Source organism: Jatrophihabitans sp., from assembly GCF_036388195.1.
Classification (GTDB): domain Bacteria; phylum Actinomycetota; class Actinomycetes; order Mycobacteriales; family Jatrophihabitantaceae; genus Jatrophihabitans_A.
The window spans coordinates 1-56,404 of the sequence record NZ_DASVSG010000086.1 but is presented as its reverse complement, the minus strand read 5'-3'; the positions used below and the strand labels follow the sequence as shown (position 1 = coordinate 56,404).

54 protein-coding genes, 1 tRNA gene and 1 pseudogene (1 of these 56 cut by a window edge) are annotated in these 56,404 nt (G+C 71.5%); 37 read left to right on the top strand and 19 right to left on the bottom strand.

The features are described from left to right. Nucleotides 1–89, top strand: partial view of an SRPBCC family protein gene (locus VF612_RS09195; RefSeq protein ID WP_408659555.1) — the 3' end only. The gene continues 349 nt to the left of window position 1, outside the view; only the last 89 of its 438 coding nucleotides appear in the window; the start codon falls outside the window, past its left edge; the stop codon is at nt 87–89. Between the two features lie 57 nt (nt 90–146). Here the strand turns inward: VF612_RS09195 and VF612_RS09190 are convergent, their stop codons facing one another. Continuing rightward, nucleotides 147–491, bottom strand: coding sequence for an MmcQ/YjbR family DNA-binding protein (locus tag VF612_RS09190; protein WP_408659554.1), 345 nt, complete (start codon nt 489–491; stop codon nt 147–149). Nucleotides 492–626: 135 nt separating this feature from the next. Here VF612_RS09190 and VF612_RS09185 point away from each other — a divergent pair, with 135 nt between their 5' ends. The 7 genes from VF612_RS09185 (at nt 627) to VF612_RS09155 (ending at nt 5,961) form a co-directional block, all read left to right on the top strand. Next, a complete protein-coding gene (locus VF612_RS09185; RefSeq protein ID WP_408659553.1) occupies nt 627–1,250 on the top strand; it encodes a hypothetical protein in 624 nt (207 codons plus the stop codon). After that, entirely contained in the window at nt 1,247–1,996 is a 750-nt protein-coding gene (locus VF612_RS09180; RefSeq protein WP_408659552.1) for a MazG family protein, read from the top strand. The genes VF612_RS09185 and VF612_RS09180 overlap by 4 nt, the downstream gene beginning before the upstream one ends. Further along, a complete protein-coding gene (locus VF612_RS09175; protein ID WP_408659551.1) occupies nt 1,993–2,532 on the top strand; it encodes a DinB family protein in 540 nt (179 codons plus the stop codon). The genes VF612_RS09180 and VF612_RS09175 overlap by 4 nt, the downstream gene beginning before the upstream one ends. A gap of 161 nt (nt 2,533–2,693) precedes the next feature. Then, entirely contained in the window at nt 2,694–3,980 is a 1,287-nt protein-coding gene (gene eno, locus VF612_RS09170) for a phosphopyruvate hydratase (protein WP_408659550.1), read from the top strand. Nucleotides 3,981–3,983: 3 nt separating this feature from the next. Further along, nucleotides 3,984–4,460, top strand: a complete 477-nt coding sequence (locus VF612_RS09165; RefSeq protein ID WP_408659549.1) for an FtsB family cell division protein — start codon at nt 3,984–3,986, stop codon at nt 4,458–4,460. Beyond that, nucleotides 4,457–4,984 (top strand): DUF501 domain-containing protein, encoded by a 528-nt coding sequence (locus VF612_RS09160; RefSeq protein ID WP_408659548.1) that lies wholly within the window; start codon nt 4,457–4,459, stop codon nt 4,982–4,984. The genes VF612_RS09165 and VF612_RS09160 overlap by 4 nt, the downstream gene beginning before the upstream one ends. Further along, nucleotides 4,981–5,961, top strand: a complete 981-nt coding sequence (locus VF612_RS09155) for an exopolyphosphatase (RefSeq protein WP_408659547.1) — start codon at nt 4,981–4,983, stop codon at nt 5,959–5,961. The genes VF612_RS09160 and VF612_RS09155 overlap by 4 nt, the downstream gene beginning before the upstream one ends. 121 nt (nt 5,962–6,082) lie before the next feature. Here the strand turns inward: VF612_RS09155 and VF612_RS09150 are convergent, their stop codons facing one another. Beyond that, entirely contained in the window at nt 6,083–6,421 is a 339-nt protein-coding gene (locus VF612_RS09150; RefSeq protein WP_408659546.1) for a DUF4235 domain-containing protein, read from the bottom strand. A 147-nt stretch (nt 6,422–6,568) separates the two neighbouring features. Here VF612_RS09150 and VF612_RS09145 point away from each other — a divergent pair, with 147 nt between their 5' ends. The 5 genes from VF612_RS09145 to VF612_RS09125 all read left to right on the top strand — a co-directional run bounded on the left by VF612_RS09145 (nt 6,569) and on the right by VF612_RS09125 (nt 9,908). Continuing rightward, the gene (locus VF612_RS09145; RefSeq protein ID WP_408659545.1) at nt 6,569–7,882 is read left to right on the top strand and encodes an NAD(P)/FAD-dependent oxidoreductase; all 1,314 of its coding nucleotides are present in this window, start codon (nt 6,569–6,571) and stop codon (nt 7,880–7,882) included. A gap of 179 nt (nt 7,883–8,061) precedes the next feature. Then, the gene (locus tag VF612_RS09140) at nt 8,062–8,562 is read left to right on the top strand and encodes a hypothetical protein (RefSeq protein WP_408659544.1); all 501 of its coding nucleotides are present in this window, start codon (nt 8,062–8,064) and stop codon (nt 8,560–8,562) included. 50 nt (nt 8,563–8,612) lie between these two features. Further along, nucleotides 8,613–8,685 (top strand) — tRNA-Leu (locus tag VF612_RS09135). A gap of 78 nt (nt 8,686–8,763) precedes the next feature. Beyond that, nucleotides 8,764–9,444, top strand: coding sequence for a DUF433 domain-containing protein (locus VF612_RS09130; RefSeq protein WP_408659543.1), 681 nt, complete (start codon nt 8,764–8,766; stop codon nt 9,442–9,444). Then, on the top strand, nt 9,441–9,908 hold the full coding sequence (locus VF612_RS09125) for a hypothetical protein (protein ID WP_408659542.1): 468 nt from the start codon (nt 9,441–9,443) through the stop codon (nt 9,906–9,908). Before VF612_RS09130 ends, VF612_RS09125 begins: the two co-directional genes overlap by 4 nt. Before the next feature lies 1 nt (nt 9,909). On the opposite strand, the gene lhgO is transcribed toward VF612_RS09125, so the two are convergent. Beyond that, nucleotides 9,910–11,103, bottom strand: coding sequence for an L-2-hydroxyglutarate oxidase (gene lhgO / locus VF612_RS09120; RefSeq protein ID WP_408659541.1), 1,194 nt, complete (start codon nt 11,101–11,103; stop codon nt 9,910–9,912). Nucleotides 11,104–11,284: 181 nt separating this feature from the next. Between lhgO and VF612_RS09115 the strand changes: the two are divergent. From VF612_RS09115 to VF612_RS09100, 4 genes and pseudogenes are all read left to right on the top strand, one after another. Next, nucleotides 11,285–12,415, top strand: a pseudogene (locus VF612_RS09115) (DegT/DnrJ/EryC1/StrS family aminotransferase). Nucleotides 12,416–12,507: 92 nt separating this feature from the next. Further along, entirely contained in the window at nt 12,508–13,443 is a 936-nt protein-coding gene (locus tag VF612_RS09110; protein WP_408659540.1) for an NAD-dependent epimerase/dehydratase family protein, read from the top strand. Then, nucleotides 13,440–13,922, top strand: a complete 483-nt coding sequence (locus VF612_RS09105) for an acyltransferase (protein WP_408659539.1) — start codon at nt 13,440–13,442, stop codon at nt 13,920–13,922. The genes VF612_RS09110 and VF612_RS09105 overlap by 4 nt, the downstream gene beginning before the upstream one ends. Next, a complete protein-coding gene (locus VF612_RS09100) occupies nt 13,922–15,115 on the top strand; it encodes a glycosyltransferase family 4 protein (RefSeq protein ID WP_408659538.1) in 1,194 nt (397 codons plus the stop codon). Before VF612_RS09105 ends, VF612_RS09100 begins: the two co-directional genes overlap by 1 nt. A 4-nt stretch (nt 15,116–15,119) precedes the next feature. On the opposite strand, the gene VF612_RS09095 is transcribed toward VF612_RS09100, so the two are convergent. Together VF612_RS09095 and VF612_RS09090 are read right to left on the bottom strand one after the other, a co-directional pair. Next, entirely contained in the window at nt 15,120–16,082 is a 963-nt protein-coding gene (locus VF612_RS09095; RefSeq protein WP_408659537.1) for a Gfo/Idh/MocA family protein, read from the bottom strand. Nucleotide 16,083: 1 nt separating this feature from the next. After that, nucleotides 16,084–17,184: a DegT/DnrJ/EryC1/StrS family aminotransferase gene (locus VF612_RS09090; RefSeq protein ID WP_408659536.1), complete on the bottom strand. Its 1,101-nt coding sequence runs from the start codon at nt 17,182–17,184 to the stop codon at nt 16,084–16,086. 96 nt (nt 17,185–17,280) lie between these two features. On the opposite strand from VF612_RS09090, the gene VF612_RS09085 reads away from it, so the two are divergent. From VF612_RS09085 to VF612_RS09070, 4 genes are all read left to right on the top strand, one after another. Continuing rightward, on the top strand, nt 17,281–17,973 hold the full coding sequence (locus VF612_RS09085; protein ID WP_408659535.1) for a UDP-N-acetylglucosamine acyltransferase: 693 nt from the start codon (nt 17,281–17,283) through the stop codon (nt 17,971–17,973). A 108-nt stretch (nt 17,974–18,081) separates the two neighbouring features. After that, entirely contained in the window at nt 18,082–19,128 is a 1,047-nt protein-coding gene (locus VF612_RS09080; protein ID WP_408659534.1) for a lysylphosphatidylglycerol synthase transmembrane domain-containing protein, read from the top strand. Nucleotides 19,129–19,316: 188 nt separating this feature from the next. Next, complete coding sequence (locus VF612_RS09075) at nt 19,317–21,428, top strand: DUF6541 family protein (RefSeq protein ID WP_408659533.1); 2,112 nt, start codon at nt 19,317–19,319, stop codon at nt 21,426–21,428. 81 nt (nt 21,429–21,509) lie between these two features. Further along, complete coding sequence (locus VF612_RS09070; protein WP_408659532.1) at nt 21,510–23,396, top strand: glycosyltransferase; 1,887 nt, start codon at nt 21,510–21,512, stop codon at nt 23,394–23,396. Between the two features lie 309 nt (nt 23,397–23,705). Here the strand turns inward: VF612_RS09070 and VF612_RS09065 are convergent, their stop codons facing one another. Beyond that, entirely contained in the window at nt 23,706–24,284 is a 579-nt protein-coding gene (locus VF612_RS09065) for a Panacea domain-containing protein (RefSeq protein WP_408659531.1), read from the bottom strand. Between the two features lie 150 nt (nt 24,285–24,434). Here VF612_RS09065 and VF612_RS09060 point away from each other — a divergent pair, with 150 nt between their 5' ends. Continuing rightward, on the top strand, nt 24,435–25,073 hold the full coding sequence (locus tag VF612_RS09060; protein ID WP_408659530.1) for a class I SAM-dependent methyltransferase: 639 nt from the start codon (nt 24,435–24,437) through the stop codon (nt 25,071–25,073). Nucleotides 25,074–25,195: 122 nt separating this feature from the next. Next, nucleotides 25,196–25,804, top strand: coding sequence for a class I SAM-dependent methyltransferase (locus VF612_RS09055; RefSeq protein ID WP_408659529.1), 609 nt, complete (start codon nt 25,196–25,198; stop codon nt 25,802–25,804). Nucleotides 25,805–25,820: 16 nt separating this feature from the next. Here the strand turns inward: VF612_RS09055 and VF612_RS09050 are convergent, their stop codons facing one another. Together VF612_RS09050 and VF612_RS09045 are read right to left on the bottom strand one after the other, a co-directional pair. Continuing rightward, nucleotides 25,821–26,222, bottom strand: a complete 402-nt coding sequence (locus VF612_RS09050; RefSeq protein ID WP_408659528.1) for a DUF2304 domain-containing protein — start codon at nt 26,220–26,222, stop codon at nt 25,821–25,823. Beyond that, nucleotides 26,219–26,929, bottom strand: coding sequence for a glycosyltransferase family 2 protein (locus tag VF612_RS09045; RefSeq protein WP_408659527.1), 711 nt, complete (start codon nt 26,927–26,929; stop codon nt 26,219–26,221). The genes VF612_RS09050 and VF612_RS09045 overlap by 4 nt, the downstream gene beginning before the upstream one ends. A gap of 193 nt (nt 26,930–27,122) precedes the next feature. Here VF612_RS09045 and VF612_RS09040 point away from each other — a divergent pair, with 193 nt between their 5' ends. Together VF612_RS09040 and VF612_RS09035 are read left to right on the top strand one after the other, a co-directional pair. Then, the gene (locus VF612_RS09040; RefSeq protein ID WP_408659526.1) at nt 27,123–28,469 is read left to right on the top strand and encodes a lipopolysaccharide biosynthesis protein; all 1,347 of its coding nucleotides are present in this window, start codon (nt 27,123–27,125) and stop codon (nt 28,467–28,469) included. Beyond that, entirely contained in the window at nt 28,466–29,557 is a 1,092-nt protein-coding gene (locus tag VF612_RS09035; protein ID WP_408659525.1) for a glycosyltransferase family 2 protein, read from the top strand. The genes VF612_RS09040 and VF612_RS09035 overlap by 4 nt, the downstream gene beginning before the upstream one ends. Before the next feature lie 9 nt (nt 29,558–29,566). On the opposite strand, the gene VF612_RS09030 is transcribed toward VF612_RS09035, so the two are convergent. Next, entirely contained in the window at nt 29,567–31,081 is a 1,515-nt protein-coding gene (locus VF612_RS09030) for a DUF6020 family protein (protein WP_408659524.1), read from the bottom strand. A 151-nt stretch (nt 31,082–31,232) separates the two neighbouring features. Here VF612_RS09030 and VF612_RS09025 point away from each other — a divergent pair, with 151 nt between their 5' ends. Then, on the top strand, nt 31,233–32,306 hold the full coding sequence (locus VF612_RS09025) for a glycosyltransferase family 2 protein (RefSeq protein ID WP_408659523.1): 1,074 nt from the start codon (nt 31,233–31,235) through the stop codon (nt 32,304–32,306). On the opposite strand, the gene VF612_RS09020 is transcribed toward VF612_RS09025, so the two are convergent. Together VF612_RS09020 and VF612_RS09015 are read right to left on the bottom strand one after the other, a co-directional pair. Continuing rightward, a complete protein-coding gene (locus VF612_RS09020) occupies nt 32,303–34,129 on the bottom strand; it encodes a CDP-glycerol glycerophosphotransferase family protein (RefSeq protein ID WP_408659522.1) in 1,827 nt (608 codons plus the stop codon). The two genes, VF612_RS09025 and VF612_RS09020, sit on opposite strands and share 4 nt — an antisense overlap. Next, entirely contained in the window at nt 34,126–35,628 is a 1,503-nt protein-coding gene (locus VF612_RS09015; RefSeq protein ID WP_408659521.1) for an SDR family NAD(P)-dependent oxidoreductase, read from the bottom strand. Before VF612_RS09015 ends, VF612_RS09020 begins: the two co-directional genes overlap by 4 nt. Before the next feature lie 118 nt (nt 35,629–35,746). On the opposite strand from VF612_RS09015, the gene VF612_RS09010 reads away from it, so the two are divergent. The 3 genes from VF612_RS09010 to VF612_RS09000 are packed head-to-tail and all read left to right on the top strand — an operon-like array spanning nt 35,747 to nt 38,681. Beyond that, nucleotides 35,747–37,012 carry a CDP-glycerol glycerophosphotransferase family protein gene (locus VF612_RS09010; RefSeq protein ID WP_408659520.1) on the top strand — a complete coding sequence of 422 codons (1,266 nt, stop codon included), beginning with the start codon at nt 35,747–35,749 and terminating at the stop codon, nt 37,010–37,012. Beyond that, nucleotides 37,009–37,815, top strand: a complete 807-nt coding sequence (locus VF612_RS09005; protein ID WP_408659519.1) for a CDP-alcohol phosphatidyltransferase family protein — start codon at nt 37,009–37,011, stop codon at nt 37,813–37,815. The genes VF612_RS09010 and VF612_RS09005 overlap by 4 nt, the downstream gene beginning before the upstream one ends. After that, nucleotides 37,812–38,681: a glycosyltransferase family 2 protein gene (locus VF612_RS09000; RefSeq protein WP_408659518.1), complete on the top strand. Its 870-nt coding sequence runs from the start codon at nt 37,812–37,814 to the stop codon at nt 38,679–38,681. Before VF612_RS09005 ends, VF612_RS09000 begins: the two co-directional genes overlap by 4 nt. A 55-nt stretch (nt 38,682–38,736) precedes the next feature. Here the strand turns inward: VF612_RS09000 and VF612_RS08995 are convergent, their stop codons facing one another. The 6 genes from VF612_RS08995 to VF612_RS08970 form a co-directional block, all read right to left on the bottom strand. Further along, nucleotides 38,737–39,909, bottom strand: coding sequence for an acyltransferase family protein (locus VF612_RS08995; protein WP_408659517.1), 1,173 nt, complete (start codon nt 39,907–39,909; stop codon nt 38,737–38,739). Nucleotides 39,910–40,018: 109 nt separating this feature from the next. After that, nucleotides 40,019–42,007: a glycosyltransferase family 2 protein gene (locus tag VF612_RS08990; protein WP_408659516.1), complete on the bottom strand. Its 1,989-nt coding sequence runs from the start codon at nt 42,005–42,007 to the stop codon at nt 40,019–40,021. Nucleotides 42,008–42,059: 52 nt separating this feature from the next. After that, the gene (locus VF612_RS08985; RefSeq protein WP_408659515.1) at nt 42,060–42,926 is read right to left on the bottom strand and encodes a class I SAM-dependent methyltransferase; all 867 of its coding nucleotides are present in this window, start codon (nt 42,924–42,926) and stop codon (nt 42,060–42,062) included. Between the two features lie 103 nt (nt 42,927–43,029). Then, nucleotides 43,030–43,890: an ABC transporter ATP-binding protein gene (locus tag VF612_RS08980; RefSeq protein ID WP_408659514.1), complete on the bottom strand. Its 861-nt coding sequence runs from the start codon at nt 43,888–43,890 to the stop codon at nt 43,030–43,032. Next, nucleotides 43,883–44,773 (bottom strand): ABC transporter permease, encoded by an 891-nt coding sequence (locus tag VF612_RS08975; protein ID WP_408659513.1) that lies wholly within the window; start codon nt 44,771–44,773, stop codon nt 43,883–43,885. Before VF612_RS08975 ends, VF612_RS08980 begins: the two co-directional genes overlap by 8 nt. Nucleotides 44,774–44,853: 80 nt before the next feature. Beyond that, nucleotides 44,854–46,062, bottom strand: a complete 1,209-nt coding sequence (locus VF612_RS08970; protein ID WP_408659512.1) for an LCP family protein — start codon at nt 46,060–46,062, stop codon at nt 44,854–44,856. Nucleotides 46,063–46,243: 181 nt separating this feature from the next. Between VF612_RS08970 and VF612_RS08965 the strand changes: the two genes are divergently transcribed. Continuing rightward, entirely contained in the window at nt 46,244–47,080 is an 837-nt protein-coding gene (locus VF612_RS08965; RefSeq protein ID WP_408659511.1) for a Bax inhibitor-1/YccA family protein, read from the top strand. A 237-nt stretch (nt 47,081–47,317) separates the two neighbouring features. On the opposite strand, the gene VF612_RS08960 is transcribed toward VF612_RS08965, so the two are convergent. Next, nucleotides 47,318–48,547, bottom strand: coding sequence for an acetyl-CoA C-acetyltransferase (locus VF612_RS08960; RefSeq protein ID WP_408659510.1), 1,230 nt, complete (start codon nt 48,545–48,547; stop codon nt 47,318–47,320). A gap of 47 nt (nt 48,548–48,594) precedes the next feature. After that, on the bottom strand, nt 48,595–49,629 hold the full coding sequence (locus VF612_RS08955; RefSeq protein WP_408659509.1) for an SGNH/GDSL hydrolase family protein: 1,035 nt from the start codon (nt 49,627–49,629) through the stop codon (nt 48,595–48,597). Nucleotides 49,630–49,695: 66 nt separating this feature from the next. On the opposite strand from VF612_RS08955, the gene VF612_RS08950 reads away from it, so the two are divergent. The 7 genes from VF612_RS08950 to VF612_RS08920 form a co-directional block, all read left to right on the top strand. Continuing rightward, a complete protein-coding gene (locus tag VF612_RS08950; RefSeq protein ID WP_408659508.1) occupies nt 49,696–51,087 on the top strand; it encodes a cystathionine beta-synthase in 1,392 nt (463 codons plus the stop codon). Nucleotides 51,088–51,165: 78 nt separating this feature from the next. After that, nucleotides 51,166–52,326 (top strand): cystathionine gamma-synthase, encoded by a 1,161-nt coding sequence (locus VF612_RS08945; protein WP_408659507.1) that lies wholly within the window; start codon nt 51,166–51,168, stop codon nt 52,324–52,326. Nucleotides 52,327–52,356: 30 nt separating this feature from the next. After that, entirely contained in the window at nt 52,357–53,094 is a 738-nt protein-coding gene (locus VF612_RS08940) for a DUF4129 domain-containing protein (RefSeq protein WP_408659506.1), read from the top strand. Then, on the top strand, nt 53,087–53,608 hold the full coding sequence (locus tag VF612_RS08935; protein WP_408659505.1) for a hypothetical protein: 522 nt from the start codon (nt 53,087–53,089) through the stop codon (nt 53,606–53,608). Before VF612_RS08940 ends, VF612_RS08935 begins: the two co-directional genes overlap by 8 nt. Continuing rightward, a complete protein-coding gene (locus VF612_RS08930; protein WP_408659504.1) occupies nt 53,608–54,594 on the top strand; it encodes an AAA family ATPase in 987 nt (328 codons plus the stop codon). Before VF612_RS08935 ends, VF612_RS08930 begins: the two co-directional genes overlap by 1 nt. After that, nucleotides 54,591–55,973: a DUF58 domain-containing protein gene (locus VF612_RS08925; protein WP_408659503.1), complete on the top strand. Its 1,383-nt coding sequence runs from the start codon at nt 54,591–54,593 to the stop codon at nt 55,971–55,973. The genes VF612_RS08930 and VF612_RS08925 overlap by 4 nt, the downstream gene beginning before the upstream one ends. Next, the coding region (locus VF612_RS08920) for a hypothetical protein (RefSeq protein WP_408659502.1) at nt 55,970–56,404 on the top strand (435 nt) is incomplete at its 3' end. The genes VF612_RS08925 and VF612_RS08920, both read left to right, overlap by 4 nt.

The following is a 56,404-nucleotide window of genomic DNA, read 5'->3' as shown; positions in this document are numbered from 1 at the left end:
CGACCTTCCTGATGAGCCTCAAGGCCTTCGTCGAGACCGGGACGGGCGCCCCGCACCCGCACGACGTCCAGATCAGCAACTGGCACTGACACACCGCCGGTTGCGGACACTCCTCAGCTGAGCTCGCCAAGCCCGGCGGGCAGCCCTCAGCCGGGCCGTTCGGACCTGGGCAGCTTGGCCACCACCTGGTCGTAGGAGTCGTCGATGAGCTCGCGGACCTCCTCCTCGGGCAGGTCGTCGATCCACACCCGCACCCACAGCCGCTTGTTCAGGTAGGGCGCCGGCCCGGCCAGCTCCGGATAACGCTGCTTGAGCTCGGTGACCGCCGTCTCGGTGTTCTTCACGCTGATGGCGCTGCGGCCGTCCACCCGGCCCGGGAACAGGAAGATCTTGCTGCCCACCTTGGCCACGTGGTGGTCCTCGCCCCACGGGCTGTCCGGCCAGGCGCCGGGCTTGTCCAGGGCGTAGCGCAGTGCGTCGTCGCTGTCCATCAGGGGCAGGTTTAGCACAACCCAGCGAGCCGGGCTGCCGCCCGCGACGGCTCGGTTCCCTTCCCGTGCGAAAATGACGTGGCGTGCCGCGCACCGCCTGTCCTGACCACCAGAACGAACTCGGAGATCGAAGACGTGAAGATCCGTTCGGCAAGGCTCCGCTCGCTCGCCCTGCTGCCGGTGCTGGCGCTCAGCTGCCTCGGGCTGGTGGCATGCGACTCCAAGGCCGGCACCGCCGCCATCGTCAATGGCCACAAGATCACCGAGAAGGAGCTCTCGCGCTACGTCCCGGCGAGCGCGCCGCCGATCCCCACCGGCGACGGCTCGACCAGCACGCCGGCCAAGACCTTCGTGCTGCAGTACCTGGTGCGCAACGAGGTCTTCCCGCTGCTGCTGGCCGCGGCCGGCGGCTCGGTGACCGAGGCGCAGCTGCAGGCGGGCAAGGCCGAAGCGCTGGGCGGAAGCACCGAGGCCGAGCTGACCCGGCAGATCACCCAGGCGGGGCTGAGCGAGCGGTTCGAGCCGGTGCTGCTGCGCAACCGCCAGTTGCTCAACGTGGTGCGCGCCAAGCTGTCCACCGACAAGCAGGTCGCCGACGCCCTCGTCAAGATCAAGGACAAGGTCTCGATCAATCCCCGGTACGGCAGCTGGGACCTCAACAGCCTGTCGGTGCTGGGCCTGGGCAAGAAGCAGCTGCCCTCCGTGTTGTCCTTCGACCAGACGCTGCCGGGCGACGTGAAGCTGCCGACCCAGCAGTGACGGCCCCGGTTCCTGCTGGCGAGCCGGCTGAGCCCGCCGACCGCACCGAGCCCGCCGACCGCACCGAGCCAGCCGAGCTGGGCGCGCAGCTGGTCCGGGCCGTCCAGATCATGGACCGGCTGCGCTCGCCCGGCGGCTGCCCCTGGGACGCCCAGCAAACCCACTCCTCGCTGGCCCCGTACCTGATCGAGGAGGCCTACGAGACCCTCGAGGCGATCGAGACGGCCGACCTGGCAGCGCTGCGCGAGGAGCTCGGCGACCTGCTGCTGCAGGTGCTCTTCCATGCCCGGCTAGCCGAGGAGGCCGCCCCCAGTGAGCGGTTCACCATCGACGATGTGGCCGGCGACCTGGTGGCCAAGCTGGTCCGCCGGCATCCGCACGTCTTCGCAGACACGGTGGCCGACTCGGCCGCCGCCGTCGCCACCAACTGGGAGGCGATCAAGCAGGTCGAGAAGCAGCGGAACTCGGTGACCGACGGGATCGCGATGCAGCAGCCCGCGCTGGCGCTGGCCGCCAAGCTGGTCAGCCGGTCCTCCCGTGCCGGGTTCACCGCGCCGCTGCCGGCCGGCGACGGGATCGGCGAGCGGCTGCTGGCCGTCGTCGCCGACGCGGTGCAGGCCGGCGTCGACCCCGAACAGGCGTTGCGGGCCACCGCCCGGGCGTACCGGGACGGGATCCGCACGCTGGAAGGCAGCGATCGGGAAGGCAACGATCCGGCGACCACCCGTCTGGAAGGGCAGCGATGACGAGCCGGCCGCAGGCTGACGATCACCTGGCCGAGAAGCGGATCGAGCCGCCGACGGCCGGCGACGAGCGCGCCACCCTGACCGGCTTCCTGGACTACCAGCGGCAGACCCTGTTGCTCAAGTGCGCCGGCCTGACCCCGGAGCAACTGCTCCGGCGTGCCACCCCGCCGTCCTCGCTGTGCCTGCTCGGCCTGGTCCGGCACCTGACCGAGGTCGAGTACGGCTGGCTGGTCGAACGGTTCGCCGGCGGCGAGGTCAAGGACCTCTACGGCCCGGGCGACGCCGACTTCGATGTCGTCGAGGTCGACGAGCAGGCCGTGGCCGCCGCCTTCGCCCTCTATGCCCAGCAGGTCGCGCAATCGCGGCAGCTGGTGGCCGGCGCCGCGCTGGACGCGATGACCGCAGCCGCCCATCCGGATTCGGGTGAGCACTTCTCGCTGCGCTGGATCCTGGTGCACCTCATCGAGGAGTACGCCAGGCACAACGGCCACGCCGACCTGCTGCGCGAGGCCATCGACGGCGCAACGGGCGAGTAGCTGCGCCGGATCGCCGGGGCCGCCCGATAGGCTGGCTGCAGGAGTCCGCCGGCGCAGCGTTGCGCGGGAGGACCCGCACGGCTCGGATCGGCAGGCCGGTTATAGCACCGGCCGACCGCACCGGCCGGTCGCACCCGAAGCACGTCGAGAGGACCGAAGTTGTGGCCAGCATCGAGGCCGTAGGCGCCCGCGAGATCCTGGATTCGCGTGGCAACCCCACCGTCGAGGTGGAAGTGGCCCTCGACGACGGCACCTTCGCCCGCGCGGCGGTGCCCTCCGGGGCGTCCACCGGCGCCTTCGAGGCCGTGGAGCTGCGCGACGGGGACGCCCGCTACGGCGGCAAGGGCGTGCGCAAGGCGGTCGCGGCGGTGCTGGACGACATCGGCCCCGAGCTGCTCGGCTTCGAGGCCAGCGAGCAGCGGCTGGTGGACGCGGCGCTGATCGACCTGGACGGCACCCCGGACAAGTCCAAGTTCGGCGCCAACGCGGTGCTCGGTGTCTCGCTGGCGGTCGCCAAGGCCGCTGCCGTGTCGGCCGGCCTGCCGCTGTTCCGCTACCTCGGCGGCCCGAACGCGTACCTGCTTCCGGTGCCGATGCTCAACATCCTCAACGGTGGCGCGCATGCCGACTCCAACGTCGACGTCCAGGAGTTCATGATCGCCCCGATCGGGGCGCCGACCTTCAGCGAGGCGCTGCGTCAAGGTGCGGAGGTTTATCACGCGCTGAAGGCTGTTCTCAAATCGAAGGGCCTGTCGACCGGCCTCGGCGACGAGGGCGGTTTCGCGCCCAGCCTGGAGTCCAACCGGACCGCGCTGGACGTCATCAGCGAGGCGGTCCAGAAGGCGGGCCTGACGCTGGGCACCGACATCGTCTTCGCGATGGACGTCGCCGCGACCGAGTTCTACTCCGACGGCTCCTACCAGTTCGAGGGCGCTTCCAAGAGCTCGGACGAGATGGTCGCCTACTACACCGACCTGATCGCCAACTACCCGATCGTCTCGATCGAGGACCCGATGTCGGAGGAGGACTGGGACGGCTGGATCGCGCTGACCACCCAGCTGGACGAGACCATCCAGATCGTCGGCGACGACCTGTTCGTCACCAACCCCGAGCGGCTGGCCCGAGGCATCGCCACCGGCGCGGCCAACGCCCTGCTGGTCAAGGTGAACCAGATCGGCTCGCTCACCGAGACCTTGGACGCGGTGGACCTCGCGCACCGGTCCGGCTACCGCTGCATGATGAGCCACCGCTCCGGCGAGACCGAGGACACCACGATCGCGGACCTGGCGGTGGCCACCAACTGCGGCCAGATCAAGACCGGCGCGCCGGCCCGGTCGGAGCGGGTCGCCAAGTACAACCAGCTGCTGCGGATCGAGGAGGAGCTCGACGACGCCGCGCGCTATGCCGGGGCGTCGGCGTTCCCGCGGTACCGCCGGGCTGGCAGCTAGCCGATGGCGCCTCGCACTCCCGTGGCCGGCGACGGCTCAGCCAGCCGGGCAGCCGGCCGCGCCGTGCGGTTCCGTCCGGGCTGGGCGAACCCGCCGAAGTTGACCGGCCGCCGGATGATGGTGGCGGCGATGGCGCTGTTCCTGGTGGTCGTGCTGGCCTCGCCGTTCCAGACCTACCTGAGCCGGCGGGCCTCGGTGGCGGCCTCCGAGCGCCAGCAGCAGCAGCTCAACGCCCAGCTGGCCGAGCTCCAGCGCCAGAGCGCGCAGTGGCAGGACCCCGCGTTCGTGGCCCGGCAGGCCCGGATCCGGCTGCAGTACATCCGTCCTGGCGACACCCTCTACACCGTGCTGGACGCGCAGGGGAACCCGCTCGAGCCGCCGGCCCAGGCCCCCGCCGAGAAGGTGGCCCGGGCCGATCACCGGCCCAGCTGGGACGCGGTGCTGTGGGCCAGCGTGCACGACACCGACACCGCGAAGTGACCGCTGCCGGGAACGCCAGCGTGGTGAGCGACACCGACGCCGCGATCGTCGGCAGGCAGCTGGGACGGCCGCCGCGCGCGATCCGCGCGGTCGCGCACCGGTGCCCGTGCGGCAACCCGGACGTGGTCGAGACCGCGTCCCGGCTGCCCGACGGCACCCCGTTCCCGACGCTGTACTACCTGACCTGTCCCAGGGCCGCCTCGCTGGTGTCGACGCTGGAGGCGTCCGGGCTGATGCGCGAGATGACCGACCGGCTTCGCGCCGACGACCGGCTCGCGGCCGGCTACCAGGCCGCGCACCAGGCCTATCTGGCCCAGCGGGAGCGGCACGGGCCGGCGCCGGAGATCAGCGGCATCTCGGCCGGCGGGATGCCGACCCGGGTGAAGTGCCTGCACGTGCTGGTCGCCCATTCGCTGGCTGCCGGGCCCGGGGTGAACCCGCTCGGCGACGAGGCGCTGGCGGCGCTGCCGGACTGGTGGCAGCAGGGGCCCTGTGTGGTCGACGAGCCGGGGCAGCCCTCGTGAAGCGGGTCGCCGCGATCGACTGTGGCACCAACTCGATCCGGCTGCTGGTCGCCGACGGCAGCCCGGTCGGGCTCAGCGACGTGCACCGCGAGATGCGGATCGTCCGGCTGGGCGAGGGCGTGGACGAGACCGGCCGGCTGTCCCCGGCGGCGATCGAGCGCACCCGGCTGGCGCTGGTGGACTATGCCGAGTGCATCCGGTCGCTGGGCGCTGCCGAGGTGCGGATGGTCGCCACCTCGGCATCGCGCGATGCCGCCAACGCCGACGAGTTCCGGGCGGTGGTGCAGCGCGTTCTGGGGGTCGAGCCCGAGGTGATCACCGGCCTCGCCGAGGCGGAGCTGTCCTTTCTGGGCGCGGTGGCCAGCCTGCCCGGGGCGGCCGACCCGCTGCTGGTGGCAGACATCGGCGGCGGCTCCACCGAGCTGGTGCTGGGCTCGGTGCGTGCCACTTCACTCCGCTCCTCGATCGTTCCTCACTCGATGCTCACTCAGCCCGTGGCGGCGAAGGTGACCGCCGCGCACAGCATGGACGTCGGCTGCGTCCGGTTGACCGAACGGCGCCTGCGCGACGACCCGCCGACCGAGGCACAGGTCCAGGCGGCGCTGGCCGACCTGCAGGCAGCCCTGCAGGCCGCCGCGGCGGACGTCCCGGTGCGCCAGGCGGCAGCCTTCGTCGGAGTCGCGGGCACGGTGACCACCATCGCCGCCCTGGCGCTGGACCTGCCGGCCTATGACTCGGACGCGATCCACGGCTCGGTGATCGACTACCAGCAGGTCGCCGAGGTCACCGACCGGCTGCTGGGGATGCGGCGAACCGAGCGGGCGGCCCTGCCGGTCATGCACCCCGGCCGGGTGGATGTGATCGGCGGCGGCGCGCTGGTGCTGCGCGCCGTGATGGAGTTCGTCGGGGCGCGCGAGGTGGTCGCCAGCGAGCACGACATCCTCGACGGCATCGCGCTGAGCCTGCTGACCCGCTGAGCGCTGCTGACCCGCTGAGCCTGCTTGATCCGCTGAGCCTGCTTGATCCGCTGACCGTGCCAGACGGCCGAGCTGCCCGGCGCTGACCAGCCGAGCGTCGTGCCTGACCCGCCCGAGCCGATCAGGCGTTGATGGCGGTCAGGGCGCTCGGCGCCTTGGGGCCCTTCTCGTCGCTGACCTGCTTCGGCCGCGGCGACGGATGCCCGGTCATCGCCCGCCAGATGGTGTCGGCGCCCTTGGTCGTCGCCAGCTGGGCCACTGCCGCCCCCACGCCGGTCAAGGACGCCCAGAGCAGGGCGTCCTTCCAGTTGGTGTCGGCATCGCGCGGATTCACCGGCGCGCGTCCCGGCCGGGCCGCCGTCCAGGCCTTCGAGGAGGCCGAGCTGACCACCTTGCCGACCGGCACCGCCACCGCGACCGCCACCAACTTGAACGCGAACCTGCTCGCTGCGCCAGCCATGTGCCACCCCATCGTCGTGAGCCCCGTGCCCGCCCGGCATCGGTTCCCAGTCTAGGTCGAGGAGCCACCGGGCAGGCGTCCGGCCGTGGTCAGCCGGTGGTCGCGGCGTCGGTAGCCTGGAAAGCGCCTTCGAGGGGACTGAATCTGATGACGACTGGCGGACCGAAGCGAATCCTGATCGTCGGCGGCGGGTACGTCGGCATGTACACCGCGCTGCGGGCGCAGAAGAAGCTGTCGCGCGGCCGCGCCGAGATCGTGGTGATCGACCCGCAGCCCAACATGACCTACCAGCCGTTCCTGCCCGAGGCTGCGGCCGGCAGCGTCGAGCCCCGGCATGTGGTGGTGCCGTTGCGGCGGGTGCTGAAGAAGTGCCGGGTGATCACCGGACGGGTCAGCGCCATCCATCACGACCAGCGCTCGGTCACGGTGGAGCCGGAGACCGGGGGCGTCTACCAGCTGAGCTACGACCTGCTGGTGGTGGCGCCGGGCTCCATCGCCCGGACGCTGCCGATCCCGGGCCTGGCCGAGCAGGGCATCGGGTTCAAGACCATCGGCGAGGCGATCTACATCCGCAACCACGTGCTGTCCCGGCTGGACTTCGCCTCCTCCACCGAGGACCCGGCGCTCAAGCGCCGGGCGCTCAACTTCGTCTTCGTCGGCGGCGGTTACGCCGGGGTCGAGGCGCTGGCCGAGCTCGAGGACATGGCCCGCTACGCCTGCCGGTACTACCCCAACCTCAGCCCGGCGGACCTGCGCTGGGTGCTGGTGGAGGCGTCGAACCGGATCATGCCCGAGGTGTCGGTGGGGCTGTCGGCCTACACCGCCAAGCGGCTGCGGGAGCGTGACATCGACGTCCGGCTCGACACCCGGCTGAACTCGGCCGTGGACGGCCGGATCGAGCTGTCCGACGGCGAGGCCTTCGAGGCCGACACGCTGGTGTGGACGGCCGGGGTGAAGGCGCACCCGCTGGCCGCGAAGTCCGGCCTGCCGGTCGATGACAAGGGCCGGCTGACCTGCCGGGCCAACCTGACGGTCAAGGGGGTCGAGGGGGTGTTCTCCGCCGGCGACACCGCGGCCGTCCCTGACCTGTCGAAGGACGACCCGAACGCGCTGTGCGGCCCGTCGGCCCAACATGCCGTCCGGCAGGCCAAGGTGCTCGCCGACAACCTGGCGCGGACCATCAACGGCCAGGCGCTGGAGGACTACAAGCACGGCTACGCCGGTTCGGTGGCCTCGCTGGGGCTGTATCGCGGGGTGGCGGAGCTGTACGGCGTCAAGGTGCGCGGCCCGCTGGCCTGGTTCATACACCGCACCTATCACCTGTCGCGGGTGCCTACCTTCAACCGCAAGGTGCGGGTGCTCGCCGACTGGACCGCGGCGCTGTTCTTCCGGCGCGAGGTGGTGTCGCTGGGGCAGCTGCAGAGCCCGCGCTACGACTTCGAGCGGGCCAGCGCGTCCTGAGTCCGCGGGTCGCCTGGCGGTCAAACCCTTGGTAGCTGCCGGATCATTGGCCGCGTGGCAGGGGTGTACTCGGCGGGTCGGCCTGCTCAGCGGCCAACGATCAGGGGTGCCCGCGACGGAGTGAGTGCCGCAAGTAGCGTCAACCCACCGGCCTCCAGCGGATGGCTATGGTGGAGAACATGACTGCCGCGTCCGGACGTCCTGCCTCGCTCGGTCGTGCGGCGGCCCTCGGAGCGCTCGCCGGGGTGCTCGGCGCCGGGGTCATGACGGCCGGGGAGAAGGCGGAGCAGGCCCTTACCCACCGGCCGGATTCCTACATCCCCGGCCGGACCCTGCTGACGCTGCTCGGGGCTCATCCCGGTGACCAGGCGCGGCCGTTCTGGTGGAACCACGCCATGCACTACGCCACCGGCGCGACGCTCGGCGCGCTGCGCGGGCTGTGGGCGGCGACCGGGATGCGGGGGATCCGGGCGGATCTGGCGCACACCATGGTGCGGCTGTCGTTCGACCAGACGCTGGAGAACAGCACCGGGGTCGGCGCCCCGCCGCATTCCTGGCCGCTGCGGGAGCAGGTCGTCGACACCGGGCACAAGGCGGTGTACTCGCTGGCGACGGGGCTGATCGCCGACCGGCTGATCCGGCCGCGGCTGGAGTCCCGGCGCGGGGTCACCAGCCACTGATCCGCGTTCGACCCGAGGCCGGCGCCGGGGGAGATACCCTGCTGTGCGCGGCCCCCGTAGCCCAATGGCAGAGGCAGCGGACTTAAAATCCGCCCAGTGTCGGTTCGAGTCCGACCGGGGGTACCGGATCGCTTGAAGGTGCCGAGGAAGGTCGTCCACAGCTCCCACCAACCCCTCGCGACACGTGCCACACTTGCGGCGATGACCACTGTGAGCGTGCTTGACCAGGAGATGTTCGCCGAGGCCGAAGCCGCCCGGCTGCTTCGCCTACCTCAGGGCACGTTGCACTACTGGCTTGAAGGCGGCACCCAGGGCGGTAAGACCTACAAGCCGGTCATCCGGGTAGAAGCGACCGGCAGTCGCACAGTCACGTGGGCCGAGTTCGTGGAGGCAGGCCTGCTGCGCAGCTACCGCAACCATCGGGTGCCGATGGCTGAGCTGCGGGCGTTCATCGACCTGCTGCGCACTACCTACGGGGTGCCATATCCGCTGGCGCACCAACAACCGTTCGTGAGCGGCCGCCAACTGGTGCTGGAGGCCCAAGTCGCTACCCGGCTGGGTGCCGACTTCTGCCTCGTCGCCTTCGCAAACGACCAGCTCATCTTGACGACCCCATCGCAAGAGTTCGTCGAGCGGGTCCGCTGGGAGGACGACATCGCGGTCGGTTGGCGCCCCCATGAAGACCCGAACTCTCCGGTCGTGATGGCTCCCGAAGTGCGCTTCGGCCGGCCTGCTGTGAAGGGCATCAGCACCGATGTCATCTGGGAGCACGAACAAGCAGGCGAGGAAGCCAGCGAGATAGCGGCGGCCTTCGGACTGACCATCGACGATGTCCACTGGGCGCTTGCTTACGAGATCTCGGCACGAGCTAAGCCGGCGTGAGCCATCCGGCCCCGCCGAGCCGACAGCGGACCTACCCGGCGGCGACGGTCCGCTACTACCTTGACGCAGATGTGCTCGGCTTGGCCAAGATCGTGGTCCAGCTCTGCAATGACGTGACCTATCCGGGCGATCCCGGTGGCGTCGTGCGCAAGCGGCGACGGTCGGCGTGCCCGGTCGAAACGACTGATGTCCTCGACAGGGTGTGGATCCCTGAAGTGACACGCCATGACTGGCTGATCATCACTCGAGACAGCAACATCGCCGTCAACCGTGCAGAGATCCAGGCCGTGCGTGACAGCCGCGCTCGGATGGTCGCTCTTGCTGGCAAGGAAGCGATCGGAACCTGGGACCAGCTGGAGGTCCTCATGAGTCAGTGGCGGGCGATCCAAGCCCTGCTCGGCACTCCGGGGCCGTTCATCTACACGGCAACCCGGAGCCGGCTCACACCGTTCGACCTCGGCTAGGTCAGTCCGGCAGCAGCGTCTCCACGTGCGCCGCGATCTCCAGGGCGCTGGTCGCCGCAGGGGACGGAGCGTTGAGCACGTGCACCGTGCGCCCCTGCCGCTCCACCAGGAAGTCGTCGGCGAGGTCGCCGTTGCGCAGCACCGCCTGGGCGCGCACGCCGGCCGGAGCCGGTACCAGGTCGTCCACCACGATCTCGGGCACCAGCCTCTGCAAACTCTCGGCGAACCGCCGCCGCGACAGCGACCGGGCGACCTCGGCCAGCCCGGTCCGGGCATGCCGAGTAGCCAGCCGCCAGAACCCCGGATAGGCCACGGTCGAGGCCAGCTGCCGGCCGTTGACCGTCCGCCAGGTGTAGCCCTCCCGGGCCAGGGCGAGGACGGCGTTCGGCCCGGCATGCACGCCGCCGCCGATCATCCGGGTGAGGTGCACCCCCAGGAACGGAAACCGCGGGTCGGGCACCGGATAGATCAGCCCGCGCACCAGGTGGTGGCTCTGCGGCCGCAGCTCGAAGTACTCGCCGCGGAACGGGATGATCCGGGCCGGCAGCCGTCGCCCGCCGAAGGCCGCGATCAGGTCGCTCTGCAGTCCGGCGCAGTTCACCACCGCGTCCGCCTCGACGGTCCCGCCGTCGGTCTCCACCGTCGTGGTCCGCGCGTTCTCCTGCAGCCCCACCACCCGGGTGGACAGCCGCAGATCCGCTCCGGCGGCCTCGAGGCGGCGTACCAGCGCCTCGCACACCCCCCGGTAGTCGATGATCGCGGTCTCCTGGACATGCAGGGCGGCCACGCAGGCGACGTGCGGCTCGACCTCGCGCGCCGCCGCAGGATCGAGCTCGCGCACCTGCAGCCCGTTCTGCCGGCCGCGCTCGGCCAGCGCGCGCAGCCCGGGCAGCTCGGCAGCCGAGGTGGCGACCACCAGCTTTCCGCACCGCTCGACGGCGACGCCCTGCTCCTGGGCGAACCGGACCATCGACTCCGCGCCCCGGCGGCACATGGTGGCCTTGTAGCTGCCGGGCCGGTAGTACAGCCCGGAGTGCACCACTCCGCTGTTGCGGCCGGTCTGGTGGGCCGCCCAGCGGTTCTCCTTCTCCACGACCGTCACCTGGCAGCCGGGACGGTGGGCCGAGATCCGGTCGGCCACCGCCAACCCCAGGATGCCGCCGCCGATGACGACGACCCGCTGCGGTCCTGCCATGTCCGATCTCCTCCACGCCCGGGAACGGGCGGAACCCCAAGCTTGTCCACCAGCGCGCGCAGATCGCGGCCACGCCTGCGCCTGGCCGGTGCGAGGGCCGGCAGGCTTTAGACTAGACGTGGCGGAAGCAGCCGTATCGGCCATGCCTGTCGTAGAGCACGCCTGTCGTAGAGGGAGATGAATGCACGAGACGATTGCGCTGGGGCAGCCCACCTTCGGAGACGAAGAGCTGGCAGCGGTGGCCGAGGTGTTGCAGTCCGGTTGGGTCGCCGGCCAGGGCCCGGTCGCAAAGGACTTCGAGCAGCGTTTCGCGGCTCTGTGCGGCACGAGCTCCGCGTTGACCCTCAACAACTGCACCGCGGCGCTGCACCTGGCGATCCAGGCCCTCGGCGCCGGCCCGGGCGATGAGGTGGTGGTCGCCGACTACACCTTCCCGGCGACCGCCCACGCCGTCCGCTACACCGGAGCCGAGCCGGTCTTCGCCGACGTCCGTCCCGATATCTGGACCGTCGACCCGGAGGCGGTCCGCGCCGCGATCACCCCGCGGACGGTCGGCGTCATCGCCGTCGACGCCTTCGGCATGCCGGCCGACTACGACGAGCTGCGGGCCATCACCGACCAGCACTCGCTGTGGCTGCTCGAGGATGCCGCGTGCTCGGCCGGAGCCACCTACAAGGGCCGCCCGGCCGGCAGCCTGGCCGACGCCGCCTGCTTCTCCTTCCACGGCCGCTAGGGCATCACCTCCGGTGAGGGCGGCGCCATCACCACCGACAACGCCGAGCTGATCGCGCACGCCCGCAAGCTGCACTTCTTCGGGATCGAGAGCGCCTTCGCCCGCGCCGGCTCCACGGACCTGCCGGTTCCGGTGTTCGACGAGATCGGCTGGAACTACAAGCTCTCCGAGATCGCCGCCGCCGTGGTGTCGGCCCAGCTGCGCAGGCTGCCGGACCTGCTGGCCGCCCGGCGCCGGGTCGCCGCGGGATACCGGGAGCTGCTCGGTGACGTCGAGGAGGTGACGTTGCCGGTCGAGCTGAGCGATCGCGAGACGGTGTGGCAGTCCTACGTGCTCACGCTGGGCCCGGACGTCGACCGCGGCCGCACCGCGGCGGACCTGCGCGGCCGGGGCATCCAGTGCAACATCGGGACCTACGCCTCGCACCTGCAGCCGGTCTACGGCCTGCGGCAGGAATGCCCCGTGTCGGCGGACATCTTCGTCCGGCACCTGGCGATCCCGATGCACGCCAACCTCACCGACGCCCAGGTCGAGATTGTCGCCAAGGCAGTGCGCGAAGCGACCGCCGCGGCCCGATGACCAGCGGTCGGCCCGCCCGATCGCGACCTAGCCGCTGCGCCCGCCGGCCCAGAGGTAGTTGAGAACATGTCCAGAACAAGGAGCCTGAACGCATGACCGAAGCCAAGACCGTCTTCTTCACCGGTGGCGCCGGCTTCATCGGGATGCACGTGATTCCGATGCTGCTGGACCGCGGCTACAACGTGCGGCTGTTCGACAACATGTTCCGCGGCGACCGGGACAAGGTCGCGGAGTTGGCCAGCACCGGACGGGTCGAGCTCATCGATCAGGACGTCCGCTACGGCGCCGCGGTGCACCAGGCGATGAAGGGCTGCGAGTCGGTCATCCACTTCGCCGCGGTGAGCATCAACAAGAGCCAGGCCGATCCGTACGAGAGCATCGACATCAACATGGTCGGCAATCACAACGTGTTCGCCGCCGCAGCCGACCACGGGGTGCGCCGGCTGGTGTTCGCCTCCAGCGCCTCGGTCTACGGCGACCCGCGCAAGATCCCCATGCACGAGGACGACCCGCTGCACCCGCTGACGCCGTACTGCATCAGCAAGCGCGCCGGCGAGGACCTGCTCGACTTCTACCAGCGGCGCAGCGGCCTGTCCTGGATCGCGCTGCGCTTCTTCAACGTCTACGGCGAGGGCCAGAAGACCACCGCGTACTACACCTCGGTGATCAACCACTTCGTCGCACGCCTGAAGAACGGCCAGCCACCGGTGATCGACGGCAAGGGCGAGCAGTCGATGGACTTCATCCACGTCCACGACATCGCCCGGGCGACCGTGCTGGCGCTGGAGTCCGAGCGGGACAACCTGCCGGTCAATGTCGGCACCGGCATCGACACCTCCATCGCGACCCTGGCCCGCATCCTGATCGATGCGGTCGGCGCCGACGTCGAACCGCAGTTCAACCCGCGCGACGTGCTGGTCGCCCGCCGGGCCGCCGACACCACCCGCGCGCGTGAGGTGCTCGGCTTCGAACCGACCATCACGGTCGAGGAGGGCATGACCAACCTGGTGAAGCGGTCGATGCAGTGAGCCGGCCGTCGGGAGGCGCCCAGCAGACGAGCCTGCCCGCGAACCCCTACAACCCGCACGCGTGGCTCCTCGGCGATCCCGAGATCGGCCCGGGCACCTGGATCGGCGCGTTCACCGTCATCGACGGCTCCGGCGGCCTGGTCATCGGCGCCGGCTGCGACATCTCCAGCGGCGTGCACATCTACACCCACTCCTCGGTCCGGCGCTGCGTGTCCGGACGCCGGTACGAGCAGGTCGAGCGGCAGCCCACCCGGATCGGCGATCGGGTGTTCATCGGCGCGAATGCCGTGGTCAACATGGGTGTGACGATCGGGGACGAGGCCGTGGTGGCCGCCGGCGCGGTGGTCACCCGCGATGTCGCCGCACGTACGGTGGTGGCCGGGGTGCCTGCCCGACCGGTCGCGGACGTGGCGATCGACGGCGCTGAGCCGGCCGGCGCCGAGGTGCGGTTCGTTCCGCTGACCGAGCGCCAGGCCTGATGCGCATCCTCGTCGTCAACAACTTCTACCCGCCACGGGTCGGCGGCAGCGCGCATCTGGCCGATGCGCTGGCTCGCGGGTACGCCCGCGCGGGGCATGACGTCCTGGTGGTCACGGCGGCATACCAGGGCGCGCCTGCCGAGGAGGAGCTGGAGCCCCGGTTGCGGGTGGTGCGGCTGCCCTCGGCGTCGATTCCGGAGACCAGGCTGTCGGTGAGTTTCGACCTGGCGTTCACGCTGCGTCCCTCGCTGCGCCGGCGGTTGCGCGAGCTGCTCGATGCGTTCGCCCCGGACGTGATCCATCAGCACGGGCAGTTCTTCGACCTGACCTGGGCCACCGCGATGTACGCGCGGCGGCGGGGGATTCCGGCGCTGCTGTCGGTGCATACCCGGCTGGAGAACCCGAAGGCCCACTACCACGGCATCTTCCGCTGGCTGGACGCCTTCGTCGTCGCGCCGATCCTGCGCCGGTACAAGCCGCGCATCGTCGTGATGGACGTCCAGATGGACGAGTACATCAAGCGTCGTTACCGCCGTGGCTACGCCGGCCTGGACTACATCCCGGTGGGGGTGGACCCGAACCGGATGGCCGGCGGGGACGGCGAGGTCGTCCGCGCGCGGCACGGCCTCGGCGATGTCCCGCTGATCGTCACGCTGGGGCACGTGATCCCGTTGCGGGACCGGGTCTGGCTCGTCGAGGCGCTGCCGGCGGTGCTGGAGGAGCTGCCCGACACGCGGCTGGTGGTGGTGGGCCACGTGTACTACGACCTGTTCCTGCAGCGCGCCCGGGAGCTGGGCGTCGAGCACGCCGTGCTGGCCATCGGCGCGGTCGCCAAGTCCGACGTGCCGGACTACCTCGCCGCGGCCGACGTCGAGTGCCACGACCTGCAGGGCTACGGCATGGGGACGGCGACGTTGGAGAGCATGGCCGCTGGGGTTCCGGTGGTGGTCGCGGTGCGTCCGGACAACTTCCCCGGCATCGACCTGATCTCCGGCGAGCACTGCGTGCTGGTCCCGCTGGGCGACATCGACGCGATCGCGGGCGCGATCACCAAGCTGCTGCGCAACCCGGCGGACCGGGCGCGGATCGGCGAGTCGGGCCGGTCGCTGGTGCAACGGCATTTCGCCATGGACGTGGTTCTCGATCAGCACCTGGCCGTGCTTCACTCCCTGATCGGCGCCAGCCGAGGCTGAGGGGTCAGGAGCCGCCGGTGGCCTCTGCCCGCAGCTGCTCGATCACCCGGTGCGCGGGCAGGATCGCCTGGCGTTCGGCCGCCGGGTCGGCCAACCCGGCCGTGAGGTCGAGGAAGTGGTCGAGCTGGGCCGCCAGCGGCTCGCGCGAGGACACCAGAGCGGGGATCTCGATGATCGTCTGCTGCCGGTAGCTCAAGCCGTCCGGGCTGGCCTCGTTGAGCACGTGGTGATAGATCGTGACGGAGTTGCGGAGCATGTCGACCTCGACCAGCCGGTTCTCCTCGGCGATCTCGAACCGCCTGACCTTGCGTTGGCTGACCCGGCTGGCCGAGACGTTGGCGATCATCCCGTCCGGAAAGGTCAACAGCGCCTCCGCCACGTCCTCGGAGCCCTCCGGCGAGTCAGGATGGACGTACCCGAACGAGCCCCGGACCCGCGACGGCTCGGCGCCGGCCAGCCGTACGGCGATGTCGACGTCGTGGATCAGCAGGTCGGAGGAGACGCCGTTGCGGATGCGCGGCACGTACGGCGAATGCCGGGCCGTCATCACGTGCCGGGGCTGCTCGACCAGCCGCATCGCGGTCATCACCGCGGGGTTGTAGCGCTCCAGCAGCCCACAGACCAGCGGCACCTCTGCCTTGGCCGACAGCTGGATCAGGTCCTCGGCGTCAGCCAGCCCCAGCGTCAGCGGCTTCTCCATCAGCAGCGGCAGGCCACGTTCCAGGACCTGCCGGCCGAGCAGGTGGTGAGCCTCGGTGGGAGCCGCGACGACGACGGCATCGACGTCGTCGACCGAGTCCAGGTCCGGGCGCCAGGTCGCGCCGTGCCGCTCGGCCACCTGCTCGCCGACCTCGCGCTGGGACTCGACCACGTAGGCCAGTTCGGCCCGTTCGGACTGGGCGATCACGCGCGCGTGCAGCGCGCCCATCGTCCCGGTGCCGACGACAGCGATGCGGGTGGGCGCCATGTCAGACCTTCAGCACGTCGCGCACGCTGGCGACGATCGTGTCGAGGTCGTCGTCGGTCAGCTTCGGGTGCACGGGCAGCGACACCACCCGCTCGGCCACCGACTTCGCGACCGGAAGCTCGGAGGGGACCACCTGCGGATTGCCGCGGTAACAGTCGTAGTCGTGGACCAGTTTCGGGTAGTAGATCCCCGAGCCCACCCCGCGCTCGGCGAGCTTGGCGACGAACTCCTCCCGGTCCACCGGGGCCTGGTCGGTGAGCAGCACGGTGAACTGGTGCCACACGTGCCGGCGGCCGTCCAGCTGGCGGGGCAGCCGCAGCCCGGGCACGTCCGCGAGGCCGTCCCGCAGCCGGTCGGCGTTGCGCTGCCGGCGCGCCGTCGTCTCGTCCAGGCGCGCCAGCTGCGGTATCGCCAGAGCGGCCTGCAGATCGGTCAGCCGGTAGTTGTGGCCGGCCATCTCGTAGACGTAGCGGGCGCGCATGCCCTGATTGCGCAGCACCCGCAGCCGATCGGCGAGCTCGTCGTCGTCGGTGGTGATCATGCCGCCCTCGCCGGTGGTGACGTTCTTGGTGCCATAGAAGGAGAAGCACCCCAACCCGAAGGAGCCGGCGAACCGGTCGCCGAACTTCGCCGCGTGCGCCTGCGCCGCGTCCTCGACCAGGTGCAGCCGGTGCTGCTCGGCGAGCGCGGTGAGCTGCGCCATGTCCGCGCACTGGCCGTAGAGGTGCACCGGCATCAGCACCCTGGTCCGGGGACCGACCGCGGCCGCTGCCGCTGCCGGATCGAGGCAGAAGTCCTCCTCGCCGATGTCGGCGAAGACCGCGGTGGCGCCGGCTTCGAGAATCGCGTTCAGGGTCGCCACGAAGGTGAACGGGCTGGTCAGCACCTCGTCGCCGGGGGCGAGGTCGAGAACCTGCAGGGCGGCCACCAGCGCCGTGGTGCCGTTGTTGACGGCGACGGCGTGCCGGACGCCCAGGAGGGCGGCGAAATCCTGCTCGAACCGGGCCACCATCGGTCCTTGCGCCAGCATGCCGGACTTGAGCACCTGCAGCACGAGCTCCTCGGCGGCGGGTGGGATGTCGACGGTCGAAACTGGGATCACGGGCGGACTCCGCGGGACTGGAACGGCTGACAGGGACCCGGCGATGTTATCGTCGCTCGCCGGTCACCCCGGCCGCCGGGCTCAGGAGACACCCCTATGAATCACGTGCACCCCACCGCCGTGCTCGGCGATGACGTGGTGATCGGCAGCGACAACGTCATCGGCGCGTTCGCGGTGATCCTCGGCCCGGCCCGGATCGGGGACCGCAACTGGATCGGCCCGCACGTCGTGATCGGAACCCCGGCCGAGATCCGGGGCATCGACCACGGCGCGGCGGCGGGCGGGCTCGGGACCGGGATCGACATCGGCGACGGCAACGTGATCCGGGAGTACACCACCGTCCACCAGGGGCACTACGCGCGCACGGTCATCGGCGACGGCTGCTACCTCATGAACAAGTGCTACATCGCCCACGACAACGTGCTGCACGACGGCGTGACGATGGCCTCCAGCGCCACCCTGGGCGGCCATGTCCACGTGGGCGCCGGGGCGAACCTGGGCATGGGGGCGATCGTCCACCAGCGACGGGTGATCGGCCCGCTGGCGATGGTCGGCATGGGCGCCGTGGTCACCCGGGACGTGCCGCCGGCCTCGCTGGCCCACGGCAATCCGTGCCGGGTCCGCGGCGCCAACCGGGTCGGCATGCAGCGGGCCGGCGTCCAGGCGGACGTGATCGCGGCCGTCCAGCTGGCGTATGCGGCAGGAGACGCTCCTCACATCGGCGCCGACCCCGTCCTCGCGCAGGCGTGGAACTGGTGGGACTCGGAGACCGCGCCCGAATCGTCATGAGCCGCCGGCCACCTTCCGGCTGTTAACCTGACGTGTCGGGGTGCGTCCGGGTGACCGCCTCTGGACAGAGCAGACCCAGAGCCTGATCAGACCAGGGGGAGAGCACAGGTGTCGCCGAGCAACCCGCGAAGCGCAGCCCAGCCGGCCGGTATCCGGTCGCTGCTCGGGCGGTTCGCGCCGGTGGCCCGGCCGGTGTTCGCGGTGCTCATCTTCCTCGCGATCGGCTACGCCATCGCCACCGAGTGGCAGGGCGTGCGTTCGGCCCTGTTGACCCTGGACTGGCCCAGCGTCGTGCTGTCCTTCGTCGCCGCGTTCGCCGGCACCGTCACCAGCCTGATGGCCTGGCGGGCATTGCTGGCCGACGAGGGCCATCCGTTGCCGGTGCTGGTGGCCGGGCGCATCTTCTTCGTCGGCCAGCTCGGGAAGTACCTGCCCGGCAGCGTGTGGTCCATCGTGATGCAGATGGAGCTGGCCAAGTCCGCCGGCGTGCAACGGGGCCGCGCGTTCACCACCTCCCTCGCCTGGGTGGGACTGTCGCTGTCCACCGCGCTGTGCATGGGAGTGCTCGGTTTTCCGGTGCTGGCCTCGGCGCACCAGGGCCAGGTGTGGGTGCTGGTGGCGATGCTGCCGTTCGCGCTGGTCGCCTCCGCTCCGCCGGTGCTGACCCGGCTGGTGAACCTGGTGCTGCGGATCATGCGCAAGGGCCCGCTGCCCAAGGCGCTGAGCTGGCGCGGGGTGCTCACCGCCTGCGCGTGGCTGTCGGCGACTTGGGTGCTGTTCGGCGTGCATCTGTGGCTGCTGGCCAACGCCCTGGGCGCGCCCGGGCTGAGCGGGGTCACCCGCTGCATCGGCGGCTTCGCCCTCGCGATGGCGGCCGGTGTCATCTTCGTGTTCGCGCCGTCGGGCGCCGGGGTGCGGGAAGCGCTCATCGTGGCGGCGCTGTCCCCGGTCATGACGACCGGCCAGGCGCTGGGGATCGCCGTGGTCTCCCGCGCGCTGTTCATCCTGGCCGATGTCAGCTCGGCCGGCGCCGCGGCGCTGTCGGGCGTGCGGCGGATCCGCGCCGCGCAGGCAACCCCGGCTGACGATGCGGCTGACGGTCCGGGCGAGGTGGTCATGGACAGGTCGGCTCCCGAGACGGTGTCGCCGCGGTGACGCCGCGGCTCGGGGCGCTGTAGCAGTTCTCTACGCCGCAGCGGTTCCCCGCGCCGCAGCGGCTCGCGACGCCATGGCGGTTCCCAGGCCGTAGCGGTTCCCCACGCCGCAGCCTTGTTAGGGTGCGGTCGGCGAGCGGTTCGCCTCGTGGGCCGACAGTGCCGTCCTCCGGGTCTGAAAGGAAGTGCGTGCTCACCACTCTCGTGGCGACCGTCCTGGCGTTCCTCCCCGGCGCCGTTCTCGGCCTCCTGGTGCCCCCCGGCCGGTTCCGGTGGGCGGCCTGGGCCGCGGCGCCCATCCTGACCCTGGGGTTGACCTCGGTGGCCATGGCGTGGCTGCCGGTGTTCGGCCTGCCCAACAGCGTCGGATGGATCCTCGCCGCCGAGTTGGTGCTCGCCGGGGCTGCGGTGGTCGCGGCGCGGCTGCTGCTCCGCCGACGAACCCGCACGGCCAGCGGCTCGGCAGCCAGCGGCTCGGCAGCCAACCCGACGGACGACGTTCCGGCTGCCAAACCCGAGCGGGTGACCGCGCGGCACGGCAGGTCGACCTGGCTCCGAGTGCCCCGGTGGGGAATCGGCGGCTGGGTGCTGGATCTCGTCTGCGTCACCGGGGCGATGGCCGTCTGCGTCGCCGTGGGGCAGCTCATGGTGGGCAGGTTCCGGTTCCCGCCGGGCTGGGACGGCATGAATCACGCGCTGCTGAGCCGCAACATCGGCGTGAGCAGCGACTGGACCATGACGTCGGTCTGCTCCACCGGCTCGACGCTGACGCAGGCGTCCTGCAAGTTCTACCCGCTGGCCGGCAACGTGCTCTGGGCCCAGGCGGCCACGCTGTCCGATGGCTACATCAGCACGGCCATGAATGCCTGGGCCGCGCTGATCACCCCGCTGGCCCTGGTGCTCGGGATCTACGCCGCGGTGCGGGCGCTCGGCGGCCCCGCTGTCGTCGCGGGCTGCGCCGCCGTCGCATCGGCGCTGATCGGCCCGGTCTGGGAGGCGATGCTGACCGGCCGCGTCACCGAGGAGATCGGACCGGTGCTGGGGGTGATGGCCGCGGTGCTGTTCGCCCTGGCAGCGCGCGGCGGACACCCCTTGCGGCTGGGGTTCCTGGCCGGTCTGAGCACCGCCGGCTTGCTCCTCACGCACACCTACGAGGTGCTGTTCGCGGGCACGCTGGCCATCGCCCTGGCCGTGTTCCTGGGAGGTGGCTGGCGGGCGCGTTCGGTGCTCAAGGCCACCGCTGCCACCGGCATCACCGCGGTGCTGGCGATCGCGCCCTATCTGGGGCCGATCCTGCATGCCAAGGGCGAGCGCGCGACGGGCCTGTCAGCCACCCAGGGCGACCTGGCCGCCACCTTCAAGTTCTGGGTCACCGACTTCAACCGCTACATCCTCTACGGCTACCCGGGCCCCGGTGGCTCGACCATCCAGCAGCACGTCCGCCCGGTGGAGGTGGCGCTCTGGCTGACGCTGGCCTGCCTGATCGCCTCGCCGCTGTGCTTCTTCTTCAAGCCGCTGCGCTGGGCCCGTCCGTGGATCGTGATGTTCGTGATGTGGACGGCCATCGGCATCTGGACCTCGTACTCGGACTCGAAGGCGGCGCTGTTCGTCGGCGGCCTCTGGTACGGCACCCGGGACCGGCTGCGGGCGATGATCTTCCCGGTGTACGGCATCGTCACGGTGGCCGGCGCCTGCGCGATCGGCCTGGGCGTCGCGGTGCTGGTCGCCTGGCTGCGGCGGCGGTCGGCGGGCCGGGTCAGCTGGGCGCCGTGGCTGCCGGCGGTGACGGCGCTGGCGCTCGTGGTGGTCCTGGTGGCGGCTGCCCTGGCGCCGGCCAGCCGCCGGCCGCTGCGCAAGGCGCTGGCCGCCCGGACGCCGGCCGGGCCGAGCTACGTCCGGACCTTCGACTGGCTCGCCGCCAACATCGACGAGGGCAAGGTCGTCGCCTACGACCGGCACCTGGAGTTCATGACCTGGAGCTACGCCGACTACGGGGTGCCGCTGCTGTTCGGCATCCCGCCGCTGCCGGCCCAGAAGGCCGAGATCCGCGACTACGCCCAACGCTTCCAGGCCTGGGACTGGCTGGTGAACAACCCTTCCGCGTCGCCGTCGGGTTGCCTGGTGCGCAAGTACGGCATCCAGTACGTCGTGACGGGCAAGGTCCGGGTGCCCGGAATGCGGCCGCACTACCAGCGGGCGCGGCTGGCCAGGAGCACCACGGTCAAGCTGGTGCACTCCGACGGCGGAGTGAACGTCTATGAGGTGAACGACCAGGGAATGGCCTGCCCGGGCGGGACGTGACGGACTCGGCGCGCCGGGGGGTAGCGATGCCTTACCCTGCTCGGGACACCCTGGAGGCCAGATGACCACCCGCCCGGCGTCATGACCGCAGCGCAGCCGCTGCGGGTGAGCGTGGTCGTGCCCGTCTACAACCCCGGCGAGCACATCGAGCAGCTGATCACGTCGCTGGCAGCTCAGACCCTGCCCCGGGACGAGTTCGAGGTGATCTTCGTCGACGACGGGTCCACCGACGACACCCCGGAGCGGCTGGACCAGGTCGCTGCCAACCGCCCCAACATGACAGTGCTGCACGAGCCCAACAGCGGATGGCCCGGCCGGCCGCGCAATGTCGGGATCGACCGGGCGCGCGGGGAGTACGTCCTGTTCGTCGATCACGACGACTGGCTCGGCGCCGAGGCGCTGCAGCGCATGACCGACTTCGCCCGGGACAACGCCTCCGACATCGTGATCGGCCGCTATGCCGGGCACCACCGGGGCGTGGCCAAGGTGCTGTTCACCGAGACCCTGCCTGCTACGACGCTGGCCGAGGCGCCGTTGATGGACTCGCTGACCCCGCACAAGATGTTCCGTACCGCGTTCCTGAACGAGCACCGGCTGCGCTACCCGGAGGGCCGGCGGCGGCTCGAGGACCACGTGTTCGTGACCAAGGCGTACTTCCTGGCCAAGCGGATCTCGGTGCTGTCGGACTACCACTGCTACTTCCACGTCAGCCGTCAGGACGCAGGCAACGCCGCGTACCAGCCGATCGACCCGGTGAGCTACTTCGGCTACGTCCGGGAGGTCTCCGACATCGTCCTGGCCCACACCGAGCCGGGCCCGGTCCGTGACCGGTACCTGCGGCGGCAGCTGCGGATGGAGATGCTCGGACGCCTGGACGGGCGGTCCTTCCTGGAGCAGGACGAGCAGTACCGGCAGTTGGTGTTCGAGCAGGCCCGCCAGCTCGCCCTCGACGTCGTGCCGCTGAGCGTCGATGCCGGGCTGCCGCCGACCCTGCGGCTGAAGGCGCTGCTGCTGCGCGAGGACCGCAGGAGCGAGCTCACGGCCGTGGTGGAGCGGGACCTGGACATCAAGGCCAGCGCCACGCTGGAGGGCGCCGGCTGGGAGTCCGACGGCGCGTTCGTCCTGCAGGTGAGCGCGAACCTGGTCGACCCGGACGGGCAACCGGTGGTCTATGACAAGCAGGATCAGCAGCTGCTGCTGCCCCTGCCGAAGGAGCTGGCCGGCCAGGTGCCGGCCGAGGTCAGGCTGTGCGACGCGGCGCTGCAGGCCGCCGCGGCGCAGGTGCTGTTCCGCCGGCGGGAGGACAGCGAGGAATGGCCGCTTCCGGCGGAGGTGGTCAGCGACCGGCACGTCGACGACCAGGGCGGGCAGTGGCTGAGCTACCGCGTCACGGCGCGGGTCGATCCGGCCACGCTGGGCGGTGGGCGGCCCCTCACCCCGGGGGTCTGGGACGTCTACGTCCGCATCAACGAGGCCGGCTGGGGCAAGGAGGTGCGGCTGGGCAAGCAGCGGACGGCAGCGGCCACCGCCGGCACGGTGCCCGCGGCGGTGTCGGGACAGCTGATGGCGCCGTACTGGACGACGCCCCACGACAACCTGAGCCTGGACGTCCGGGCCACGGCCAAGAGCGACCGGAATGCCAAGCTGCTGGACGCCCAGCTGGCCGGGGTGACGGTCGAGCGCGGAACGCTCCGCCGGTCGCGGATCCGGGTGACCGTGCCGCTGGTCACGGTCGGGCCCGAACCGGCGCTGAAGATCCGCCTGGTGCATTCGGCCACCCGCGAGCAGGTCGACCTCGACTGCCAGGTCGAACGGCACGCCCTGCAGGAGCTGGTCGCGACCGCGACGCTGCCGCGGCTGGACGCCGGGCAGTGGAAGGTGCTCCTCAAGACCGACATCGAGGGCTGGGGCTCCTACCGGGTGACCGGTGGTGTGGTGCGGGTGGCGCAGGGGCTTGCTTCGCGGTAGTGGATCGGTGTGGTGGTTAGAGAGGCAGGCCCAAGGTCGCGAAATTGTCGCAGCGCACCCGTCGTTCTTCCTCGAAGATCCAGTACCCGCACACGACAACGGCCCTGTTGTGGATGGTCCCTGGCACAGTCCCCCACCAGAAGTTCGGTCCGACTTCTACCTTGCGAGTGAACCCGGCATAGGGATCGTCGTAGCGACTGAACGTCCACTCGAGCACGATGCGGCGTAACGCCTCACTTGGATCCTGTTCCTTGGCCCAGGTATCGAAGCGAACTCCGAAGTCTTCCAAGCGCCAGAATGGGGGGAGCGTCATCCCATCCGAGCCGCGAGAGCTTCCGGGGAGTCCGCTACTGGCACCGCTGCGGGTGGCCCGTCGCTTGCGGATTGGAACCATATTTCGAGTTCTGCGGGATCAATAGGCGGGCCGGATGACTCGTCAGACATCCCCGGCTCCGATTGGTCTGCTTCCAGGCAAAAGAATGCGCGCAGAGCGTCCAAGGTGATCCGGTGACTTGACTGGCCGAGCCTGCGGCGCGCGGCATCGGCATCGATCCAGGGGGCTTCGCTGTGTGTCAGCCGTTCCAGATCGGTTCCACTCAGGTTGCCGTATCGGCTGAGGACGTAGCCGATCGTGTTCAACTCAGCCTCGGTGAGACACCGCACGGGAGGCATCTCCTGCGTGTCGCCTTCCTTCTCGCGCCGCCATAACTCGCCGACAACCGGTCCCATGTCCCACGCCGAGATCGTCTCGCCGAACAGGGGATGGTTGAAAGTGGCCACATGATGGGCTTGGCAGTAGTACAGCAGCTTGTGGAGCTTCTTCACCGGCACACCCGGCAGGCGCGTCCGGATCTCGGTGGCGACGTCGTAAGCGGAGTACGCGGCCATGTCGACATGGTAAGACACGCCTCCGACAGAAAACGTCAACCAACTCCTGACAGTGTTCGCGCCGGAATGCGCCGCTCGAGGGGGGATACCTGGTGCCTGAGTCTGCCGCTCACAGCGCTTCTCAGGGCCACTTCTGGCAGGATCGCGCGAATGACACTGGGTAGCGCGGTCCGGCAGGCGCTCGGGCCGTTGGAACCGGCCGCCATCCGCCTGTACCGCGACCGCTTCATCGACCTGGACGCGCTCGCCGAGACAGTGGCCTCGATCGCCCCGGGCAGCCGGCGGGTGCTGGAGATCGGCTGCGGCGACGGCGCGATGGCCGAGGCAACCCGCCGTCACCTGTCCGACGGCGTCTTCCTCGGCATCGATCCGGGCGTCGGCAACCCCGGCGGCCTGTTCGCAGGAGACCGGGAAGGCGTCAGCTTCGAGAGGCTGACCACCACCGAGCTGATCGCCCGGGGCGGGCCGCCGTTCGACCTGGTGCTGCTGATCGACGTGCTGCATCACGTCGCCGACTCCGAACGCCAGCAGCTGCTGCAGGACGCGGCAGCCCTGTGCGGCCCGGACGGCGCCCTGGTGATCAAGGAGTGGGAGGAGCAGCCCGGGTTGTCGGGCAAGCTGGCCTTCGTCGCGGATCGCTACGTCTCGGGGGACCGGCATGTGCGGTTCATGCCCCGGGCCGAGCTGCAGGCGCTGATCGACCAGGCTCTCGGCGGCTGGGTGAACACCTGCGTCGCGCGGATCCCCCCGCGCCGGGCCAACCTGCTGCTCAGCTACCGGCGGGCGTGAACCGGTGGGTGCGAGCCAGTGGGCGTGAACCGGCGGGTGCGAGCCAGCGGGCGTGAACCAGCGGGCGTGAGCCGGCGGGTAGAAACACGGGTTCGCCGGCCCGCTCTTGTACTCTGGCTGCCGTGACATCCGAGCCTCCGGCCACCAGCCGCGAGGACTATGCCGACCGGCTGCTCCGGCTGGAGACCAAGGGCTGGAAGCGAGCGCTGGACGTCCAGCGTCCGTACCGCTGGAACCTCAGGCGACACCAACTGGGCCGGACGCTGGATGTCGGCTGCGGCATCGGGCGCAACCTCGCCGCGCTGTCGGCCGATTCGCTCGGCGTCGACCACAACGAGCAATCGGTGGAGCTGGCCCGGCAGCGCGGCTACCGCGCCGTCACCGTCTCGGAGTTCACCGCGGATCCACCGGCGCCGGCCTCCTTCGACTCGATGCTGCTCGCCCATGTCGTCGAGCACATGACGGTGGACGAGGCGCGCGAGCTGATCAGGTCCTACCTGCCGTACCTGCGTCCGGGCGGCCGGGTGATGCTGATCTGCCCGCAACGACGGGGCTTTGCCACCGACGCCACCCATGTCCAGTTCTTCGACCTGCCGGCGCTGCGCGCGCTGGCCAGGTCGCTCGGCCTGGTGCTGACCCGCGAGTACAGCTTCCCGCTGCCGGAGCTGGCCGGCCGGGTCTTCCCCTACAACGAGTACTGCCTGGTCGCCGCGCGTCCGGCCAACCGCTGAGCCCGGCTGCGGCCCGCTAGGACAACCGCGCCCTCTGTTCGGCCGTGCGATCGGGCAGGGCCGGGGACGCCATCCCGCGCGGCAGGCCCTGCACCGAGACCGCCTCCCGGATCGCCTGGGCTCGGGTCAGGTCCGCCAGCCGCCGTTCGAGGTCCCGGAACCGGAAGTAGAACCCCAGGCTGCTGGCTGCGAAGACCATCACCAGCAGGTACAGCAGCAGGTCGGTGCCGCGGGTCACCCCCAGCTGGTCGGCTGCGGCCTGGGCGACGCTGGGCTGGATGATGGACACCGCCGCGATCACCGCGAGCAGGATCACGGCCACCCTGGCGCCGGCACGCAGCCCGACCCGGGACCGGTTGCGAAACGCCCAGAACATCACCGCGATCGCCAGTATCAGGACGATCTTGATCGCGATCATCGGCGGCGTCCCTTCAGGAATTGATGGAGCCAGATATCCATGGCGATGTTGACCGAGTTGATCGAGCGCTGCCCCTTGGCCATCGAGTACTCGGTGTACTGGATGGTCACCGGGTGCTCGGCGTACCTCATCCCGCTCTGCTTGATCAGGCCGAGCAGCTCGCTGGCGTAGGCCATGTCGGCCATCTGCAGGTCGATGCGTTCGGCGAAGGCGCGGGTGAAGGCGCGCAGCCCGTTGTGCGCATCGGTCAGCGACACCCCGGTCGTCAGCCGCTCGAAGATCCGCGCCATCCGGAGCACGATCCGCCGGCTGCGCGGCATCCCGGCGGCGCTGCCGAGGAAGCGCGAGCCGATCAGGATGTCCTCCTCGCCGCGGCGCAGCCGCTCCACCATGCTGAGGGCGTCCTCCGGGCGGTGCTGCCCGTCGGCGTCGAAGCACACGAAGTACTTCGCCTGCGGGTCCAGCAGCGCGAACTCGACGCCGGTCTGCAGCGCGGCGCCGCCGCCCAGGTTGATGGCGTGCCTGACCACCACGGCGCCGGCGGCCACCATCTCGGCCGAGGACGTGTCGCGGCTGCCGTCGTCCACGCCCACCACATGGGGAAAGTGCTGCCGCAACTCCTCGATGACGCCCCGGACCACCTGGCTCTCATTGAAACAACGGATGATCACCCACACGTCGTCATTGGCCAGCGGTGGCTCAGTCATCGATGTTCGTGCCGCCATTCCCTCGTTCGCGGGTCATCGAGCACGACAGGCGCCCGATGCTGGACGCCGGCGCCAGCGCGGCTTCGCACCCGGCTGGTGGCCGGATGCTTGTCCTGGCGACGCCAGGCAGGGCCGCCGGACCGGCTTCTCCAGGTAATAGGGTAGCCGCGATGCCCAGAGAGAGAACGCTCCGATGACCGGACTCGCTGCGGTGCGCCGGTCCGTCGGCAAGCTGGCCGGCCGTGGCGGGCTCGCCGGAACCATGTCTTCCCAGGTGGTCACGGTCGGAATGGGCCTTCTCGTGCTCGGCCTGACGTCCTACGGCTTCCTGGTGGTCGCGGCGCGGCGGCTGGACGCCAGCCAGTTCGCCCAGCTGAGCGTGGTGTGGACGGCGCTGTTCACCATCGGCCCCGGACTGTTCCTGCCGCTGGAGCAGGCGGTGGCGCAGCGGCTGGCCGCCGGCGCGGCCCCCGGCCAGTTGCTGCGCCGGGCGGCAGCGCTGGCCGGCGCCCTGCTGGCGGTGCTGGCTGCCCTGTCGCTGGCGCTGGCGCCGTTCATCAGCCGGCGGCTGCTGGACTCCGACATCGCCCTGTTCTGGGCGATGTTGCTGACCAACTGCGCGCTCGCGCCGGTCCACCTGTCCCGTGGCCTGCTCGCCGGCCTGGGGCAGTTCCGCGCGTACGGGGTGCAGCTGGGCTTCGACGGCACGGTCCGGTTGCTCGGCGCGATGGTGCTGGCGGTGGCCGGTGTCGGCTCGGTCACCGCGTACGCGGCCGTCCTGGTCGTGTCGCAGTTGAGCGCGACCGTCCTGTCGCTGGCCCTCGCCCACCGGGCGGTCCGGCGCGCGGTCTCGTCCCCGCCGCGGTCGGCGAACGCGACCCGCTGGGCCGGGCTCGCCAGCGGCCTGAGCTGGATGCTGGTCGCCGCGCTGGCCAGCCAGTCGCTGGCCAACGGAGGCACCGTGGTGGTGAAGGCGTTCGCCGAGCCCGGGGACGCGGTGGCCGGCCATTTCCTGACCGCCGTGGTGCTCACCAGATTGCCGCTGTTCCTGTTCGCGGCGCTGCAGGCCTCGCTGCTGCCGCTGCTGGCGCGCCGGATCACCGATGGCGATGTGGTCGGCGCGGCCGCCGGGGTGCGCCGGCTGCTGGCCATCCTCGGCCTGGTCGGCGCGGTCGCGACCCTGGTGCTGCTGCTCGCCGGCCCGGAGCTGGACGCGCTGGTGTTCGGCTCGGAATTCCGGGTGGCACGGCTGCCGATGGTGATCCTGTCGGTGGCGAGCACCTTCTATATCCTGGCCGCCGGGCTCGGCCAGGCGCTGCTGGCGCTGGAATCCGCCGCCCAGGTCGCATGGGGCTGGATCGGCGGGTTCGCGGTGTTCCTGCTCGCCCTGGTGCTGCCCGGCAGTCTGGAGGTGCGGGTGAGCGTGGCGCTGCTGCTCGGCGCCGCAGTGACCTTCGCCGGCTTCCTGGCCAGCGCCGGGTTCCGATTCCACCAGCGCGGTGTCCGGTTGATCCGCCTGCCGGCCGGCGCGGCGCTGTGACCACCGAGCCGGCCGCGAGCACCGAGCCAGCCGAGACCACCGAGCCGGCCGAGACCACCGGCCCTGCGATCAGCGTCATCGTGCTGGCGTGGGGCGCCGAGCCCTACCTGGGCGCCTGCGTCGAGTCGGTCCTCCGCACGATCGGCGCCGAGGATGAGATCGTCCTGGTGGACAACGGCGCCCGGCCGGCGGTGGCGGCCCTGCCGTCCGATGACCGGCTCCGGATCATCCGCCCGGGCGCCAACCTCGGCTTCGCCGGCGGCTGCAATGCCGGCGTCGCCGCGGCCCGCGGCCGGACGCTCGTCCTGCTCAACTCCGACGCCGAGGTGCGCCCGGGCGCCATTGCCCGGCTGGTCGAGGCGGTCAGCGACCCGCGGGTGGCGATCGCGTCGGGCTCGGTGCGGCTGGCCGATCAGCCGGACCTGATCAACACCGTGGGCAACCCCGTCCAGTACCTCGGGGTCGTCTGGGCGGGTGGCTATGGCGAGCCCGCCGACCAGCACCTGGCCCCCCGGGACGTCACCGCGGCCACCGGCGCCTTCCTGGCGGTCCGCCGGCAGGTGTGGGACGAGCTCGGTGGCTTTCCCGCGGAGTACTTCGCCTACCACGAGGACACCGAGCTCAGCCTGCGGGCCTGGCAACACGGGTACCGGGTGCGGTACGAGCCGGGCGCGGTGGCCGTCCACCACTACGAGTTCAGCCGCAACCCGCGCAAGGAGTTCCTGCTGCAACGCAACCGGTGGTTCACCGTGCTGACGGTCTATCCGCGCCGGGTGCTGGTGCTGGTGCTGCCCATGATGATCGCCTTCGACCTGGCGCTGGCGGTGGCGGGCCTGCGACGCGGCACGCTGCGCGCCTGGGTGCGGGCCACCGGCTCGCTCGCCCGCCATGCGCGCCTGATCCGGCGCAGGCGCGCCGCTGTCCAGGCCGCGTCGCAGCTGGACCCGGCAGCGTTCGCGGCGTTGCTGGTCGCCCGCATCGAGCCGGCGATGATCGAACGCCCACCCGGGCTCGGGCTGCTCAACGTCGTGCTGGCCGGCTACTGGCGGCTCGTCCAGATAGTGCTCGGCGCCGGGGCGAGGCGCTGAGCCGCAGGGTCAGGACGGCGCCACGACCGGGCCAGGAGCCGGGGCGGTCGGAGCGCCCTCTGGCCCGTCGTCGACCGCATCCTGCCCGGCCGGCCGCGCTGGCGGGCGCCGTCGCACGGCCAGCAGCGCCAGCAACATCACGCCGACGAACACCGGTCCGGCCATGTAGCGGAAGAGCTGGGCGGGGTTGGCCGCCAGCACGGTCAGCTGGTTGGCCAGGCTCGCTGAGCCCACCGCGAGCAGGTCCCAGCGCCGCAGCCGCAGCGCCGCGACCACCAGGACCAGGTAGGCGATGTAGCACCAGGTCGCCCCCCGCCACAGCAGCGGTTGGTACCTCAGCCTGTCGGTCTCTGCCCGCAGCGTGCGGGTCAGCTGGCCGAGCGAGTCGTTGAGGGGCTGCAGCGCCACATTCTTCGTGATGTCCGGGGGGACCCGGGTGTTTGCGCTGCCGTACAGGTTGGTCGGCGTCTGGACGACCACCCGTCCGAGCCGGGCCTTGTCCCAGGGTGGCGGCAGGACGTTCCAGGCCACCGAGCCGCGGCACAGCCGAGCATGGACGACGGTGCCCGGAGTGCGTGCGAGCACCCGCCACCACAACGCGAACAGCTCCTGGTGGTACTGGTCGGCCTTGCGCAGGCTGAAGCCCTTGCTGCGGAACAGCGGGTCGCTGGTATAGCAGTTGTTCGCCGAGGCCCACGAGGTCAGCGGGGCGACCTTGCCCATCAGGGCGAGATCGGAGGCGGTGAAGGTGCTCGGTTTCCGTGCGTAGGCCAGCGCGATCTCGGCGTCGAAGATGCCGTAGGCCAGGCTGGAGTTCGCGGGCTTGATGTCGAAGGCCGGATAGACCGCCGCCTGGGCGAAGAACGAGGCGAGGATGGCCGCCGCGCTGAGCCCGAGCACCGCCACCCGCACGCCCCGGAACGCCACGGCCAGGACGACGGCGATCACCAGCACCAGCAGGAAGCCGTCATTGCGGAACAGGGTCAGGCCGAGCAGCTCCAGGCCCAGCGCCACCAGCAGCCGCCGGGGAACCGGCCGGTAGGCCTCGGTCGGGTGGCGGTGCGCGAACATCCGCAGCACCGTGGCGGTGACCATCAGCTCGCACAGGGTGAACGGGACGTCCTTCCACACGGTCGCGACGAAGGCGCCGAAGCTGGGCAGCAGCGGCAGCACGCAGCCGGGGACCGCGGCCCACCGGCCAGGCACTCCGACGGCGCGCAGGCCGGCCACCGTGTAGGCGATCGCGGCAGCCGCGGCGGTCGTCTGCAGCAGGGTGAGGAGGGCGACGTTGCGGGTGAGCGTGAGCGAGGCCAGCACCGCGGAGTCGTAGAGCACCGAGTGGTCGGCGTTCCACGGGCCAGTGGTGACGTGGATGATGTAGCGCACCGAATCGGCGCTCAGCAGTCCCGGCCACTGCCCGGCCCACCAGCCGAGCAGGACCAGTTGCGCCCATCCGAAGACGGCAGCCGGGAGCACCCACCCCGGCCGGATCCGCAGTCGATCCAGCACCGCGCGCACGGTCATGGGCCCACCCTAACGCCGGTGGGCGGATTGTCCGGCCAGCGGCGAGCCGGTGGCGGAGCGGCGAACGGGGCGCCGGTGCGGTCACGGTAGGGTGATCCGGCGCCGATACCCCGGACCGTTCGGGGCCTGCCGCGAGGTCGGGTCGTCGACCGTGACCTCAGCGGGCGTCCCGAGCGGCCCCTGTCACGCCGATGGAGCGATCATCACCAACACCGAATCAGCGGCTCTGCCCGCACAGCCGAGCGCGCCGGAGTGGCCGCCGATCGCGGTGGTGATGGTGGTGCGCAACGAGGCCCGGCACCTGCCCGACGTGCTGCGCAACGTGCTCAGCCAGGACTACCCCGGCCCGGTGGAGGTGGCGATCGCCATCGGCCCGTCCCGGGACGACACCCTCGAGGTGGCGGCCGCGGTGTCGGCCTCGGATCCCCGGGTGGTGGTGGTGCCGAACCCGACCGGGCGGACGCCGACCGGGCTCAACGCCGCCGTCGCCGCCACCAGCGCCCCGATCGTGGCGCGGGTGGACGGGCATTCGCTGTTGCCGCCTGGCTACCTGCGCCGGGCGGTCGAGGTGCTGACCGAGACCGCCGCGGTGAACGTGGGCGGGGTGATGGCCGCCGAGGGCACCACGCCGTTCGAACGAGCCGTCGCCGCGGCGATGTCGTCGCCGTTCGGGGTGGGTGGCGGGCGTTTCCACTACGGCGGCGATCCCGGGCCGGCCGACACCGTCTACCTGGGGGTGTTCCGGCGCGACGCGTTGGCCGCGGTCGACGGCTATGACGAGCGCTTCACCCGGGCCCAGGACTGGGAGCTCAACCACCGGCTGCGCCGCAATGGCGGCAAGGTGTGGTTCACCCCCGACCTGCGGGTGGTGTACCGGCCGCGGTCGTCGCTGCGGGCGCTGGCCGTGCAGTACCGCGACAGCGCGCAGTGGCGCCGTGCGGTGATCGAGGAGCATCCGGACTCGGTGCGGCTGACCTACCTGGTCCCGCCGGTGACGGTGGCCGGGCTGATCACCGGGGTCGCGCTCGCGGCCACCGGGCGCCGGATCGGGCTGCTCGCCCCCGCCACCTACGCGCTGGCCAACCTGGCGGCCAGCGTGAGCGTCGGGCGCCGGCTGGCGCCGTCCGAGGCGCTGCGGCTGCCTGCGGTGTTCGCGACCATGCACCTGAGCTGGGGCTGGGGTTTCCTCACCAGCCCGAAGAAGGTGCGCGCCCGCGCCCGCTAGACCGTCGGGTTCGCCTCGAGAGCGGCAGCGGCCGTCTCGGTGAGCTGCGGCCCGACCTGCTGGCCGACCGGCAGCTCCTGCCGGTCGCCGGCGGCCACCGCCGCGGCGCGGGACCTGGCCTTGGCGAGCAGGTTCTCCACCGCTTCGGCGAACAGCGTCATCCCGGCGACCTCCGGATCGCCGAGCACGTACCGGCGGATCTCGTGACGGCGGGCGCGCAGCCGGTCGGGCCCCCGAGCGTCGGCCAGGTCCTCCTCCAGCCGGTCCACGTCGGGCCCGATCAGGTAGGCCGCGCCGGCGGACGGGTTCTGCTCCCGGAAGGTCCGCTCCGACAGCCCCCCGCCGTTGGTGACGAAATAGGGCTTCTCCGAGCGCAGGTAGTCAGACACCACGCTGGAGATGTCGCTGATCAGGGCGTCGGAATCGTCGAAGCACTGGTACAGGGTCGGCTCGTTGCCGAGCACGGCCAGATGCGGCCCTCCGTCGAGCATGGCCACGATCTCGGCGCTGATCCGGGCCGCGGCCGGCGACACCGAGCCGGTGAGCGGATGCGGCTTGTAGATCACCCGGACGCCGGGCGTGTCGAGCAGCACCCGGATGATCTGGCGGCCCAGCGGAACCAGCGAGGACGAGTTCGGGTCCTCGGTCCAGCCCTCCCAGGTGGGTGCGTACAGCACCGTGAACGGCGCCCCGGCCGGCCGCGCCTCCGCTTCATGGATGCCGTCCAGCTGGGGCCGTCCGACCAGGACGACGTCCTCGGAGCGGACCCCGACCTGGGCGCGCAGGTATCGGTCCCGGCCGGCCTCACCGGCGACCCAGACCTCGTCATAGACCTTGGTGTAGGGGTTGAAGCTGGCGGTCTTGTCGCTGTCGCCGTGGCCGATGAACGCGCTCTTCAGGCTGGGCACCCGCAGCAGGTGGATGTTCTTGCCGACGTTGGCCACGTACAGGGCCACGCCGGCGTCCGGCAGCCGCAGGTTCATCAGGTCGGAGGTGAAGGGCAGGCAGAGCACCGGCACGGTGGTCTCGCCGAAGGTGTCGAGATAGCGCCGCTCGCGCAGCAGGACGAGCACCCGCCGGTCCAGGCGCTCCATCGTCTCCAGCCACATGTTGACCTGGTAGACCGCCCGGACGCCGCCGGAGAAGTGCAGGATCACCTCGGGCCGCCAGTCCTGCACCACCTGCTGGGCGGCCAGCAGCCGGTCGTCGTTGCCGGGCAGCCGGCTCAGCGCGAGCAGCTGGGGCAGCAGCGCCAGCGGGAAGGCCAGGGCGGACAGCGCCATCAGCACCGCCGCGACCGGAATGATCCGGTAGGAGCCGGTGAGGTAGGCCCACAGCAACCCGGCCGTGAAGAACAGCTCGGTGTGCAGTATCAGCGCGGCGTCCGGACGCTGCAGCCAGCCGGGCAACGGTGGCGGCAGCTGCTCGCCGGGGACGTCGAGGTTGCGGGTCTCGACCCGGCGCAGCCGGCGCCGGTTGATCATCAGCGACAGCCCCTGGTACAGCCCGACCAGCAGCCGGTGCGCGATCACCGCGGTCACCACCACGGCCAGCTCGGCCCGGGACAGCTCGTCGGACCGCAGCAGGAACACGGTCACCAGGACCTGCCGGTAGAAGAACCGCCAGGGCTTGCTGCCGCCGATCATCTCCAGGCCGGCCAGCAGCCGCTGCGGGCCGAACCGGTCCAGCAGGTCGTCCAGGACGTAGAGCGCCAGGCTGACGAGGGCTACCGCGCCCAGGCCGTCACCGATGCTGGCAACCAGCAGGACGCCGTAGAGCGCGAGGAGCAGACCAACGAGGACGGCGGTGAGGAGCCGACTCACGAGGCGCCGTCGAGCAGGCGGGCGTCAGCCTCCGCTTCGGCCGCTGCCTCGGCCTCGGCGACCGCCTTGGCCACCTCCTCGGCTTCCGACGGGGTGCTCGGCGTCGCCTCCCGGCGGACGTCGACGACATGGCCGGTCAGGTCCGAGGCCAGCACGTCCAGGACGGTGGAGGCGACCGCTTCGCTTTCCAGCAGGCTGCCCTCGGGCTCGTCGCCGAAGGCCTGCAGCCGCATCGGGGTACGGGTCCGCTCGGGGTTGATGACGTTGACGTGGATGCCCTCGGTCGACCACTCGTCCGCCAGCGCCTGGGCCAGGTTGACCACGGCGGCCTTGGTCGAGGAGTACAGCGCGTAGTCGGCCCGGCCGCGGGTGTAGGAGCTGGAGGTGAACAGCACCAGGTGGCCGCCGCTCTCGCGCAGGTACCGCTCGCTGGCCCGGGCGACCGTCACCGGGCCGAGGTAGTTGATCCGGATCTGGTCGATGATCTGCTCGTCGGCCATGGTCGACAGCGGGCCCTTGAGCAGCTGCGCGGCGCTGAGCACCACCGCGTCGATCCGGCCGGTCTCGGCGGCGGCCTGCTCCAGGGCCCGCTCGACGGTGGCAGCGTCCTCGACGTGGGTTCCGGTCGCCGACCGGCTGAACCGGAACACCCGGCAGCCGGCGAGCTCGGCCAGGGTGGCGACATCGCTGCCGATCCCGTAGCTGCCGCCGAACACCACCACGGTCTTGCCGCCGAGAGCAGCTCGCAGTTCCTCAGAGGTCCGCGGGCGGGCCAGGTGCGAGGCGAGCTGGAAGAGCTTGTCGGCGAGGAACAGGTCCAGCGGGTAGGTGACCTTCATGTTCTGCTCGTCGCCGGCGACGACGTAGATGGGCACCTCGGGCAGGTAGCGCAGCACCACGCCGCAGTCGTCGGTGGCCCGGAAGTCCGGATCCTCGGCGGCCAGCTGGTAGGCGCGGCGGATCGTGGAGAGCCGGAAGCCCTGGGGGGTCTGGCCGCGACGCAGCCGGCTGCGCTCGGGGATCTCGATGATGTGGTCGTCCTCGTCGACCCGGATGATCGTGTCCGCGGACGGGATGGCCACGTCCACGGCCTCGTAGGTCCGCAATGCGGTCACGCAGGCATGCACCACCGCCTTCGACAGCAGCGGGCGCACCGCGTCGTGGAACAGCACGTTGCACTCGGTGTCGCCGAGCGCGGCCAGCGCCGCCCGGGTCGAGGCGTTGCGGTCGGCGCCGCCGGGCAGCACCCGGGTCAGCTTCGGGAACTCGCTCTTGCCCAGCAGCAACCGCTCGGCGTCGGCCACGAAGTCCGTCGCCATCATGACGATGATCTCGTCGATGTCCTCGCACCCGTGCAGCGCCGCGACGGTGTGCTCCATGACGGTGCGGCCGGCCACCTTCAGCAGCTGCTTGGGGATGTCCAGCCCGACCCGCGAGCCGGTGCCACCGGCCAGGACGACTGCGACCGTGGGCACGCGATCCTGCGTGGCGGCTGTCATGACAGCAATTATGCAGGGTCTGCCTGTGGTTCAGTCCGCAGCAACGCCCGGGCTGCGGCTCGCTCTGCCGGAGCAGCGCGGCCGATAAGCTGCGGGCCGGCGAGCGGAGGCATCGGGGGTGGACGTGCGGTTGCGCGGCAGGGTGCGGCGTCTCGGCGGGCGGCTCATCCGCCGGCTGGGACTGCTCCCCGAGGGCGATCCGGACGGTTTGGGCGACGATGAGGCATTGCGTGGGCAGTCCCTGCCGTTCGCGGTGATGCTGTACTTCCCGGACACGACCACCAACCTGTACCAGCTGCGGCAGTGGTACGGGGTCCTGCGGCGGCTCGACAGCCGGCGCCGGGTGGGCATCGTGTGCCTGGACAGCCGCGCTGCGGCCGCGATCCGCGCAGAATGCGACCTGCCGGTGGTCTGCTGCGGCCGGATCGGGACGCTGGAGGACCTCGTCTCGCGCAGCGACGTGGCCCTGGCCCTGTACGTCAGCCACAACATCCGCAACCTGCACCCGCTGCGGTTCCCGACGATGCTGCACGCCTACCTCGGCCATGGCGAGAGCGACAAGGCCGCCTCGGCCAGCAACCAGGTGAAGGCCTACGACGTCATCCTGGTGCCCGGCGCGGCGGGGCGGGACCGGCTGCAGCGCAACCTGATGTGTTACGACGCCGCTGCCCACGTCCGGCTGGTCGGGCGGCCGCAGTTGGACGTCCCGGCCGGTCAACGAGCGTCTGATCAGACGGTTGCCGGCGGCAGGGCGCGGCCGCTGGTGCGCTACGCCCCGACCTGGGAGGGCGGCCAGCCGAGCATGGCCTACAGCTCGGTGGTCTCGCACGGCGAGGCGCTGCTGCGCTCGCTGCTGGACTCCGGCCGGTACGACGTGATCTACCGCCCGCACCCGCGCACCGGCGCCAACCGCGCCGAGTTCGCCGTGGCCGACCAGCGGCTGCGGGCGCTGGTGCGCCAGCACCGGGAGCGGGATCCGGCGTCCCGGCATGCCGTCGACCTGGCGCCGGCCTGGGACGTCCGCGCCGACGACGCCGATCTGCTGGTCTGCGACATCTCCGCGGTGGCCGGGGACTGGATGACCACCGGCAAGCCGATCGTGGTGACGATCCCCGAGTCGCCGCAGGCGTTCCTGGACGCCGACACGGTGCTCGGCGCCGCTCCCGGCCTGCGCGCTGCCGACGCGGGCGGGCTGGCGGACCTGGTGGCCGCCGAGCTGTCCGGAGGCGACCAGGCGCGCCGGCGGGCCTGGGTCGAGCACGCCATGGGCGACACCACCCCCGGCGCCGCCCTGGCCCGGTTCCTGGACGTGTGCGACGAGCTGATCGAGCTTCGCGACCGCGAGCTGGCCGACCGCGCCGCCCGGCTGGCGGGACGGCCGTGACCGCCGGCCAGCGGCCGTCCCGGCCGACCATCGCCCAGCTGCGCGAGATCACCCAGCCGCCCGCGGTGCGCGGCCGGCGGACCGCCGAGCACTGGACCGGCGACCTCTACATGCGCCGGATCTCGCCCTACGTGACCCGGGTGCTGCTGCCGACCGGGATCAGCGCGAACGGCGTCACCTGGCTGATGATCCTCAGCGGCTGGCTGGCGGCTCCGGCGCTGCTGGTCCCGGGGCTGCTCGGCGCGATCCTCGCCGTGCTGTGCACCCAGCTGCAGATGATGTGGGACGCCTGCGACGGCGAGGTGGCCCGGTGGCGCGGCACGTCCGGCCCGATGGGGATCTTCCTGGACAAGGTCGGCCACTACACGGTGGAGACCCTGATCGCGCTGGCGCTGGGCGTGCGGGCTGCCGGTGGCCCGGGGGAGATCACCGACCACCTCGGCTGGATCTGCCTCGGCGCCCTGCTGGCCTGGCTGCTGTGCCTGAACAAGGCGCTCAACGACATGGTGCACGCGGCGCGGGCGCACGCGGGACTCGGCCGGGCGCCGGACACCGCCGAGGTCAGCAGGCCACGGTCCGGCGTGCTGGCGGCGCTGCGCAACGCGGCCCGGTTCGTTCCGTTCCACCGCATCTACCACTCGATCGAGCTGACGCTGATCATCGCGGTGGCCGCGGTGGTGGACCTGGTGACCGATGACCTCAGCGGCACCCGGGGGCTGCTGGTGGCGGTCGTTCCGCTGGCGCTGCTGTCGGTGCTCGGGCACTTCGTGGCGATCGTGGCCTCCAACCGGGTGCGGGCGTGACCGCGGCGCCGTCCTACGGTGTGGTCGTGCTGACCCAGGGCCGGCGGCCGGAGGACCTGGACCGGGGGCTGCGCAGCCTGCTGGCGCAGACCGGCGTGCGCCTGGACATCGTCGTCGTCGGCAACGGCTGGTCGCCGACCGGCCTGCCCGAGGGGGTGCGGGCGGTGGCGTTGCCGGAGAACGTGGGCATTCCGGCCGGCCGCAACGCCGGCGTGCCGCACGTGCAGGGCGATCTGCTGTTCTTCCTGGACGACGACGCCAGCCTGCGCGATCCGGACACCCTGGCCCGGCTGGCCGCGATGTTCGCCGCCGACCCGGCCCTGGGGCTGGTGCAGCCCCGGGTGCTGGCGCCCGACGGGCAGCCGTCCCCCCGGCGCTGGACGCCCCGGTTGCGGGTGGGCGACCCGGCCCGGTCCAGCGATGTCACCGCCGTCTGGGAGGGCGCGGTGGGCATCCGCCGGGAGCTGTTCGAGCGGATCGGCGGGTGGCCGGGCTGCTTCTACTACGCCCACGAGGGCATCGACCTGGCCTGGGCGGTCTGGGACGCCGGCGCGCGGGTCCGGTACGCCGGCGACCTGGCAGCCCTGCATCCGGTGATCGCGCCCACCCGGCACGCCGGCTTCTACCGGCTGTCGGCGCGCAACCGGGTGTTCCTGGCCCGGCGGCGGCTGCCGGTCCCGCTGGCCGCGCTGTACCTGGTGGTCTGGACCGCCCTGACGCTGGCCCGCACCCGGGGCCGGCCGGCGTTGCTGGAGTCCTGGCGGGGAGCGGTCGAGGGGTTCCGGCTGGACTGCGGCCCGCGCCGGCCGATGTCCTGGCGCACGGTCTGGCGGATGACCCGGGCCGGCCGGCCCCCGCTGATCTGAGCCCGAGCCGGATCGGACGCGCCAGGTGATCTGAGCCCGGGCCGGATCGCAGGCGTCAGGTCCGGGCAGGTTGCAGCGGCTCGACGGGCGCGCCGGCCGCGGCCGCCCGGTTGTCGGCGGAGGGGGTCTGCCGCTGGCCCCACCGGATCGCCGGGCGCTCGACCAGGAACCAGGACGCCGCGGCGAGCGGGATGGTGCACAGGATGGCCAGCACGATGTACACGATCTGCGAGGACAGGTGCGCGAACCGCAACAACTGCTCGACCGGGTAGCCGTACATGTACATGCCGTAGGAGATGTCGTTGCGGCGTCCGAGTGGCACCGGGAGAACGGCGCCGAGGTAGAGCAGCAGGTAGCCCACCGGGAGCGCGCACAGCACCACGAACCGGTTCTGCGCCAGGTGCGGCAGCGCGACGAACACCGCGAGGCTGGCCGCGGCCAGCCATCCGTTGCACGGGATGCGGTCGCGCAACAGGTAGATCACCGAACCCGCCATGAAGAACGGCAGCAGCTGCACCATGTGCCGGACATCGCTGCTGTGCGCGAAGGCCGCGACATGGGTGTGTTCGAGCCGGGCGACGGTGGCGAAGGCGAACACCCCGACCGCCAGCCCCGGCTTGCGGCCGTACACCGCCCAGCAGGCCAGCAGGCCCACGATGACGTAGCAGTAGAACTCGTAGTAGAGGGTCCACAGCGACCCGGTCCAGGAGTACGGACCGGTGGGGGTGCCTGCCACCTTGGCGATGTTCATCTTCAGCGTGAGGTTGCTGATCAGGTAGTCCAACGGGGTGTTGGACTTGGTCAGGTAGCCGTGCAGGCTGTGGTGCTGGTGGTAGTAGCCGATCGGGGCGAAGACGGCGATGGCGGCCAACAGGCACACCAGGAAGCCCGGATAGATCCGCAGGAACCGCCGCTTGAGATACGTGCCGAGGCTGTTGTTCAGCCGGCTGCCGGTGATCAGGTAGCCGCTGAGGACGAAGAACGCGAAGACCGACCAGTCACCCGGCGTCTCGCCACCGTGGCGCGGGGGACGGCCGTCGCCGTAGTTCCCGATCCCCCAGGAGTGCGACACGATGACGACGGAGGCGAGCAGCAGCCGGATGGCGTTCAGGCTGTTGTACCGGGGATCGAGCCGGGTGCCGAAGGTCTGGCGGCCCGAGTCGTCGGACGGGCGGCCGGCCTGCCGCCGGAGCAGCCTCGATGACCTCGCGCGGCCCAGCGCTGGCATGGACGTCCCTTCGATCCCGGGGATGATTGCGGAGCAATTCACCCTATCCCGGTACCGCCGCCAGACCGGACCGGCACACTCCCGCGGCGGCGGGGAAATCCAGGCCGGTCTACTTCCGACGGATCAGGGCAGCGGCCTTGCCGGCCAGCCGCTTTCCCCGGCGCGCCAGGGCACGGGGGCCACGGACAAGGACGGATCGCGGAGCGCGACGCAGGTGCGGCGGCCCGATCCTGGGCACCGCGAGCACCTGGCTGATCCGGACGGGCTGGTCCCGGCCGAGATCGGGCAGCACCACGGCGATGTCCCACACGCCGACGGTCAGGCCGGCGTCGCGGGCGGGCAGCTCGGCGGTCAGGCGCAGCGTCGAAGCAGCTGCGCCGCACTCGAGCGGGCATTCGACAACGGCGCCGGTGCGCCGGTGGATCAGCCGCAGCCGGCCGTCGATCGGGCGAACCGGAGAAACCGCGATCGGAAGGCTGATCCGCAACGAGGCCGCGCCCAGCTGCCACGGTGGCGACGCCGTCGCCGGGACGCGCTTGAGGATGTCCCGCAGCGACATGGTGTGTTCGGCGATGTCCAGGCTGAGGTTGCCGTGCGGGGTCGTCCAGTACGGGATGGCCACCAGCGGACGGTCGCCGAGCAGCGCCGGGCGCCGGCCCTGTTCGGCGACGCGGTCGCGTTCGCTGCCGAGCCGCGCCTTGCGGGCCAGCCCCAGCCCGGACAGCCGGATCGAGACGTCCCACACGCCGCGGGGCAGCGGGCGGCCACCCAGGGCGGAGGTCGGATCGATCTCGACCTCGCCCACCCACTCGGCCTGCACCACCGAGGAGCCGGCCAGCTCGCCGACGGTGCGCTCGTGCAGCCGGAGCTCGGCCGGCAGGAAGAACTCGTCGGCGGTGTCGCGGTTCTTGATGCTGGCATCGGCCAGCACCTGCGCCAGCTGCCCGGTGCAGTCCCGCTCGTCCGGCGGGGCGTCGAGCGTGATCTCGGGGGTCAGGAACAGCCGTTGCCCGGTCCGGAGGAATTCCAGCGGCTGCTCGCCGCGGGCGAACCAGGCGCGGACGGTCAGCACCAGCACGCCGTCGCGCCAGCGCATGTCCTCCAGCCGTGCGCTGGCGGCTATCTCCAGGCACCGCTCGGAGTAGGTGAGCAGGTCGTCGACGAGGTTCTCGCGGACGAAGTAGGACCGCACCCGCAGGAAGGCCGGCAGCCCGGCGTGCACGCCCGGCGCGAAGCGGGGGTCCAGGGCCAGCCGCCGGACTTCGGCGAGCAGGTCGTCCCGGAAGCGCGGCGGGTACCTCAACACCGCCCTGCCGCTCAGCCGGCCGAGCATCTCGCCGCGGTAGAACCGGCGCTGGATCGAGTCGCGGAACTCTCCGGGCTCGGTGTTGGCCTCGACGACGTCGAGCACCTCGCGCAGGTTGTCGTAGTAGGACTTCGGGTCGATCCGCGCCGACCCGGCGTTGGTGCCGTCCTCGCGCTTGAGGTAGTAGTAGCAGACGTAGTCGCCGACGATGCTGACGCTCCTGGCCGGGAAGTACGCCCGGGCCATGATGAGCTGGTCCTCCAGGCGCCGCTTGCCCTCGGGATAGCGGATGTCGTGGTCGAGCAGGAACTGGCGGCGGAACATCTTGTGCGGGGTCAGGCTCTCGAACAGCGGCGCGTCGCGAACGGTGCAGTGCTCCCGGGTGGTCCGGAAGACCTGGTGCGGAACGCCCCGGAAGTTGCTGACCACCTTGCCGATCACGATGTCGGAGTGGTTGCGGGCGCCGATCGCGTGCATCCGCTCCAGCGCCTCGGCGCCCAGGGCGTCGTCGTTGTCCAGGAACAGGACGTAGTCCCCGGCGGCCCGCTCGATCCCGACGTTGCGCGGCTTGCCCGGCCAGCCGGAGTTCTCCAGGTGGTGCACACGGAAGTGCGGGTGCTCGGCGGCGAGCCGATCGAGGCGGTCCTCGGTGCCGTCGGTCGAGCCGTCGTCCATGAACAGGACCTCGAAGTCCGTGCTCGGCATGGTCTGGGCCAGCAGCGAGTCGATGCAGCGGTCGAGGAACCGGCCCGGGTTCCACACCGGTATGACCACGCTGACCTTGGTGGGCACGGCGGACCCTCCCGTGGATTCAGTCGTCGGTGACGATCCGATCGTCAGCGATCTACAGACGGTTCTTGATCGCCCGGCGGACCCGGCGGACCAGCGTGGTGGGCTGCGGCGGCTTGGCGGCAGCAGGCTTGGCGGCCGGCGCCTTGACCGGCGGCCAGGGCCGGGGGGCCGGCGGGTTGGAGACGTAGCTGGCCGAGCCGCGCAGCGCGCGCAGCGACTCGATCGCCTCCGTCGCCACCGACCCGCCAGCGCGGGCCGCGGCCAGCTCCTTCCAGACCTGGGAGCCGACCACCTTGAACGGGTCGGCGGCCTGCGTGCGGTGCAGGATCTCCTGCGGCACCTGCTGCGGGTCCTCGGTGACGTACTCGGCGAGGATCGCGTCGTAGTTGTCCTTGAGCACCGTGCTGGACGGGTCGGCGCCCAGCACCAGCAGCAGGCCGGTCGGGGTGGTGTCCAGCGGGATCACCACCAGCTCGGGCCGGTAGCGCTCCAGCACCTGGGCCACCTTGTACACGTCCCCGGTCCACTCCAGGGTGTGCCGGTCGCGCGCTGCCTCGGCCACCGTCCGGGGCAGCATGTCGTCGAGGATGATGACGCTGTTGGGACCGGACAGCCGCTCGGCGTTCATGAAGTCGCGCAGGGCGAATTCGAAGATGTGCAGGCCGTCGATGAAGCTGAGGTCGATGACGCCTTCGGGAAAGCGCGCGATCGGGTTCTCCCGGGCGAAGAAGTCGTCGCTGGTCGCCTTGACCAGCATCAGGTCGCAGTCGACCTCGGCGACGATCTTGAAGGCGGGGTCCACCCCGATGGTGCGGGTGTGCGAGCGCTGCAGCCCGCGGCCGTCGTTGATGCCGATCTCGAGGTAGTTGCGCGGCTCGTAACTGGCGTGGATGGCGCTCAGGAAATCGTGCCGGTTCATCAGCCCCACATCTCGTCGTCGTAGTTGGCCACCAACATACCGGCCTGGCCCGGGACGTCCGGACGCCACCGCCAACGCTTCCGAGGCGTGCGCCGGGCCCGGCTCAGGCGCTGGACGGCTCCTCGGCCGCCGACCACAGCTTGCCGCCCGCAGCGGCGGCGGCCAGCCGCTCCTCCACCGCCTTCGGGTCGTGCCGGGCCTCGTACGCGCCGACGACCGCGTTGGCCTCGCCGTCGGCGACGACCCGGCCCTTCTCCAGCCAGATGGCGCGCCCGCAGGTCTCGCGGACCACGCTCAGGCCATGGCTGACCAGGAACACCGTTCCGGCGGCCTCGCGCAGCTCCCTGATCCGGGCCTCGCTGCGCCGGCGGAACTCCGCGTCGCCGGTGGCCAGCGCCTCGTCGATGAGCAGCACCTCGTGCGACTTCGCCGCGGCGATCGCGAACCGCAGCCGGGCCGCCATGCCCGAGGAGTAGGTCTTCATCGGCAGCGAGATGAACTCGCCGATGTCGGCGAACTCGCAGATCGCGTCGTAGTGCTCCTTCACCTCCTCCGGGGTCATCCCCATCGCCAGGCAGCCGAGCACCACATTGCGTTCGCCGGTCATGTCGTTCATCAGCGCGGCCGCGACGCCGAGCAGCGACGGCTGGCCCTGGGTGTAGATGGCGCCGGACTCCGGCGTCATCAGCCCGGCGATGGCGCGCAGCAGGGTTGACTTGCCGGAGCCGTTCGGGCCGATCAGCCCGATCGCCTCGCCGCGCCGCGCGATCAGGCTCACCCCGCGCACCGCATGCACCTCTCGCATGCCCGGTGGGGGCTGGCGCTGCACCATCCGCTTCAGCGCCGCAGGCGCCCCGGCCGAGGCGTGCCGGCCGGTGATCCGGTAGGTCAGGTGCACATCGTCGACGACGACGGTCGGCTCGGCGTCGGCGTCCAGAGCTGCCCCAAAAACTGCCTCAGACACGTCCGTACTGCTCCTCGGCCTGCCAGAAGAAGAGATACCCCGCGGCCAGCACGACCACCGCCCAGGCCACCGCCAGCAACCACAGGTGATGCCCCCGCGGTTCGTCGATCAGCGCCGCCCGCACCACCTCGACGTAGACCGCGCCGGGATTGACCTCGAGGATCACCTTGACCCAGCGCGGGTGGTCGGCCGCGAATGCCTGGATGCTGTAGAAGACACCGGACACGTACAGCCAGGTGCGGATCAGGAAGGGCAGCAGCTGCGAGGTGTCGGGCACCTTGGCGCCGATCCGGGCGATGAAGAAGGCCAGGCCCAGGCAGAACATCAACTGCAGCGCGATCGCGGGAATCAGCAGCAGCCACTGCCACCGCGGCCGCTCGCCGGTGATCAGCACGATCGGCAGCATCACGACCAGCGAGTAGACCAGGCGCTGCAACGCGACCAGGGTCGAGGAGACCGGCAGCACCGCGCGCGGGAAGTGCAGCACCCGGGTCAGCCCCACGTTGGCGCTGATCGCCCGGGAGCCCCCGAGCAGGCTGCTCTGGGTGAAGGTGAAGATGAAGATGCCGATCACCAGGAAGGCGACGTAGTTGTGCACCCCGCGCTTGGTGTGCAGCAGCACGCCGAAGATCAGGTAGTACACCGCGGCGTTCAGCAGCGGCGTCAGCAGCTGCCACGCCTGGCCCAGGAAGCTCGCCGAGTACCCGACCGCGTTGTTCGCGGTGGAGAACGCCACGATGAAGTGCCGCCGTCCCCACAGCTCGCGGGTGTAGTCGACGATGCCAGGGCGGGCGCCCGCGCGGCGCAGCTGATAGCGGGCTATCAGCTCGTCCACAGGCTCATCGCGAGCGGGGTCCACCCCGGCTGGGATCGCACTGGTCACATCGCCTGAGGGTACGGCAAGCCCCTCCGGGCCCGTTCCGATCCGGTGCCGGTGGGCGCGCCGGGAGCCTGCCGATGGCCTCAGTTGATGCAGCCCGCGTCGAGCGGCTTGGCCGGGGCCCGGACCGGGACGGGGGCGGCCGAGGACGTCCCCGGCGACGGCCCGACGGACCCGCGCGGGGTGGTGGGAGCCACCGGCGGGCGGGGGGAGATCAGGTTGTTGACGAACGCCTTCACCCTGGCCGGCTTGACGATCAGCACGCTGCCGACGTCCACCGTGGCGTAGCGCTCGTACGGGATGGAGTTGCCGCCGATGTTGTTGGCGCTGAGGTTGGACATCTGCTTGATCAGGCTGGCCAGGCTGAACGTGCGATCGACATAGACGGATTTGTCCACGGCCGACACCAGGTTGGCCAGCTTCCGGCTGTTCAGCAGCGTCCCCGCGGAGGCGACCTTGCGGAACGCCGCGGTGAGGAAGTACCGCTGCCGGGCGGTCCGGTCGATGTCGCCGTTGGCGAGGCCGTGCCGCTGCCGGACGAACTCCAGCGCCTCGACGCCCTGGATGGTGTGCCGGCCCGCCGACATCACCAGGTGGGAGTAGTCCGGGTCGTTGACGGCACGGCACAGGTTGACCGTCACCCCGCCGAGGGCGTTGCTGATCCGGTAGAAGCCGATCAGGTCGACCTGCAGGAAGTGATCGATGGTGAGGCCGGTGAGGTTGGTGATCGTCCGGATCAGCAGGTTCGCGCCGGCTGCCCGCTTGACCTCGGCGTTGCCCTTGGCGGCGGCGTAGGCGCTGGCGTAGGCGGAGTTCAGCTTGTCCATCCCGTAGCCGGGGATGTTGACGTAGGAGTCGCGCGGCAGCGAGATGAGGGTCGCCTTCGAGCCGTCCGCCGGCACGTGCACGATGATCATCGTGTCGGTGGCCAGGCTGCCGCCGTCCCGGCCGGTCCCGAGCTGGCGGACCTCCTTGTCGGTCATCGTCGAACGGTCGTCGTTGCCGATGACGAGCAGGTTCTGGTCCTTGCCGTCGATGTCGGCCTCGGTGCCGGTGCCGGTGGCGTTCTGCTGCGGGCCGGTGCTGATGCTCAACCGGCGCAGGCCGTTGTCGAGTTTGCGGTAATTGACCCAGACGTAGGCCGAGACGAACACCACGCTGAACGACAGCAGCGCGGCGACGACCTTGACGGCGAGCAGCACCGAGTGCGAGCCGGCTCGACGCCGGCCGGGCGGCTCGGGCAGCTGCCTCAGGCCACCGCCAGCATCCCCCGGTATCTGCGATAGCGGCACCCCTCGACATTACCGTGCACCGAGCGGTGCTCTCGCCCTGCTGGGACCGCCTCGAATCACCTCGGATCGGGCCGAAACGAGCCGGACGTGCCGGGAACTACCTGGCTACCATCGTGCGTTGAATCGGATGTAGAGCAAGCGCACCGGCGCACCCGGTGCGGGTATCGAGGTGGAGGCAACAGTGGCCAGTAACCCTGTCCTGCGGGGTTTTGAGAAGTCCGGACATCCGGGCACGGCAGCCCGGGGCCCCAACGGCCCGATCGCGCCGCCGCCCCCGACGGCCGGTCAGCTCAACGAGTGGTACTCCCAACCGGCCTACGGTCAGCCGGCCCCGCCCGCGGCCCCGTCGCGGTATCTGACCCTGGACGATGTCGTCACCCGGTCGATGGTGCTGCTCGGCACCCTGCTGGTGACAGCCGGCTTCGCGTGGTTCGTGGTGCCGGACTCGGCCATCGGCGGCGTCGTCGCGATCGGCTTCATCGGCGCCCTGGTGCTGGGCCTGTACATGGCCTTCTCCGGACGGGCCAACGCGGCGACCACGGTGATCTACGCGGCGCTGCAGGGTCTGGCGCTCGGCGGCATCAGCGAGCTGTTCAACGAGCGGTTCAACGGCATCGTGGTGCAGGCCGTCACCGGCACGATCATGGTCGCCGGTGGCGTGCTGGTGGTCTACAAGACCGGCGCCGTCCGGGTCACCCCGAAGTTCACCAAGATCGTGTTCGCCTCGACGCTGGGCATCGTCGGCCTGATGCTGGTCAACCTGGTCGCCGGCTTCTTCACCGACGGTGGCCTGGGGCTGCGCGACGGCGGGCCGCTGGCGATCGGCTTCAGCCTGCTCTGCATCGTGGTCGCGGCCTCGAACCTGATCGTGGACTTCGACATGATCGAGCAGTCGGTGCGCCGCGGCGTGGACGAGAAGGTCGGCTGGTACCTGTCCTGGGGCCTGCTGGTGACGCTGGTCTGGCTGTACCTGGAGATCCTGCGACTGCTGAGCTACCTGACCGGACGCAACAACTAGCCGGACACCGACCAGCGGACCCCGGGGTCCGTGAGCGACCAGCAAGTAATTACCAAGTCGGCCCCGTCCCTCAGCGTTGAGGGACGGGGCCGCACCACGTCCGGGGACCGTGCCGTCTGGCCGTCCCTGGCCGGTCCCTGGCCGGTCCCTGCCGACTGACATGCTGAGCGAGCGCCCGGGCGGCCGCTGGGCATGACAGTCCGGCCGATCAGGCGTTGAGCTGGCCCCGGAAATGCCTCAGGAGAGCCGCTCCAGGATCATCGCCATGCCCTGGCCGCCGCCGACGCACAGGGTCTCCAGGCCGAACTGCTTGTCATGGGTCTGCAGCGAGTTGATCAGGGTGGTGGCGATCCGGGCGCCGGTCATCCCGAACGGGTGGCCGACCGCGATCGAGCCGCCATTGACGTTGACCTGGTCCAGGTCGAAGCCCAGCTGCTGGTAGGACGGGATCACCTGGGCGGCGAAGGCCTCGTTGATCTCCACCAGGTCGATGTCGGAGACCGACATGCCGGCCCGGCCCAGCGCCTGCCGCGACGCCTCGACCGGCCCCAGCCCCATGATCTCCGGCGACAGGCCGGTGACCCCGGTCGCGACGATGCGCGCCAGCGGCGTCACCTCCAGCTCGGCGGCCTTGCGCTCGCTCATGATGATCAGGGCCGCCGCGCCGTCGTTGAGCGGGCAGCAGTTGCCGGCGGTGACCAGCCCGTCGGGCCGGAACACCGGCTTGAGCTGCGAGACCGCCTCGTAGGTGACCCCGGCCCGCGGGCCGTCGTCGAGGCTCACCACCTCACCGGACGGCAGCGTGACCGGGGTGATCTCCCTGGCCCAGAAGCCGTCGGCGATCGACTTCTCCGCCAGGTTCTGCGACCGGACCCCGAAGTGGTCCATCTCCTCGCGGCTGACCCCCATCAGCCGGGCCAGGTTCTCCGCCGTCTGGCCCATCGGGATGTAGGGGTCGGGCAGGCTGCCGAGCTCCCGCGGGTCCTGCCAGCCGTCGGCGCCCTCGGCGGCCACCTTCGCGGTGCGCTCCTGCGCCTCGGCGAACCGCGGGTTCTTGGTGTCGGGCAGCCCGTCGGAGGACCCCTTGACGAACCGCGACACCGTCTCGACCCCGGCGGAGATGAACACCTCGCCCTCGCCGGCCCGGATCGCGTGCATCGCCATCCGGGTGGTCTGCAGCGAGGACGCGCAGTACCGGGTCACGGTGGCGCCGGGCAGGAAGTCGTAGCCGAGCAGGGTGGCCACGATCTTGGCCATGTTGTAGCCCTGCTCGCCGCCCGGCAGCCCGCAGCCCAGCAGCAGGTCATCGATCTGGCGGGGGTCCAGCTGCGGCACCTTCGCCAGCGCCGCGGTGATCATCTGGGTGACGAGCTCGTCGGCGCGCATGTCGACCAGCGAGCCCTTGGCGGCCCTGCCGATGGGTGAGCGGGCGGTGGCGACGATGACGGCCTGGGGGGTGCTGGACATCGCGGGTCTCCTTCTCGGGTGCGGCATGGCGAGCGGCTCGTCCGCCGCTAGTCGCTGTCCACCATGGTGGCAGGGGTGAAGTTTTCCTGGCCGCCGGAGGTGGGCGGTATCACGGTGGTCGCCCGGCGGCGAAGGAGCCGGGCCCACGGCCCGTGCCGGCCGCTCCGCTCGCCGCGCACCTCGGCCGGCAGCACCTCGGTGCCCGGCAGGCCGGCCGCCTTCGCCGCGGCCTTGGCCACCGGCCGGGCGCGCTTGGAGGTGAACGGCGCGGCCTGCTCGGACACCGTGCTCAGGCCCAGCGCCGCGGCGGCCGAGGGCAGCAGCACCTCCGCGGCCCGGGCGTAGCCGATCGCCGACGGATGGAACTGGTCCTCGGAGAAGTAGTCCCGGCTGCTGGCGAACTCCGGGCCGAGGATGTCGCCGAGGCTGACGGCCCGGCCGCCGGCCGCCACCACCGCCACCGCCTGCGACGCGGCGAGCGTCCGGGACATCCGGCGGGCCAGCCAGCGCAGCGGCTGCGAGATCGGCCGGATCGTCCCGAGGTCGGGGCAGGTTCCCACCACCACCGGCAGGTTGTGCTCGGCCAGGGTGCTCAGCGCGTCGGTGAGGTGGCGGACCGATTCCGAGGGCCGGATCCGGTGGGTGACGTCATTGGCGCCGATCATGATCACCACCAGGTCGGGCCGCTCGGGCAGCACCAGCGCGACCTGGCTGGCCAGCGCCGAGCTCTGGGCGCCGACCACCGCGACGTTGCGCAGCCGGACCGGCCGGCGCGCCAGCGCGGACAGCCCCAGGGCGATCTGGGCGGCCGGGGTCTCGCTGTCGCGGTGCACCCCGTACCCGGCGGCGGAGGAGTCCCCGATCATCGCCAGCAGCAGCAGCGGCCCGTCCGCGGGCACCCCGGGCGCCACCCACACGCCGTCAGCCCGGGGCGGATGGGCCTCGGGCGGCTGGATCCGGCGCCGCGCCAGCTTGGTCTGGCCGTAGATCAGCCCCGCGGCGACCGCGCTGAGCGCGCCGATACCGCCCGTTCCGAAGGCCGCAGCGGTCACCACCCGCCTGGCCCGAGACGCTCGGCTCATGCAGATGCCTCCGGGATTGCACTATTGATGACCCTGAACTGACGACGCGAGGTTAGCCTTTGCCTCATGCGCTACTACACCTCACTCATTGACCTGATCGGCAACACCCCGCTGATCCAGCTCCGCAGCGTCACCCGGCACCTCGACCCGGCCACCGCGCCGCTCGTGCTGGCCAAGGTCGAGCACTTCAACCCCGGCGGCTCGAGCAAGGACCGGATCGCGCTTCCCATGATCGAGGCGGCCGAGCGAAGCGGCGAGCTGAAGCCCGGTGGCACGATCGTGGAGCCGACCTCCGGCAACACCGGGGTGGGCCTGGCGATCGTCGCCCAGCAGCGCGGGTACTCCTGCATCTTCGTGCTGCCGGACAAGGTCTCCCAGGAGAAGATCAACCTCCTCAAGGCCTACGGCGCCGAGGTGGTGGTCTGCCCGACCGCGGTGGCGCCTGAGGACCCGCGCTCCTACTACCAGGTCTCTGACCGGCTGGCCCGTGAGGTGCCCGGCGCCTGGAAGCCGAACCAGTACGCCAACGTGAACAACACCCTGGCCCACTACAAGGGCACCGGCCCGGAGATCTGGGAGCAGACCGAGGGACGGATCACCCACTTCGTGACCGGCGTGGGCACCGGCGGCACCATCTCGGGCACCGGCCGCTACCTCAAGGAGGTGTCGGCCGACCGTCCCGGCGGCCCGGTGCGGGTGATCGGCGCCGACCCCGAGGGCTCGGTGTACTCCGGGGGCACCGGGCGCCCGTACCTGGTCGAGGGCGTCGGCGAGGACTTCTGGCCGGGCAACTACGACCCGGAGGTGCCCGACGAGATCATCGCGATCTCGGACTCCACGTCGTTCGACATCACCCGCCGGCTGGCCCGTGAGGAGGGCCTGCTGGTCGGCGGCTCGTGCGGCATGGCCGCCGCCGCGGCGCTGCGGGTCGCCGAGCGCGCCGGGCCCGAGGGCGTGATCGTGGTGCTGCTGCCCGACGGCGGCCGGGGCTACCTGTCCAAGGTGTTCTCCGACAAGTGGATGAGCGACTACGGCTTCCTGGACACCAGCGCCGAAACCACCGTCGGCGAGGTGCTCACCGCCAAGGACGGCGAGACCCCCGCGCTGGTGCACGGGCACCCGAACGAGACCGTCCGGGAGGCGATCGACATCCTGCGCGAGTACGGGGTGTCGCAGATGCCGGTGGTCGGCGCCGAGCCGCCGGTGACCGCCGGTGAGGTGGTCGGGTCGGTGTCGGAGAAGGCGCTGCTCGACGCGCTGTTCGCCGGCCAGGCCTCGCTGTCGGACCCGCTGGAGAAGCACATGTCGGCGAACCTGCCGATCATCGGCTCGGGCGAGCCGGTCCGCCGGGCGGTCGAGGCGCTGGGCGGGGCCGACGCGCTGCTGGTGCACGTCGACGGCAAGCCGGCCGGCGTGGTGACCCGGCAGGACCTGCTGGGCTATCTGGTCAGCAAGTAGGCGGCTGGCGCCGACCGTGATCTGTCCGGAATCCGCATGCCCGGAACGAGGCCGGGGACGGGCAGTAATCTGAGCGGCATGGACATATCGACAGATGGCAGCGCGCTCGGTTTCAACTCCAGGGCGATCCACGCCGGCCAGGAACCGGATCCGCTGACCGGAGCGGTCACCGTGCCGATCTATCAAACCTCTACCTACAAGCAGGACGGCGTCGGCGGGCTTCGCGGCGGTTATGAGTACAGCCGGTCGGGCAACCCGACCCGGTCGGCGCTGGAGGAGTGCCTCGCGGCGGTCGAGGGCGGCGCCCGCGGGCTGGCCTTCGCCTCGGGCCTGGCCGCCGAGGACATCCTGCTGCGGACGCTGTGCGCCCCCGGCGATCACCTGCTGCTGCCCGACGACGCCTACGGCGGCACCTACCGGCTGGTCTCCCGGGTGCTGACCCGGTGGGGCATCGAGTTCAGCACGGTCGCCATGCACGACAGCGCCGCGGTGGCCGCCGCGATCCGGCCCAACACCCGGGTCATCTGGGTCGAGACGCCCACCAACCCGCTGCTCAACATCGCCGACATCGCGGCGCTGGCCGAGATCTCGCAGCAGCACCAGACGATGCTGGTGGTCGACAACACCTTCGCCTCGTCCTACCTGCAGCAGCCGCTGAGGCTGGGCGCCGACGTCGTGGTGCACTCCACCACCAAGTACCTGGGCGGGCACTCCGACGTGGTCGGCGGGGCGGTGGTGACCCGCGACCCCGAGATCGGCGAGCAGGTGGCCTTCCACCAGAACGCGGTGGGAGGGATCAGCGGCCCGTTCGACGCCTGGCTGGTGCTGCGCGGGATCAAGACCCTGGGTGTGCGGATGGAGCGGCACTGCTCCAATGCCGAGAAGGTCGTCCAGTTCCTCTGCCAGCACCCGGCGGTGGCGAGCGTGCTCTACCCGGGCCTGCCCGAGCACCCCAACCACGAGGTCGCGGCGCGGCAGATGGCCGGCTACGGCGGCATCGTGTCCTTCCGGTTGCGCGCCGGCGAGGAGGCGGCGCTCAAGGTCTGTGGGCTGACCGAGCTGTTCACGCTCGGCGAGTCCCTGGGCGGGGTGGAGTCGCTGATCGAACATCCGTCCCGGATGACCCACGCCAGCGTCGCAGGGTCGCCGCTGGAGGTCCCCGGTGACCTGATCCGGCTGTCGGTCGGCATCGAGGACATCGAGGATCTGCTGGCAGACCTCACCGCGGCGCTGGCCTGATCGGTCTCCGGTCGACGGCCGGCGGGGACGGTGAGGACCGTGATGCGGCTCCGGGCGCGGCTCGGGCCGCCCAGCGCCTGGGCGGCCTCGGCCACGCTGGCCGGGTTCGTGCTGGTCGCGCTGGCTGCCCGGGCCGGTCCGGTCCCGTCGGGTCCGGCCGACGCCGTGGCCCAGCCGTCCTCGCCCAGCACGCCCCGGGCGACGGCAACCCCGCAGAGCGACCAGCTGACCGGGGTGCCGCCGTCGGACTCCGGCCGTCTCCGGGTGCCCTGGTCGCTCATCGAGCTGCTGCTGCTGGCCATCCTGCTGGTGGCGGTGATCGCCATCACGCTGGTGCTCTGGCCGCAGTGGCGGGGACGGCTGCGGTCCCGGCGCAGCAGGCAGACCCCCCGGCCGTTCGAACCGGCTCCTGACGACCTGATCCGCCAGGTCTCCAGCACGCTGCGGACCACCATGTCGCAGGTGGCCGGCGGGCAGGTCCGCGATGCGGTGATCCTCTGCTGGCGCCGCCTGGAGGAGACCGCCGAGTTGGCCGGCCTGCGCCGCTCGCCCGCCGACACCTCCTCCGAGCTGGTCGACCGGCTGCTGGCCTCGATGCCGCTGAGCGAGGCGCCGCTGAACCGGCTGGCCGCCCTGTACCGCGAGGCCCGGTTCTCCAGCCACCCGATCCCGGCCGAGGCAGTCGCCCAGGCCCGGGCCGACCTGGTGCGATTGCGCTCGGAGCTCGAGGCAGCCGCCGGGCTCTGGACAGGGGCCGGCCATGGCTGAGCGGCCCGGCCGCCGGTCCCGGCTGTGGTTCCGGCTGGCGCTGGCCGCCGCGCTCGGGCTGGGGCTCGGCATCGCCGTGCTGCTGTCCAGCGCGGCCTCCGGGGGGAATCTGCGTCCGGAGCTGTGTGCGGGGGTGGGCGTGGCCGTCGCGGTGCTGATCCAGCTGGTCCGCGAGACCGCCGCCGACCCGCAGCCACCGGCGGAGGCGGTCGAGCCGCCGTTGTGGCCCGGCGGCGACTACTTCGCCAAGCTCCGGCAACTGGAGCGCCGGCTGGAGGCGGCCAGCCGGGACGGGTCCAAGTACGACCGCAACGTGCGTCCGGTGCTGGCCCGGCTGGCCACCGAGCGGTTGCGCCAGAAGTACGGGATCGATCCGCGCAGGCACCCCGTCCAGGCTAGAGAAGTGCTAGGAGAGCAGTTGTGGTCGCTGACGATAGCGCCGCCGGGGCCGGCCAGCCCGGCGCCCAGCCACGCCGAGCTGAGCACGCTGGTCACCCTGATCGAGGCGCTCTGATGGCCGCGCCGGCGGCTGCCCAGGCCTGTGACCGGATCCTGAACGAGGTCAGCCGGGCGGTGGTCGGCAAGCGCGGCCGGCTGGCGCTGGTGCTGGCCGGCATCCTGGCCGGCGGCCACGTCCTGATCGAGGACAACCCGGGCCTGGCCAAGACCCTGGCGGCGCGGTCGTTCGCGCAGGCGCTCGGGCTGGAGTTCCGCCGGATCCAGTTCACCCCCGACCTGCTGCCCTCCGACATCACCGGCTCGTTCGTCTATGACCAGCGCCAGGGCGAGTTCGTGTTCCGGTCCGGGCCGCTGTTCGCGGGCCTGGTGCTGGCCGATGAGATCAACCGGACGCCGCCGAAGACCCAGGCGGCGCTGCTGGAGGCGATGCAGGAGGGCCAGGCCACCGTCGAGGGCCGCACCTTCGAGCTGCCCCAGCCGTTCCACGTGATCGCCACCGCCAACCCGATCGAGTACGAGGGCACCTACCCGCTGCCCGAGGCCCAGCTGGACCGGTTCCTGCTGCGGGTGTCGTTCGGCTACCCCAGCCAGGACGAGGAGTGGCAGGTGCTGCAGCGGCGGATGGCGCGCCGGGCGGAGGCCATCACGCTGAACCCGGTGCTGGACGCGGCCGGCCTACTGGCGGTGCAGCGGGTCGTCGAGGGCATCGAGGTCGAGGAGAGTGTCGGCCGGTACTGCGTCGCGCTGGTCGACGCGACCCGGTTCCACCAGCACCTGCTGGTCGGCGCCTCGCCGCGCGGCGCGCTGGCGCTGCTGCTGGTGGCCCGGGCGTACGCCCTGATCAACCACCGCGACTTCGTGACCCCCGAAGACGTCAAGGCCGTCGCGGTCGCGGCGCTGGCGCACCGGGTGACGCTGCGTCCGGAGATGTGGATGCGGCAGCTGCTGCCGGCCGAGGTGATCTCGGCGGTGCTGGCCGAGGTGCCGGCCCCGGCGACCGGCGTGGACCGTCCCCGGATGCCGTCGGTGAGCCGGCCGTGACGTCCGAGTCGGCGGGCTCCGAACCGGCCGCTGCCGGACCCCCGGCCGGACCTGTCGGAAGCGAGCCGCCCGCCCGGTCCCGCCGGGCCGCGGCGCCGCCCGCCCGATGGTCACCGACCCTGGCGCTCGGCTCTGCCGCCGGCAGCGTCGCGGTGCTGCTGGGGTTCGCGGCGCTGCTGGCCCGCCAGGACCTGCTGCTGCTGGCGCTGCCGCTGGCGGTGGGCACCGTGCTGCCGCTGCTCAACCGGGCCCAGCGCGCTCCCGAGGTGCGGCTGAGCACGGGGGCGGCCACCCTGTTCGAGGGCCAGTCGACGACCTTGAGCCAGCAGCTCTACGCGCCGGACGCCGTCGACGTCATCCGGCTGCGCACCCGGCTGGAGGGCTGGATCGAGCTGCCCGACGGCGGCCAGGACCTGTGCGCCGCGGCCGGCCCGGGCGAGGAGCTCACCCTGAGACACCGGCTGGCCGCGCCACGCTGGGGACGCAGCCGGCTCGGCCGGGTGAGCATGACCGTCACCGCGGCGCACGGCCTGCTGCAGACCAGGGTGAGCGACCCCGAGATGGTGTCGCTGGCCACCTTCCCGCTGCGGGTGGGGTTCTCGGCCACCGACCTGGTGCCGGCCGCCACCGGCCTCGTCGGGGCGCACCGGTCCCGCCGGATCGGCGAGGGGGTGGATCCGGCAGGTGTGCGTCCGTTCGTCGCCGGTGACCGGCTGCGCCGGATCAACTGGCCGGTGTCGCTGCGGACCGCCGAGCTGCACGTCACCGCCACCTACTCAGACCGCGATACCGAGGTGGTGCTGGTGCTCGACACCGCGGCCGAGGTGGGCCGCAGCCCGGGCCCGGACGCTGCCAGCAACCTCGACATCGCCGTCCGGGCCAGCGCCTCGATCGCCGAGCACTATCTGCGCAACGGTGACCGGGTGGCGGTGCTGGACCTGGGCCGGGCGGGGCGGCCGGTCCGTCCGCGCACCGGCCAGTCCCACCTGTTCACGATCATGGACCTGCTGCTGGACGTCCGCACCGCGCCGGTCAGCCAGCTGACCATCGGCCGGGCGCTGGCGAGGATCTCCAGCCGGGCGTTGGTGATCGTGTTCAGCCCGCTGCTGAGCACCGAGGTGGCAGCCGAGGCGGCGGGGCTGTCGCGGGCCGGCCGCTCGGTGCTGGTGGTGGACACCCTGCCCGCCGAGGTGGCGTTGCCGGAGCAGGCGCCCTGGATGGAGCTGGCCTGGCGGATGCAGCTGATCGAGCGGGCCAACCTGGCGCGGGCGCTGGCCGATCATGGTGTGCCGGTGGTGCCCTGGCTGGGCGCCGGCAGTCTGGATCAGGTGCTCGCCGGCCTCAGCCGGACCTCCCGGGCAGCGAGGGTGCACCGATGATCCGGGCGGCCAGGCTGCTTCCCGCGCGTCGTGAGCCCGGGCAACCTCCCTACTCGGTGGCCGGGCTGGGGGTGCGGGTGGTGATCGTGCTGGCCGGGCTGGCGCTGCTGTGGATCCCGCCCGGGGCGGGGCTGGCGTGGACGGGGCTGCTGGCGGCCGGCGTGCTGGTAGCGGCCGGCAGCCCGGATCAGGGCGGCGCGGGCCTGGCGCTCGCCGCGGCCATCGGCAGCTGGTTCGCCGCCTACGGCTGGCAGGGGACGCCGCCGCTGGCCGTCACCGCGGCCTTCGCGGTAGCCCTGTACCTGCTGCACACCGCTACCGCCCTGGCCGCGGCCGTGCCGTTGACCGCGCAGCTGCGGGTCTCGGTGCTGCACCGGTGGCTACGCCGCTGCGGGGTCGAGCTGGCGGTCGCCGCGGCGCTGGCGGCGGCC

Excerpts from the sequence above, each read along its gene's own strand:
- VF612_RS08935 (WP_408659505.1), top strand. The coding sequence starts at position 53,087 with ATGGCTGAGCGGCCCGGCCGCCGGTCCCGGCTGTGGTTCCGGCTGGCG.
- VF612_RS09165 (WP_408659549.1), top strand. The coding sequence starts at position 3,984 with ATGGCGCCTCGCACTCCCGTGGCCGGCGACGGCTCAGCCAGCCGGGCA.
- VF612_RS09045 (WP_408659527.1), bottom strand. The coding sequence starts at position 26,929 with ATGACTGAGCCACCGCTGGCCAATGACGACGTGTGGGTGATCATCCGT.
- VF612_RS09015 (WP_408659521.1), bottom strand. The coding sequence starts at position 35,628 with ATGACAGCCGCCACGCAGGATCGCGTGCCCACGGTCGCAGTCGTCCTG.
- VF612_RS09065 (WP_408659531.1), bottom strand. The coding sequence starts at position 24,284 with ATGGCCGCGTACTCCGCTTACGACGTCGCCACCGAGATCCGGACGCGC.
- VF612_RS08950 (WP_408659508.1), top strand. The coding sequence starts at position 49,696 with ATGCGCTACTACACCTCACTCATTGACCTGATCGGCAACACCCCGCTG.
- VF612_RS09060 (WP_408659530.1), top strand. The coding sequence starts at position 24,435 with ATGACACTGGGTAGCGCGGTCCGGCAGGCGCTCGGGCCGTTGGAACCG.
- VF612_RS09050 (WP_408659528.1), bottom strand. The coding sequence starts at position 26,222 with ATGATCGCGATCAAGATCGTCCTGATACTGGCGATCGCGGTGATGTTC.
- VF612_RS09095 (WP_408659537.1), bottom strand. The coding sequence starts at position 16,082 with ATGGCGCCCACCCGCATCGCTGTCGTCGGCACCGGGACGATGGGCGCG.
- VF612_RS09110 (WP_408659540.1), top strand. The coding sequence starts at position 12,508 with ATGACCGAAGCCAAGACCGTCTTCTTCACCGGTGGCGCCGGCTTCATC.
- VF612_RS08945 (WP_408659507.1), top strand. The coding sequence starts at position 51,166 with ATGGACATATCGACAGATGGCAGCGCGCTCGGTTTCAACTCCAGGGCG.
- VF612_RS08930 (WP_408659504.1), top strand. The coding sequence starts at position 53,608 with ATGGCCGCGCCGGCGGCTGCCCAGGCCTGTGACCGGATCCTGAACGAG.
- VF612_RS09040 (WP_408659526.1), top strand. The coding sequence starts at position 27,123 with ATGACCGGACTCGCTGCGGTGCGCCGGTCCGTCGGCAAGCTGGCCGGC.
- VF612_RS09175 (WP_408659551.1), top strand. The coding sequence starts at position 1,993 with ATGACGAGCCGGCCGCAGGCTGACGATCACCTGGCCGAGAAGCGGATC.
- VF612_RS09140 (WP_408659544.1), top strand. The coding sequence starts at position 8,062 with ATGACTGCCGCGTCCGGACGTCCTGCCTCGCTCGGTCGTGCGGCGGCC.
- lhgO (WP_408659541.1), bottom strand. The coding sequence starts at position 11,103 with ATGGCAGGACCGCAGCGGGTCGTCGTCATCGGCGGCGGCATCCTGGGG.
- VF612_RS09085 (WP_408659535.1), top strand. The coding sequence starts at position 17,281 with ATGAATCACGTGCACCCCACCGCCGTGCTCGGCGATGACGTGGTGATC.
- VF612_RS08955 (WP_408659509.1), bottom strand. The coding sequence starts at position 49,629 with ATGAGCCGAGCGTCTCGGGCCAGGCGGGTGGTGACCGCTGCGGCCTTC.
- VF612_RS09145 (WP_408659545.1), top strand. The coding sequence starts at position 6,569 with ATGACGACTGGCGGACCGAAGCGAATCCTGATCGTCGGCGGCGGGTAC.
- VF612_RS09070 (WP_408659532.1), top strand. The coding sequence starts at position 21,510 with ATGACCGCAGCGCAGCCGCTGCGGGTGAGCGTGGTCGTGCCCGTCTAC.
- VF612_RS09030 (WP_408659524.1), bottom strand. The coding sequence starts at position 31,081 with ATGACCGTGCGCGCGGTGCTGGATCGACTGCGGATCCGGCCGGGGTGG.
- VF612_RS09100 (WP_408659538.1), top strand. The coding sequence starts at position 13,922 with ATGCGCATCCTCGTCGTCAACAACTTCTACCCGCCACGGGTCGGCGGC.
- VF612_RS08985 (WP_408659515.1), bottom strand. The coding sequence starts at position 42,926 with ATGAACCGGCACGATTTCCTGAGCGCCATCCACGCCAGTTACGAGCCG.
- VF612_RS09130 (WP_408659543.1), top strand. The coding sequence starts at position 8,764 with ATGACCACTGTGAGCGTGCTTGACCAGGAGATGTTCGCCGAGGCCGAA.
- VF612_RS08960 (WP_408659510.1), bottom strand. The coding sequence starts at position 48,547 with ATGTCCAGCACCCCCCAGGCCGTCATCGTCGCCACCGCCCGCTCACCC.
- VF612_RS08995 (WP_408659517.1), bottom strand. The coding sequence starts at position 39,909 with ATGCCAGCGCTGGGCCGCGCGAGGTCATCGAGGCTGCTCCGGCGGCAG.
- VF612_RS09190 (WP_408659554.1), bottom strand. The coding sequence starts at position 491 with ATGGACAGCGACGACGCACTGCGCTACGCCCTGGACAAGCCCGGCGCC.
- VF612_RS09150 (WP_408659546.1), bottom strand. The coding sequence starts at position 6,421 with ATGGCTGGCGCAGCGAGCAGGTTCGCGTTCAAGTTGGTGGCGGTCGCG.